At 35.9% G+C, this 57,671-nt stretch carries 47 protein-coding genes and 4 tRNA genes (2 of these 51 running past the window's edge); 14 read left to right on the top strand and 37 right to left on the bottom strand.

Features of this window, described 5'->3' with window-relative positions; genetic code table 11:
* The 3 genes from EPI11_RS02910 to EPI11_RS02900 form a co-directional block, all read right to left on the bottom strand.
* The coding region annotated (locus EPI11_RS02910) for a beta strand repeat-containing protein (protein ID WP_394343625.1) crosses the window boundary (this coding region is incomplete at its 3' end): on the bottom strand, nucleotides 1-3,049 show 3,049 of its 3,074 nt. Its footprint begins 25 nt before the window's first position.
* 606 nt (nucleotides 3,050-3,655) lie between these two features.
* A complete protein-coding gene (locus tag EPI11_RS02905) occupies nucleotides 3,656-4,801 on the bottom strand; it encodes a helix-turn-helix domain-containing protein (protein ID WP_128388445.1) in 1,146 nt (381 codons plus the stop codon).
* Nucleotides 4,802-4,810: 9 nt separating this feature from the next.
* Complete coding sequence (locus tag EPI11_RS02900; RefSeq protein ID WP_164879100.1) at nucleotides 4,811-5,539, bottom strand: helix-turn-helix domain-containing protein; 729 nt, start codon at nucleotides 5,537-5,539, stop codon at nucleotides 4,811-4,813.
* 422 nt (nucleotides 5,540-5,961) lie between these two features.
* On the opposite strand from EPI11_RS02900, the gene EPI11_RS02895 reads away from it, so the two are divergent.
* Complete coding sequence (locus EPI11_RS02895) at nucleotides 5,962-8,970, top strand: ligand-binding sensor domain-containing protein (RefSeq protein ID WP_128388443.1); 3,009 nt, start codon at nucleotides 5,962-5,964, stop codon at nucleotides 8,968-8,970.
* Here the strand turns inward: EPI11_RS02895 and EPI11_RS02890 are convergent.
* The gene (locus tag EPI11_RS02890) at nucleotides 8,967-9,593 is read right to left on the bottom strand and encodes a response regulator (protein ID WP_128388442.1); all 627 of its coding nucleotides are present in this window, start codon (nucleotides 9,591-9,593) and stop codon (nucleotides 8,967-8,969) included. The two genes, EPI11_RS02895 and EPI11_RS02890, sit on opposite strands and share 4 nt — an antisense overlap.
* A gap of 288 nt (nucleotides 9,594-9,881) precedes the next feature.
* Here EPI11_RS02890 and EPI11_RS02885 point away from each other — a divergent pair, with 288 nt between their 5' ends.
* From EPI11_RS02885 to EPI11_RS02845, 9 genes are all read left to right on the top strand, one after another.
* Nucleotides 9,882-10,457 carry a hypothetical protein gene (locus EPI11_RS02885; protein ID WP_128388441.1) on the top strand — a complete coding sequence of 192 codons (576 nt, stop codon included), beginning with the start codon at nucleotides 9,882-9,884 and terminating at the stop codon, nucleotides 10,455-10,457.
* Between the two features lie 133 nt (nucleotides 10,458-10,590).
* Nucleotides 10,591-11,472, top strand: a complete 882-nt coding sequence (locus tag EPI11_RS02880; protein ID WP_164879099.1) for an SDR family oxidoreductase — start codon at nucleotides 10,591-10,593, stop codon at nucleotides 11,470-11,472.
* A 200-nt stretch (nucleotides 11,473-11,672) separates the two neighbouring features.
* The gene (locus tag EPI11_RS02875) at nucleotides 11,673-12,989 is read left to right on the top strand and encodes a T9SS type A sorting domain-containing protein (protein ID WP_128388440.1); all 1,317 of its coding nucleotides are present in this window, start codon (nucleotides 11,673-11,675) and stop codon (nucleotides 12,987-12,989) included.
* Between the two features lie 131 nt (nucleotides 12,990-13,120).
* Nucleotides 13,121-13,888: a ParA family protein gene (locus EPI11_RS02870; protein ID WP_128388439.1), complete on the top strand. Its 768-nt coding sequence runs from the start codon at nucleotides 13,121-13,123 to the stop codon at nucleotides 13,886-13,888.
* A gap of 4 nt (nucleotides 13,889-13,892) precedes the next feature.
* Nucleotides 13,893-14,792: a ParB/RepB/Spo0J family partition protein gene (locus tag EPI11_RS02865; RefSeq protein WP_128388438.1), complete on the top strand. Its 900-nt coding sequence runs from the start codon at nucleotides 13,893-13,895 to the stop codon at nucleotides 14,790-14,792.
* Complete coding sequence (locus tag EPI11_RS02860) at nucleotides 14,792-15,358, top strand: DUF5683 domain-containing protein (protein WP_241657567.1); 567 nt, start codon at nucleotides 14,792-14,794, stop codon at nucleotides 15,356-15,358. The genes EPI11_RS02865 and EPI11_RS02860 overlap by 1 nt, the downstream gene beginning before the upstream one ends.
* 3 nt (nucleotides 15,359-15,361) lie before the next feature.
* Entirely contained in the window at nucleotides 15,362-16,060 is a 699-nt protein-coding gene (gene dapB / locus EPI11_RS02855) for a 4-hydroxy-tetrahydrodipicolinate reductase (protein WP_128388437.1), read from the top strand.
* Between the two features lie 46 nt (nucleotides 16,061-16,106).
* Nucleotides 16,107-17,816 carry a signal peptidase I gene (gene lepB / locus EPI11_RS02850; RefSeq protein WP_128388436.1) on the top strand — a complete coding sequence of 570 codons (1,710 nt, stop codon included), beginning with the start codon at nucleotides 16,107-16,109 and terminating at the stop codon, nucleotides 17,814-17,816.
* A gap of 71 nt (nucleotides 17,817-17,887) precedes the next feature.
* Complete coding sequence (locus tag EPI11_RS02845; protein WP_128388435.1) at nucleotides 17,888-18,499, top strand: WbqC family protein; 612 nt, start codon at nucleotides 17,888-17,890, stop codon at nucleotides 18,497-18,499.
* Here EPI11_RS02845 and EPI11_RS02840 read toward each other — a convergent pair whose 3' ends face one another.
* The 4 genes from EPI11_RS02840 to mutL are packed head-to-tail and all read right to left on the bottom strand — an operon-like array spanning nucleotide 18,500 to nucleotide 23,137.
* Entirely contained in the window at nucleotides 18,500-19,531 is a 1,032-nt protein-coding gene (locus EPI11_RS02840) for an endonuclease/exonuclease/phosphatase family protein (protein WP_128388434.1), read from the bottom strand.
* Nucleotides 19,532-19,561: 30 nt separating this feature from the next.
* Nucleotides 19,562-20,461: a rhomboid family protein gene (locus EPI11_RS02835; RefSeq protein ID WP_128388433.1), complete on the bottom strand. Its 900-nt coding sequence runs from the start codon at nucleotides 20,459-20,461 to the stop codon at nucleotides 19,562-19,564.
* Nucleotide 20,462: 1 nt separating this feature from the next.
* Nucleotides 20,463-21,275 (bottom strand): rhomboid family intramembrane serine protease, encoded by an 813-nt coding sequence (locus EPI11_RS02830; protein ID WP_206619085.1) that lies wholly within the window; start codon nucleotides 21,273-21,275, stop codon nucleotides 20,463-20,465.
* Entirely contained in the window at nucleotides 21,275-23,137 is a 1,863-nt protein-coding gene (mutL, locus tag EPI11_RS02825; protein WP_128388431.1) for a DNA mismatch repair endonuclease MutL, read from the bottom strand. Before mutL ends, EPI11_RS02830 begins: the two co-directional genes overlap by 1 nt.
* A 149-nt stretch (nucleotides 23,138-23,286) precedes the next feature.
* Between mutL and EPI11_RS02820 the strand changes: the two genes are divergently transcribed.
* Both EPI11_RS02820 and EPI11_RS02815 read left to right on the top strand, forming a co-directional pair.
* Nucleotides 23,287-24,300 (top strand): acyltransferase, encoded by a 1,014-nt coding sequence (locus EPI11_RS02820; protein WP_128388430.1) that lies wholly within the window; start codon nucleotides 23,287-23,289, stop codon nucleotides 24,298-24,300.
* Between the two features lie 214 nt (nucleotides 24,301-24,514).
* Nucleotides 24,515-24,757 (top strand): hypothetical protein, encoded by a 243-nt coding sequence (locus EPI11_RS02815; protein WP_128388429.1) that lies wholly within the window; start codon nucleotides 24,515-24,517, stop codon nucleotides 24,755-24,757.
* Between the two features lie 78 nt (nucleotides 24,758-24,835).
* Here the strand turns inward: EPI11_RS02815 and EPI11_RS02810 are convergent, their stop codons facing one another.
* The 28 genes from EPI11_RS02810 to EPI11_RS02675 all read right to left on the bottom strand — a co-directional run bounded on the left by EPI11_RS02810 (nucleotide 24,836) and on the right by EPI11_RS02675 (nucleotide 55,550).
* Nucleotides 24,836-25,147, bottom strand: a complete 312-nt coding sequence (locus EPI11_RS02810) for a DUF3467 domain-containing protein (protein WP_128388428.1) — start codon at nucleotides 25,145-25,147, stop codon at nucleotides 24,836-24,838.
* Nucleotides 25,148-25,151: 4 nt separating this feature from the next.
* The gene (gene rpoC, locus EPI11_RS02805) at nucleotides 25,152-29,450 is read right to left on the bottom strand and encodes a DNA-directed RNA polymerase subunit beta' (RefSeq protein WP_128388427.1); all 4,299 of its coding nucleotides are present in this window, start codon (nucleotides 29,448-29,450) and stop codon (nucleotides 25,152-25,154) included.
* 69 nt (nucleotides 29,451-29,519) lie between these two features.
* On the bottom strand, nucleotides 29,520-33,332 hold the full coding sequence (gene rpoB / locus EPI11_RS02800) for a DNA-directed RNA polymerase subunit beta (protein WP_128388426.1): 3,813 nt from the start codon (nucleotides 33,330-33,332) through the stop codon (nucleotides 29,520-29,522).
* Between the two features lie 127 nt (nucleotides 33,333-33,459).
* The gene (gene rplL / locus EPI11_RS02795; protein WP_128388425.1) at nucleotides 33,460-33,834 is read right to left on the bottom strand and encodes a 50S ribosomal protein L7/L12; all 375 of its coding nucleotides are present in this window, start codon (nucleotides 33,832-33,834) and stop codon (nucleotides 33,460-33,462) included.
* 62 nt (nucleotides 33,835-33,896) lie between these two features.
* The gene (gene rplJ, locus EPI11_RS02790) at nucleotides 33,897-34,412 is read right to left on the bottom strand and encodes a 50S ribosomal protein L10 (RefSeq protein WP_128388424.1); all 516 of its coding nucleotides are present in this window, start codon (nucleotides 34,410-34,412) and stop codon (nucleotides 33,897-33,899) included.
* Between the two features lie 22 nt (nucleotides 34,413-34,434).
* Entirely contained in the window at nucleotides 34,435-35,124 is a 690-nt protein-coding gene (gene rplA / locus EPI11_RS02785; RefSeq protein ID WP_128388423.1) for a 50S ribosomal protein L1, read from the bottom strand.
* A gap of 18 nt (nucleotides 35,125-35,142) precedes the next feature.
* Nucleotides 35,143-35,580 (bottom strand): 50S ribosomal protein L11, encoded by a 438-nt coding sequence (gene rplK, locus EPI11_RS02780; RefSeq protein ID WP_128388422.1) that lies wholly within the window; start codon nucleotides 35,578-35,580, stop codon nucleotides 35,143-35,145.
* 70 nt (nucleotides 35,581-35,650) lie between these two features.
* On the bottom strand, nucleotides 35,651-36,202 hold the full coding sequence (gene nusG, locus EPI11_RS02775; RefSeq protein WP_128388421.1) for a transcription termination/antitermination protein NusG: 552 nt from the start codon (nucleotides 36,200-36,202) through the stop codon (nucleotides 35,651-35,653).
* 9 nt (nucleotides 36,203-36,211) lie between these two features.
* Nucleotides 36,212-36,409 (bottom strand): preprotein translocase subunit SecE, encoded by a 198-nt coding sequence (gene secE / locus EPI11_RS02770; protein ID WP_128388420.1) that lies wholly within the window; start codon nucleotides 36,407-36,409, stop codon nucleotides 36,212-36,214.
* A gap of 16 nt (nucleotides 36,410-36,425) precedes the next feature.
* A tRNA-Trp gene (locus tag EPI11_RS02765) sits at nucleotides 36,426-36,496 on the bottom strand.
* Nucleotides 36,497-36,556: 60 nt separating this feature from the next.
* Nucleotides 36,557-37,741, bottom strand: coding sequence for an elongation factor Tu (gene tuf / locus EPI11_RS02760; protein ID WP_128388419.1), 1,185 nt, complete (start codon nucleotides 37,739-37,741; stop codon nucleotides 36,557-36,559).
* A gap of 54 nt (nucleotides 37,742-37,795) precedes the next feature.
* A tRNA-Thr gene (locus EPI11_RS02755) sits at nucleotides 37,796-37,867 on the bottom strand.
* Between the two features lie 24 nt (nucleotides 37,868-37,891).
* A tRNA-Tyr gene (locus tag EPI11_RS02750) sits at nucleotides 37,892-37,972 on the bottom strand.
* Nucleotides 37,973-38,121: 149 nt separating this feature from the next.
* Nucleotides 38,122-38,195: transfer RNA gene (locus EPI11_RS02745), tRNA-Thr, on the bottom strand.
* 91 nt (nucleotides 38,196-38,286) lie between these two features.
* Nucleotides 38,287-38,589 (bottom strand): ribosome hibernation-promoting factor, HPF/YfiA family, encoded by a 303-nt coding sequence (gene hpf / locus EPI11_RS02740; RefSeq protein ID WP_128388418.1) that lies wholly within the window; start codon nucleotides 38,587-38,589, stop codon nucleotides 38,287-38,289.
* Nucleotides 38,590-38,616: 27 nt separating this feature from the next.
* On the bottom strand, nucleotides 38,617-39,519 hold the full coding sequence (locus EPI11_RS02735; protein ID WP_128388462.1) for a tyrosine-type recombinase/integrase: 903 nt from the start codon (nucleotides 39,517-39,519) through the stop codon (nucleotides 38,617-38,619).
* A gap of 72 nt (nucleotides 39,520-39,591) precedes the next feature.
* The gene (gene rpsU, locus EPI11_RS02730) at nucleotides 39,592-39,786 is read right to left on the bottom strand and encodes a 30S ribosomal protein S21 (protein WP_128388417.1); all 195 of its coding nucleotides are present in this window, start codon (nucleotides 39,784-39,786) and stop codon (nucleotides 39,592-39,594) included.
* 153 nt (nucleotides 39,787-39,939) lie between these two features.
* A complete protein-coding gene (locus tag EPI11_RS02725; protein ID WP_128388416.1) occupies nucleotides 39,940-41,082 on the bottom strand; it encodes an acyl-CoA dehydrogenase family protein in 1,143 nt (380 codons plus the stop codon).
* 16 nt (nucleotides 41,083-41,098) lie between these two features.
* Nucleotides 41,099-41,998: a helix-hairpin-helix domain-containing protein gene (locus tag EPI11_RS02720; RefSeq protein ID WP_128388415.1), complete on the bottom strand. Its 900-nt coding sequence runs from the start codon at nucleotides 41,996-41,998 to the stop codon at nucleotides 41,099-41,101.
* A gap of 40 nt (nucleotides 41,999-42,038) precedes the next feature.
* Nucleotides 42,039-42,266: a PspC domain-containing protein gene (locus EPI11_RS02715; protein ID WP_128388414.1), complete on the bottom strand. Its 228-nt coding sequence runs from the start codon at nucleotides 42,264-42,266 to the stop codon at nucleotides 42,039-42,041.
* 48 nt (nucleotides 42,267-42,314) lie between these two features.
* Entirely contained in the window at nucleotides 42,315-43,583 is a 1,269-nt protein-coding gene (locus EPI11_RS02710) for a DUF2851 family protein (protein WP_128388413.1), read from the bottom strand.
* Nucleotides 43,584-43,757: 174 nt separating this feature from the next.
* Nucleotides 43,758-44,279 (bottom strand): 3'-5' exonuclease, encoded by a 522-nt coding sequence (locus EPI11_RS02705; protein WP_128388412.1) that lies wholly within the window; start codon nucleotides 44,277-44,279, stop codon nucleotides 43,758-43,760.
* Between the two features lie 54 nt (nucleotides 44,280-44,333).
* Entirely contained in the window at nucleotides 44,334-45,695 is a 1,362-nt protein-coding gene (locus tag EPI11_RS02700; RefSeq protein ID WP_128388411.1) for a pyridoxal-phosphate dependent enzyme, read from the bottom strand.
* Nucleotides 45,696-45,775: 80 nt separating this feature from the next.
* The gene (locus EPI11_RS02695; protein ID WP_128388410.1) at nucleotides 45,776-47,746 is read right to left on the bottom strand and encodes a putative porin; all 1,971 of its coding nucleotides are present in this window, start codon (nucleotides 47,744-47,746) and stop codon (nucleotides 45,776-45,778) included.
* 116 nt (nucleotides 47,747-47,862) lie between these two features.
* The gene (locus tag EPI11_RS02690) at nucleotides 47,863-48,732 is read right to left on the bottom strand and encodes a Calx-beta domain-containing protein (protein WP_128388409.1); all 870 of its coding nucleotides are present in this window, start codon (nucleotides 48,730-48,732) and stop codon (nucleotides 47,863-47,865) included.
* An 11-nt stretch (nucleotides 48,733-48,743) separates the two neighbouring features.
* Complete coding sequence (locus EPI11_RS02685) at nucleotides 48,744-50,270, bottom strand: RagB/SusD family nutrient uptake outer membrane protein (RefSeq protein WP_128388408.1); 1,527 nt, start codon at nucleotides 50,268-50,270, stop codon at nucleotides 48,744-48,746.
* Between the two features lie 17 nt (nucleotides 50,271-50,287).
* Nucleotides 50,288-53,359, bottom strand: coding sequence for a SusC/RagA family TonB-linked outer membrane protein (locus EPI11_RS02680; protein WP_128388407.1), 3,072 nt, complete (start codon nucleotides 53,357-53,359; stop codon nucleotides 50,288-50,290).
* Nucleotides 53,360-53,630: 271 nt separating this feature from the next.
* Nucleotides 53,631-55,550 (bottom strand): S8 family serine peptidase, encoded by a 1,920-nt coding sequence (locus EPI11_RS02675; RefSeq protein ID WP_128388406.1) that lies wholly within the window; start codon nucleotides 55,548-55,550, stop codon nucleotides 53,631-53,633.
* A gap of 214 nt (nucleotides 55,551-55,764) precedes the next feature.
* On the opposite strand from EPI11_RS02675, the gene EPI11_RS02670 reads away from it, so the two are divergent.
* Nucleotides 55,765-56,382: a ribonuclease HII gene (locus EPI11_RS02670; protein WP_128388405.1), complete on the top strand. Its 618-nt coding sequence runs from the start codon at nucleotides 55,765-55,767 to the stop codon at nucleotides 56,380-56,382.
* Here the strand turns inward: EPI11_RS02670 and lipB are convergent.
* Nucleotides 56,377-57,102 (bottom strand): lipoyl(octanoyl) transferase LipB, encoded by a 726-nt coding sequence (gene lipB / locus EPI11_RS02665; RefSeq protein ID WP_128388404.1) that lies wholly within the window; start codon nucleotides 57,100-57,102, stop codon nucleotides 56,377-56,379. The genes EPI11_RS02670 and lipB overlap by 6 nt on opposite strands.
* A gap of 157 nt (nucleotides 57,103-57,259) precedes the next feature.
* Between lipB and lysS the strand changes: the two genes are divergently transcribed.
* Nucleotides 57,260-57,671, top strand: the 5' portion of a protein-coding gene (lysS, locus tag EPI11_RS02660; RefSeq protein ID WP_128388403.1) for a lysine--tRNA ligase. 1,283 nt of this gene lie beyond the right edge of the window; the window shows 412 of its 1,695 coding nt (coding positions 1-412); the start codon lies at nucleotides 57,260-57,262; the stop codon falls past the right edge of the window.

Raw genomic sequence — 57,671 nt, 5'->3', positions numbered from 1 at the left:
CGTTGTCAATCAGTTCTGCTGTACCGATAGCATTGTCTGCCATCTTAGCATTGGTGATCACATTGTCTTTTATGTTTAGGCTTACATCTTTAAAGGTCGATTTATCACCATCCGTTACTTCAAGGTCTGTAGAACTAATATCACCATCACCTTCAATTCCCGTTACATCAACTTCTAATGCTCCGGTTGTTGGGTTTTTGGTAAGTCCTGTTCCGGCAACACTTGCATCGATCTTAGCGGCTGTTACTGCATTGTCAGAAAGTTTTGCAGCTGTTACATTACTATCTGCGATCTTAGCTGTTGTTACAGCGTTGTCAATCAGTTCTGCTGTACCGATAGCATTGTCTGCCATCTTAGCATTGGTGATCACATTGTCTTTTATATTTAGGCTTACATCTTTAAAGGTCGATTTATCACCATCCGTTACTTCAAGGTCTGTAGAGGTAATATCACCATCGCCTTCAATTCCCGTTACGTCAACTTCTAATGCTCCCGTAGTTGGGTTTTTGGTAAGTCCTGTTCCGGCAACACTTGCATCGATCTTAGCGGCCGTTACTGCATTGTCAGAAAGTTTTGCAGCTGTTACATTGCTGTCTGCGATCTTAGCAGTAGTCACTGCGTTGTCAATCAGTTCTGCTGTACCGATAGCATTGTCTGCCATCTTAGCATTGGTAACAGCATTGTCTTTTATGTTTAGGCTTACATCTTTAAAAGTCGATTTATCGCCATCCGTTACTTCAAGGTCTGTAGAGGTAATATCACCATCACCTTCAATTCCCGTTACATCAACTTCTAATGCTCCGGTTGTTGGGTTTTTGGTAAGTCCTGTTCCTGCAACACTCGCATCGATCTTAGCAGCTGTTACTGCATTATCAGAAAGTTTTGCAGCTGTTACATTACTATCTGCGATCTTAGCTGTTGTTACAGCGTTGTCAATCAGTTCTGCTGTACCGATAGCATTGTCTGCCATCTTAGCATTGGTGATCACATTGTCTTTTATATTTAGGCTTACATCTTTAAAGGTCGATTTATCACCATCCGTTACTTCAAGGTCTGTAGAGGTAATATCACCATCACCTTCAATTCCCGTTACGTCAACTTCTAATGCTCCGGTTGTTGGGTTTTTTGTTAAGCCTGTGCCCGCAACACTTGCATCGATCTTAGCGGCTGTTATTGCGCCTGACGCTATCTTATCAGCAGTAACTGCATTTGTTGCAAGGTCTGAACTTTTAACCTCACCGTCTAAAATTTTATCTGAAGTTACTGCATCAGCAGCTAGTTTTATTGTATCAATTCCACCATCAGCCACTTTTACAGTAGATGGGATTAAAGTAGCTCCTACTCCACCAGTTACTGTTACTGAACCATCACCAGGTGTAAGGTTTGCTCCTGTTACACTTGTTGCCGGAATGTTACCATAGGTTACATTACCTGCTGCATCAGCAATAGCAACACGACCATCTGTACCTGTTCCAGCAGTTAATTTCTCAGGTGTTACATTAGCATTTTTAATATCTGATGTTTCTACAGCTCCTGCTGCTATTTTATCGGTAGTAATAGCGTTTGCAGCTAATTTAACATTGTCAACACCACCATCTTTCACAGAAACAACATATGGAGTTGCCTCTGTACCTGATCCTGTTACTATTATACCGTCACCTGCTTCGGTTTTACCTCCAATACCTGCCTGCCCAGCAGGACCTACAGCCCCATCATCTCCCTTAGCTCCTTTTAATGACGCTAAATATTGTACTTCAGTTCCGGTATTACCTGCATCCAACCAAAGTTGATATGCACTTTTACCATCTACTCCATTAGTTCCGTTTGTTCCACTAACACCATCGGCACCTTTTAAGGATGCAAAATATTGAGCTATAGTCCCTGTATTACCAGCATCCAACCAAAGTTGATAAGAACTTTTACCATCTACTCCATTAGTTCCATTTGTCCCACTTGCACCATCTGCTCCTTTTAAGGATGCGAAATACTGAGTTATAGTCCCTGTATTACCAGCATCCAACCAAAGTTGATAAGAACTTTTACCATCTACTCCATTAGTTCCGTTTGTTCCACTTGCACCATCTGCTCCTTTTAAGGATGCAAAATATTGAGCTATAGTCCCTGTATTACCAGCATCCAACCAAAGTTGATAAGAACTTTTACCATCTACTCCATTAATTCCATTTGTCCCACTTGCACCATCTGCTCCTTTTAAGGATGCAAGATATTGAACTACTGTTCCTGTATTACCAGCATCCAACCAAAGCTGGTATGCACTTTTCCCGTCAATTCCGTTTGTTCCATTTACTGATGTACCAGGTACACCCTGAGGCCCCTGGCTACCAACTAATGATGTTAAAAATTGTGCTTCAGTTCCAGTATTACCGTTATTTAACCATGTCTGATAAGCACTCACACCATTTGTCCCCGCAGCACCCGCAGGCCCTGTGAAATTTGAAGTTGTGAACGTTGTACCATTACTATAAGTAATTGTAAAAGTACCATTACCATTATTAACTGTAGAAACAATACCTACTCCTGCAGGCCCCCCAGATAAATTTATAACAGACGCCTGTCCTGCCTCGTTGGTATAAGTCACCGTACCATTACCATTATCTACCAGAGTAGTTAATGTTTCAGCTCCTTTTACTAAATCAATAAGATTTATAACAGTATCATTACTATTTTCGTCTGTATAAGTCAGCGTATTAGCCGCTGCATTATAAACAAGTTTCGTAACAACCTGGCTACTAGCATCTTTATCGGACAATATCCTCATCCACCTATTTACATACCAGTAGTAGTAACCAGGTTTAATATCTGCTGCCGTACTAATGTTGTAAACTAATAAACTTTGCACATTACCGTTGGTAATTGTAGTAGTATCAGTCGAGCTTGTTAGCTGTACTTGTGGTATTAAAACACCTTTGTCATTAGCCACAATTTGAAGTTGTGACGAACTATTAGGAGTAGAGGTACCTATACCCACCTGAGCGCTTGCTGTATAGACTCCCAGAAGTAATACTAATGCAGGTAATAGTTTTTTCATCATCATTAAAATTTAATTATTATTGGGGGTGGTAATCTTAAAAAAATTTATTTCTGTTTTTATTTTGTTCCGCATTTAAGATGCATGCAATGTGAAAGCTAATGTGCTATAAACACATCAACCTCATTAACTAAGTAACAAAATTTGCCCTTGAAGAATTCCCTAATCGTTTTAGCTTCGAATATGGAGTCCCATATTCATAAACCATTGATACGACTCTAAATCTGAATTCACATCTATCTTATTGATAGCATATGTAGTAACAGAAACAACTGAAGGAGGGGTATAAACAGAAAAAGCCTTACTCGAAATTACCGTTACGGCAGAGCAAAGCTTCACGCTTTTTGGTAGCGCTGATTCTCCTTTATTTGTATTTAAAATAAAGAGTAATAAAAATAGAAAAGTATACTTTGGGGGCAGCTTACTGTTCATTTAATTAACATTATTGGGCAAAGGTCTATATTAAATGTTAACGAAAGGTTAAAAAAAACTGGGAATTGCGACGCCCCAATAATTTGAACATACATTAACTATAGACACTTACTTATTAAAACTACATAAAATCAATACAGTTACGATTAAAACATGATCGAGGTTTTAATAAAATCATATTTTATTTTTATTAGCATATTCTTTAGGCGTATCACCTAATAAAATTTTGAAATGCCTGTTAAACGAAACCTTTGAATTAAACCCACTATTAAAAGCTATTTGCTCAATGGATAGCATTTGATCATTATTCTTTAGTAACTCACAAGCATAATTCACTCTAAATTTGTTGATGTACTGGTTAAAGTTTTCACCTAGATAGACATTAAAAAGCTGCGTTAAATGATGCATAGGCATTTTCATTTTTTTTGCCAGCAGTTCTAAAGTAAGCTCATTATCCAGATATACTTTCTCATCATTAATAAGAGAATCCAGTTTTATTTTATAATCCCCTAGAATAGCTTTAGGCAATGCCGACTTATTATATTTTTGCGTTGGAAGCTGCGACGCGGTATCTTTTTTGACTTCTTCAAGTTCCTGCACTTTTGCAGAAATTATTTCAATCCCAGAATCAGTATCCGCCATAAGATCTAAATCTTCAAGCCTCCCATCAATTAAATTATTTATTCTAAACTTAAAAGCCAATACAACCGAAATGAATATGCCCGTATAAATAATAATTCCCGGAAATTTAATCTCGATATCTTCATTAAAAACCGTATTAACTAAAACGGCTATTATAAACAATAAGGTTATTATTAATATTGAGATACCGGAAGTCTTAAAGAGCTGTTTTTTTTCTCTACGATCACCATCAACCAAATCTTTATTAAATATTACAGCCCAAAGCAAATATCCCAGTATGCTTATTATAACAAAAGAATATAATGTTATATAAAAAGACATTAAGTATTTCAATCTATAAAGATGATTACTTAGCATTATAATATATATGACGGTAAAAATAAGAAATGGTAAAAAATTCAGATAAATTTCTTTTTTATTCAGCTTTTTATCGAGCAACGACTTTAAACCTAGATAAAAAAACGGTCCGTAACCTAAAACAAAAGGAGCAGTTATATCTACTATTCCATTATTATCGAAAAACAGTCGTATTAAAAAAGCATAAGAAGCATGTAAAAGAACAAACATCAAATACCAATCGCAAAGTTTATAAAATAGATCTTTTGGACTTTTACGCCTACCTATATAAAGGGTTACCAATGCCAGCATAACGATGCCGCATAAAATAAATTCCAACATAATTATATATTATCTTAAAGACAGTTGTTTAGAAATAATGCCATATCTATATTGTGAAGGAGCAAAACCAGTAGACTCTTTAAAATATTTATTTAAAGTAGTTTTGCTATTAAAGCCACACTCATAAGCAAGTGTCTCGATAGTAATAAGGGTATCTTCGTCTAATCTCTTTTTCGCATAAGCAATTCTATACTCCGCAATAAGCTGATAAAAATTCTTACCCATATAGGTGTTTAGAAAATGAGACAACTGATGTTTTGATAAATTTGTCTTCCCGGCAAGTACATCAAGCGTAAGGCCTGTATTTAGGTATAATTTTGTATCTTCAAGGCACTCGTGTAATTGCTTTCTAAATGCATCTTCATCCATCCCTCCAAATAATTGCTTCTTTTCGGCTTTTACAGAACTAGCAACCTGCAGACTTTGGTAATTTGAGAAGAACAAATAATGGAATAATATAAAAAATACTGCGCCTAAAAAACTATAAACAGCCAGATCAAAATCAATACTAAAATTAATCTTATACCATATTATCCTAACAACTAAAAGAGTAGACAACACTATAGAAGCAATACTTATAAGACGGATTTTATTAATCCCTATTTCTTTCAACGGATCTTCTGTATCGTTTTTTTTACTTGACAGAATTATTACAGTGGCATATGATAATAAAGATACCGGAAGAACCATATTATAACTTTTATCATAATACTCATGAAAATTTGAAATCCAATTCACTGAAAATTGTTTTCCTAAATGCACAAAAACATAAGCAAATAAAAATACAAAAAAGGGTAATATATGTAAATACGAATAAGATGTGTGACCTCCTATTACAGATTTAAACGCCAGATAAACCAATGGGCTATACAGAATACCCAATGGTAATTTAATATTAAAAAACAGCGCCACAACATCTACAAGGCAAAAAAACAGTATAATAACTATATACCTTTCAAAGTAATTTTTAGACTCTATAAGTTTTAGCATTAAGCATTTAATAATTTAGTTTTTAATTTTTTTTGTTATTTTTAAGGGACTACAAAGCTAGACATTTAACAAATACACAAGCCAAGTAATGAACTACATTATTTGTAGAATTAATTCTACAAATACCTGTCAGTATTTATTTATATTTGACGTACAAGCCCCACCCTGAAATGAATTTTTCTTATATCTGTTTTTCTTTCTTATTACTCCTCCTCCTACCTCAAAAGACTTTTGCCCAGAAACCATATTATTCAATTTGGTATTCTTCAGACAGTAATCATTTACCTCAAAATAGTGTAAAAGGAATTACACCTGATAAATATGGTTTTATATGGTTGTCTACAGAAAACGGCTTAGTACGTTATGATGGGCGGAACTTCAAAGTCTTTAACATGGAGAATGTTAAAAACATTACATCAAACAGAGTGACCTACTTTAGAGGAAATGTAGAAACAGACAGCCTTATTACTCTAAATGAAAAAACTGAAACTTTTCTTATTAATAACCGGACAGTAAGGAAAATCAATAAGACTAATAATCACATACCAAACCTAACTACTTCATATATAGGACTACCAGGTATTCATTATGCACAAAAATATAATCCGTTTACAATTCGGACAGGCACTAATAAATATGTTATAGACAATAACAACATAAAACAATATGGCGCCGGCCATAAACTATTAAATCATTACAATTATACGTTTAAAGACTCCGCTCAGTTTTTCTTTAATTCGGGAAATATATTTATCCTGGGCAAAAACAATGATTACACTTCCTTTTCCGATGGCGTCATTAAATCCTGTTCTTTTGAAAATTCCTTCCATAAAAAATCTAAAATATACACAAACATTCCTGCTCAGCAATGCTTTATATATTCGAACAAGAAGTTGTTTTATGTCAAAGAGAAAAAAGGAAAAATTGCACCTCAATCGGTTTTTGAGAACTTTGATTTGGAACAAAATAATATTGTATCTCTTTATTATGATGAATATAATGAGATTTTGTATTTAGGAAGTTCGAATAAAGGCCTATTGATCGTTAAAAAACAGGATTTTAAACAAAATGCTACTCCTTATTATCATAGTTCAGGAACAGATGATGTTTATTATGGGCTTGCAGAATACTCAAAAAACAGCATTATTGCCTCCAGTGGCGAAATATTTGCGCAAGACGGAAGTACAAATCTTATAAGTATAGATCGATACTCCGACAAGTTTATGCTTATAACAGACTACAAGGGTGATATCTGGACAAAAAAAGGGATAAAGCTCTATCGTTTCACAAAAAAAAGTGGATTTAAGAAATTTAATGAATGGACATTTAAAAATAGCCTTACTACCCTATTTAAAGCGCCTGACGATAAAATATGGATAGGAATGTTTAATGATAAAGGTAAAAAAGGCAGCTTTTTATACCACATTAATTCCCATGAGATAAATCCCGAACCCAAATTATTTTTAAAAGTAGACTTTGCCTCTTCCACATTAAACACAATAGATAATAAGGTATTATGGTGTGGTTCATGGAAGGGGTTGTACAAAATAATACTGAAAGATAAAACGGTATCAAAAATTGCTGATATACCAAACGTACAGGTTCGCAATATTTACTGTAAGAATTCAAATGAAATATGGATATGCACCTACGGAAAAGGATTTTACCTATACAAAAACAATAAAACGACAGCATTCCCTATAGATAAAGAACAGCATTTATTAACTGCACACTGTATTATTGAAGATAAATCCGGATTTCTATGGATCACTACTAATAAAGGCATGTTCCTGATACTAAAACAGGACCTCCTTGACTATGCAGATAAGAAACTGGAAAAAGTATATTACCATGCTTACAACAAGAACGCAGGATTTAAAAATAATGAATTTAATGGTGGCTGCAATGCATGTGGCATATACTTAAACCATGAAACCATATTTTTTCCTTCTATGAATGGGGTCGTGTATTTTAACCCTGATGAAGTTAAAAACAGGCTTCCCGTAAACGATATTTATATTGATGAAATTGATGTTGATCATAAAGTTTTCTTTGCCTCAGATACTCTCGTACTTAATCGAAACTTTGAGAAAGCTAAATTTTTTATAACCAGTCCATATTTTGGAAATTTATACAATCAGAATATAGAAACAAAACTGGAAGGGCCTGTTGGACAGGATTGGACGCCTATGACCGAAGATAATGTGTCTTTTTCAAATCTTCCTCCAGGCAATTATACCCTAAAAGCAAGAAAGCTTAGTGGCTTTGGCTCAAAATTTATTTCTAAAGACTTTTGTTTTACAGTAGCACATGCTTTTTGGCAAACAGGGTGGTTTATAGCTTTATTGGTGACATTAAGCTTGTTTTTAATATACTTGATATACAAACTACGAATAAGGTATATTAAATACAAAAACATTCAATTGCAAAAACAGGTAGTTTTACAAACACAGCAGTTGCAAAATACAATTGTTACCTTACGGAAAACTAAAGACGACCTTGATCGTCAAATTGTAAATCATAAGAATTTAATAAAGACCATAACACACGACATTAAAAGTCCTTTAAAATTTATGGCCATCACAGGCCGCTTCTTATACAATAACTTCGACAGACAGGAGGCTGCATTAAAAGATGATATTCAGGCAATGTATACATCCTCTGCACAACTCTATCACTTTGTAGATAATTTTTTAGAATATGCAAAAGAAACAGACATTAACAATAATGAATCTGAACCTTATTTACTGTATGATTTAGTGAATGAGAAAATAAGTTTTTTTATAAACATTGCATCAGCAGCTAAAACAAGTATCATAAATAATATTGCTCAGGATTTACATTTAACCGAAAACAAACAGTTGCTTTCAATTATACTCCATAATTTACTTGACAATGCTGTTAAAAACACTTATGATGGTGTAATAACATTTGAAACTTATGTTAACAACAAAGCCATTACTATAATTATAAAAGATACCGGAAATGGAATGAGTGATCAGAAAACACATTATTATAATAACTTACTTCAAAACATAAACGATCATAAATCGAAACATAAAGAAATGGGGCTGCATATGATCATAGAGTTATTAGCAATAATGGACGGGAAAATTAACATCTCTTCAACAAAAAATACAGGTACAGTAATTTCACTGCTTTTCACAGTAAAAAATTAGTTCCCTGTATATAATTTAAACTTCTCAACTAAAGATACTACATTACTAACGCCCAGTTTTTCGAATATGCGGCTTTTGTATGTACTTACTGTAGAGGTTCCAATATCTAATTTATTGGCGATTTCAAGATTACCATCACCCTTAGCCAAAAGACCTGCTATTTCGAGTTCTCTTCCGGATAAAGCATCCAAAGGATTTCCGGAGTTCTTATTTAAAGAGTTTTCAGAAATTCTTACTCTTATTTTATCTCCTATATAGTTACCTCCATCTAGTATGATCTTTACAGCTTCGATAATTTTATCTTCAGAACTCAATTTATTCAGATATCCCTGTGCTCCTGCTTTTATATAACGCAAGGCATATTGTTCTTCATCATAGGCTGAGAAAATTAGTATTTTTATATCTTTTTGAACAGATCTCACTTCATCAACCATTGCAATGCGATTACCACCCTGTAAATTAATATCGAGAAGCAGCAAATCAAAAAAATTATCCTTGAGAATTATAACAGCATTAGAGAAACTATCGGTATGAACTACTTCCATACCTGTAAATGCCTCTCTTAAAATTAAAGACACTCCTTGTCTTACAACGCTATGATCATCGGCTATTAATACTTTCATATTGGGGGAATATTACAATATTATTATTTAGGGCTATTTATATGTTTCTAAATATAAAGACTTATTCAAAAAATATCATCGCTTTGTATAAACAATATCACTTATACTTTAAAAACAAAATTTCATCGTAATCAAATAGCTATTTTTCAACACATTAAAAATAAAGCAAGACCTGTTAAATTTATGACAAACAAATTATAAAAAACAATTTACAAATCTACCTTCAGGTTAATAAGCCTATCTTTGATAGTACTTTTTACAGTTTATAATTATTGTAACTCATTAAACATGAAATCAATCATTATATATTTGTTATCAGCTCTGACCCTTTCTTTAAAAAGTAATGCTCAGAGCATTATAAAATGTGACAATAATACTTCTTATTGGCTCATTACAGATAACTCTATCAATTACACTGTAAAGCTGTATGGAGACATTGCAAAAAGTAAAATGCCGGATATTATTAACATTGAAGACAAAGCTCTCCAATACATCGTACTTGATAAAATTCATTTTATTGAAAAGAATGGAGACAGCAATGATACTTCCATATTATCAAATTATATAGCTGGAGAAACAAAATATCTTTTAAACAAATTTCCAAAACCCTTTGACGTAGAAATGCAAATCAGTACACTGCCTTCGGGGAGGCATTTTTTACTCTGGTGGTATAAACTGCCTGAAGGAAGCAGTAAGGAAGTGATTGCTCAGATTTTTGTGAATGTAATAATCGGTGATATATTATTTGGCTTAGGTTCTCCTCAATTTATAGATGATGACATTAAGTTAATAAAAGATTTTTTAATTGATACCATAGACAGTCTAAGCATTGTTAAAAATAAAAACTCCATTTGCGATAAATAACCCAAACGTTTGATTAACTCATTATTTTTTATACCAAGAACTACATAAAACTGATACTTTTCATTACATTTATTATATTGTATCTTTTTTTATTAAAAAACATCCTATACTAATTTTATAATTCATTATTAAAATGGCATATACAGATAAAATGCTTCGTGACAACGCACTTGCAGATAAGGTAATAGTTATTACCGGTGGAGGCAGCGGCCTTGGTAAATCTATGACAAAATACTTCATGGAACTTGGTGCGCGCGTAGCTATAACATCACGAGATCTGGAAAAATTACAAAACACTGCTAAAGAACTGGAACAGGAAACAGGAGGTAAATGTCTCGCTGTTCAATGTGATGTACGCCATTATGAAGAAGTTGAAAATATGCTAAAAACAGTATTGGAGACCTATGGCAAAGTAGATGTACTACTAAATAATGCCGCTGGAAACTTTATTTCGCCTACAGAACGTTTATCAGCAAATGCTTTTGACACTATAATAGATATAGTACTGAAAGGATCTAAAAACTGCACATTAGCCTTTGGTAAACACTGGATAGACACTAAACAGGAAAAATCTACCATTCTTAATATTGTAACGACCTATGCATGGACAGGATCTGCTTATGTAGTACCAAGTGCCACCGCAAAAGCAGGAGTACTTGCAATGACCCGCAGCCTTGCAGTAGAGTGGGCTAAATATGGAATACGATCTAATGCCATTGCACCAGGCCCCTTCCCTACTAAAGGAGCATGGGACAGGCTATTACCCGGAGACCTTAAAGACAAATTTGATCTCGCAAAAAAAGTACCTCTAAAACGTGTAGGAGACCATCAGGAGCTTGCAAATATTGCTGCATACCTTGTGTCTGATTTCTCTGCTTATGTAAACGGTGAAGTAATTACTATAGATGGTGGCGAATGGCTAAAAGGTGCCGGTCAATTTAACTTACTGGAAGCAATTCCTGAAGAAATGTGGGATATGCTTGAAGCAATGATAAAGGAGAAAAAAAACAAATAGCAATCAGCACTCAGTAAAACTCAAATTTAAATCGTGATGCTTATCAAATAATCATTTTTTTAACACATAATTTATTATTTACTAAAGCAGTAGAGTCTCAGGATTTTACTGCTTTTTTTAGTTCTTTATTTAGACTTAGTATAAATTATTTTTTATATTTGCACTGAAATTTTATTCTTAATCAATCTAAATAAAACATCATGAAGAAAAATTTACTTCTAATGGCTTCTTTATTTGCAGGATTTTTTGGTACTGCTCAGGGAGTAGACGAAAATGGCTATGCAACAGTTAATGTTAACATGGAACCACAATATGCAAAACAGGTATTTTACAAATTAGCAACTAACACACAAACTCCGGTAGCAGCAAACAGCTGGGATATTTCTTTCCAAAAATCTCCGGGCGGCATGGCTATGGGGGCAATTCGTGTAAATGATCATAAAATTTCAGCTTTTTATGAAGCTTCAGCTAATATTGCAGACTGGTCTACAATAAGCGTAACAAACGAAGGTACATGGACATCACTTTACAATTCTGAAACTGAGTGGAGCGTTGGTGCTTTTGATAATGGTTCAGACAACACAGCTCAAATCGGTTTTGGATGGGGTCTATACAACATGGGAACACACCACATAAACGGTACAAGGATTTTTGTTTTAAAAATCGCTACTAATAATTATAAAAAAATTATTATAGAAGACCTAAACACTCAAGCTGCAGGAGGTCCTACTTACACATTTAAATATGCAACATGGGACGGTACTGTATGGTCTGCAGACCAAACTGGTGTAGTTGTAACTCCAACAAACGCAACTACAGATTTCGTTTATTTCTCATTTGACACTAATGCAACTGTAACTGTTGCTCCTGCTACAACAGCATGGGATTTTGTTTTCACAAAATACTATGGCTTAGTTACAATGGGCCCAACACCTACAATGTATGGTATTAATGGAGCTTTACAAAACACGGCTGCAGGTGTAAAAATTGCTGCTGTAGACGAAACTCGTGCTGTAGCTACTTTTACATTACCGGCTGCAACAGCTTATTCTTCAAACATTAACTCAATTGGAGATAAGTGGAAAGTGTTTCAAGCAGGAGCTTATACCGTTCCTGAAAAAGCTTACTACGTAAAATACGATAATGGTACTATATACAGAATGTACTTCCTTTCTTTTGGAGGCAGCGCCACAGGAGCTTTAAGCTTTAAATACAAAGATGTAACTCCTGCTGCAGGTCTTGAAGAATTAAATGCTAATATTTCTTTTGGCATCTACCCTAACCCATCAGTAGACAAGAACATTACATTAATGTACGACCTTAAAAACAATGTTGCAGAGAAAAATACTGTAAGTATCTATTCTATAACAGGTGCAAAAGTATTTGAAACAGAAATAACAAACAACTCTGGTTTCTATACTAAAGAATTAAACCTTTCTTCATTAACTTCAGGTATGTATATCGTGAAAATGGAATCAGGTAAATATTCAGCTACTCAAAAGCTGATTATCCAATAAATACATAGCTAAAACATCTATTTAAGTCCCGCCATCCAGCGGGACTTTTTTATTTGTCTATTGTTAACAAATTCCGTTTTCAGGAACCATAAATAATTGTATTTTTACGGTTCAAAATTTATAAAATATAAATGGGGAAGATCATTGCCATTGCCAACCAAAAAGGCGGCGTAGGAAAAACAACAACTTCGGTAAACCTTGCGGCATCGCTTGGAGTACTTGAAAAAAAGGTATTATTGATAGATGCTGACCCTCAAGCTAATGCAAGCTCTGGTTTGGGCATTGATGTAGAAACAATAGAAATAGGTACTTATCAAATCCTGGAACATAGTAATACTCCGGAAGAAGCAATTATAACATGCTCTGCACCAAATGTTTGGGTAATACCCGCACACATAGACCTTGTAGCGATAGAAATAGAACTTGTAGATAAAGAAAACAGGGAGTACATGCTAAAGCAGGCTCTGGAAAGCGTTAAGGATAAATACGATTATATTCTGATCGACTGCGCTCCTTCCTTAGGTCTTCTTACGCTTAATGCACTAACTGCAGCCGATTCTGTAGTAATTCCAATCCAATGCGAATATTTTGCACTTGAAGGACTTGGTAAACTATTGAACACTATAAAAAGCGTACAAAAAATACATAATCCTGACTTAGATATTGAAGGACTGCTTCTTACCATGTATGATTCACGCCTACGCCTTTCTAACCAGGTAGTAGAAGAAGTACAGAAACATTTTCACGATATGGTGTTTGACACTGTTATACAGCGTAATGTGAAATTGAGTGAAGCACCGAGTTTTGGTGAGAGTATTATTAACTATGATGCTACAAGTAAAGGTGCCATAAATTACCTACACCTTGCAGAAGAAATCATAAAGAAAAACAGCAAATAGGTTTATGACAAAAGCAATAAAAAAACAAGCACTGGGCAGAGGTTTATCAGCATTGTTAAAAGATCCTGAAAACGATATTAAATCGGTTGAGGATAAAAATGCAGATAAAGTTGTGGGCAATATTATTGAGCTTGAAATTGATGCAATAGAAATAAACCCTTTTCAGCCCAGAACAAACTTTAACGAAGAATCACTTCGTGAGTTAAGTACATCTATTAAAGAATTAGGCGTTATACAGCCTATAACAGTGCGTAAGCTGGACTACAACAAATACCAGCTTATATCGGGGGAAAGACGTCTTCGTGCCTCTAAATTAGCAGGACTGGACAGTGTGCCTGCTTACATCCGTATTGCAAACGACAATGAATCGTTAGTAATGGCTCTTGTAGAAAACATACAGCGCCATGATCTTGATCCTATAGAAATAGCTTTGTCTTACCAAAGGCTTATAGACGAAATACAGCTTACTCAGGAACAAATGAGTGACCGTGTGGGTAAAAAACGTTCTACAATAGCAAATTACCTTCGTTTGCTTAAGCTTGACCCAATAATCCAGACCGGTATCCGTGATGGTTTTATAACAATGGGTCACGGTCGTGCAATTATAAACATTGAAGACCATGATGCTCAGGCAGATATTTATCAAAAAATAGTAAGCCGCAACCTATCCGTTAGAGAAACTGAAGCATTAGTAAAAAATTATCAGGAAAGCCTTAAACCTTCTTCAGAAAAAGCGTCTAAAACGAGTACTTTTGAAGTAGAAGACACACAAAAGAAAGCATTTACGAGCTTTTTTGGTGCTAAAGTAGATGTAAAGGTAGACGGCAAGGGTAAAGGCAAGATCACGATCCCTTTTCATTCTGAAGAAGACTTCAATAGGATTATTAAACTTATAAATAGCTAGTGAAAAAGTTATTTCTCATATCTATGTTATGCTGTTTTTCATTCAACTGTTTTTCACAGGACGATGAGAAGTTAAATTTTGAAGTCGTTAAGGATTCAACATTTTTAAAACCGTATACAATAGATCCGCTTGCTCCCTCAAAGGCTGCTTATTATTCGGCTATTTTACCCGGCCTTGGGCAGATCTACAATAAAAAATACTGGAAAGTACCTATCGTATACGCCGGTATGGGCGCAAGTATTTATTATTATACGTGGAATAACAAGAAATATCACGAGTACAGAGATGCTTATAAGGATAAGCTAGCGGGACGAACTCCTCCTGGAGAACTGGCCAACCTTGATGAAGACCGCTTGATCAGGGCTCAAAAATTCCATCAAAAAAACCGTGATCTTTCTATGCTTATCACGATAGGGTTATACATCCTTAATATTGTTGAAGCAAACGTAAATGCACACCTTATGCAATTTAACGTGAATGAAAATTTATCTTTACGACCTAAACTGCAGCAAAACGAAATTGATAATAAACACAATATGGTACTAAGCCTTAGCTACCAATTTTAGAATATGAAAATAGCATTATTAGGTTATGGCAGAATGGGTAAAGTAATTGAACGAATTGCTTTAGAAAGAGGCCATGAAGTTGTATTAAGAAAAACGGATGTTGATACTTTTAAAGGTCTGGAACTTGCTGATGTTGCTATCGATTTTAGTGTTCCCGATGCTGCTGTAAGTAATATCTCTACCTGTATGGAGAACGACATTCCGGTAATATCCGGTACAACCGGCTGGCTTGAAGATTATCCTAAAATGGTCAAGCTATGTGAAGAAAAAAAAGGGGCATTTATCTATGGCTCAAACTTTAGTCTCGGAGTAAACATCTTTTTTGAACTTAATGCCCATTTAGCAAAAATGATGTCAAACCTTGGACAGTATAAAATATCCATGGAAGAGATACATCATTTACAAAAACTGGATGCGCCAAGCGGGACTGCCATAAGCTTAGCGAATGATATCATTAAAAACTCTGACTATTCGAGTTGGGCTATTGAAAATCCAAAAGAAGACGAGATCTTTATCGATGCTAAACGAGAAGAAGGCGTACCTGGAACGCACAGCGTTTTTTACACTTCTGCTGTTGATACAATAGAAATAAAACATACTGCACATAATCGCGAAGGTTTTGCTCTTGGCGCTGTAGTAGCTGCAGAGTGGATTATAGGTAAAAAAGGTGTGTTTGGTATGAAAGATGTTTTAGGTTTATAGTAACATATTTCACGAAAGTGATACATATATATAAAATTTATAGAAGATGACACTATTACAATGGTTTATATTTTTTCTGGCAGTTCAGGTAGTACACTATCTTGGTACTTGGAAACTTTATCAAAAAGCGGGTAGAAAATCATGGGAAGCAGCAGTACCCGTTTATAATGCGGTAGTACTTATGAGGATTATTAACAGACCTCGCTGGTGGGTTATCCTTTTATTTATTCCTATAGTAAACCTTATTATGTTCCCTGTAGTATGGGTAGAAACGCTAAGAAGTTTTGGCAAGAACTCTACTATGGATACTATTTTAGGTGTAGTAACCCTAGGGTTATATATTTACTATATTAACTATGCCGAAGATGTTAAATACATACATGACAGAAGCCTTCATGCAAGCAGTAAATCAGGTGATACATTAAGTTCATTACTTTTTGCAATTGTTGTAGCTACTGTTGTACATACTTATATATTACAGCCATTTACCATACCTACTTCTTCGTTAGAAAAAACATTATTGGTTGGCGATTTCCTTTTTGTAAGCAAGTATAACTATGGCGCACGTGTTCCAATGACCACTGTTGCTGCGCCAATGGTACATGATACTATTCCAGTAATCAACAAAAAATCATATTCTAACTGGCCTCAATTACCTTACTTTAGATTCCCCGGCTTTGAAAAAGTAGAGAAAAATGACATCGTGGTATTTAACTGGCCGGCCGATACCGTTACAAAATTCTTTGACCGCTCTGCGGTAGGCTTAAGAAAACCTATTGACAAAAAATCAAACTATGTAAAACGCTGCGTAGGTACACCAGGAGATACATTTGAATTAAAAGAAGGTGTTGTATACATAAATGGTAAAGAGCTTATATTGTCGGGCAGAGCCAAATTACAATACAACCACAAGATTTACTCTAAAGCTGGAATTTCAAGTCAATTATTACTCGACAACGGATCTACAGAATTTTACAGAACGTTTACACTACAAAATCTAACAAGTAATGAACAGCTTAATTATTTAAGACCATACTTAAGAAGCTTAGTTCAAAACCCTGATGGTACCGTAACAGTAACGACATCTGAAAAAGGTATACCACCGGTACTTGCTCAAAAAATAGGAATTGGTGCTCAGGAAGTTCTTACTAATATACTTGAAGCTAACTTAACGTTAAAAGGCGCTGAAAATATTAGAAAAGCAACTGGAATTGATTCGGTTGTAAGATATATTGAAAGAAAACCGGAAGTTGTTTTTGGTAATTCCACAGGCACTAAAAACTGGAATAGTGACAACATGGGGCCTATTTTAATCCCTCAAAAAGGCCAAACAATTCCGCTTAATAGCGAAAACATTGCTTACTATAAAAAAGCCATTGGAGAGTATGAGAAAAACGACCTTAAGGTTAATGGCGACGAAATTCGTATTAACGGACAGGTAGCTAACTCTTATACTTTTAAACAAGACTATTTCTGGATGATGGGTGATAACCGCCACAGGTCTGAAGACAGCCGCTACTGGGGGTTTGTTCCTGAAGATCATGTTGTAGGTAAACCGGTATTTATATGGCTTAGCCTTGACCAGAATGAGCCTTGGAGCAATATCTCGAAAAAAATACGCTGGGAAAGATTATTCACTACTGTAGGTGGTGACAACCAACCTGTATCCTATTTTAAATACTTCCTTGGCGCATTAGCAGCGTGGTTTATTTTTGATTATTTCAGAAAAAAGAAGAAAGCAAAAGCAAAAGCATAATTTGAAGATTTGAGAATTTGGAGATTATCATCGTTTCCAAATTCTCAAATTAACAAATACACAAATTACCAATGAATATTTTATTACATCCTACTTATTTCCCTTCCATCAGTCATTTTGTGGCAATGGTAAAAGCGGATAGTGTTACTTTTGAAATTGAAGACAATTTTCAGAAACAAACGAATCGTAACAGGATGTATATTTACAGCCCTAATGGGCAACAGTTACTTAACATCCCTGTTAAGCACAGTGCAAATCCACATCAAAAATTTAAGGATACTAAAATAGAACATGCCTTTGACTGGCAGAAACAGCATTTTAAATCACTTGAAGCTGCTTACAGGACTTCACCCTTCTTTGAGTATTTTGAAGACGACATAAAGCCTCTATTTGAGAAAAAACATGATTTCATGATGGACCTGAACTTTCAGGCTATGGAGATTGTTACCAACTGTCTTGGAATTGATTTTAAATATGAAAAAACATCTGAGTATTTTCATGAAGCTGTATCTTTTAACGATTACCGCTATTTAGTAAATGGAAAAAAAGACACGTCTAATTTTGAGCCTTATACACAGGTTTTTGAAGAAAAACATGGCTTTATAAATAATCTGTGTATCCTGGATCTTTTATTCAATGAAGGCCGCTATGCTGTAGAATATCTTAAAAATCAGAAATTATAATTATTCGTCTTTGTGAAACGCCAGGCGCGTCATTATTGGAAAGTGGTCAGAATAGGTAAATTTACTAAACGTATTGTATTCCTTTACTTCTAAACTTTTATCTGCAAAGACATAATCAATCCTGGCAGGATAGTATTTGTAATTATACGATTTTCCAAAGCCTTTTCCAGCTTCTTCAAATGCATCTTTCATATTACCTTTTATGCTTCTGTAAACATAAGAAAAGGCACTATTATTCAAATCTCCGCAAATAATCATAGGATGTGAGCACTCGCTCTTGTGTTTCTCAAATAATTCAGCCTGCTGCTGCTGTTTTTTGAATGCTTCGCTTAACCTTCTAAAAATAACTTTAGATTTTTCTTCGTCAATCCTTTCATGAATATCCGGACTTATTTTTATGGACTGCATGTGCATACTGTAAACACGTAATGTATCTTTTTTCTTTACAATATCTGCAAAAATGACATTATTGCCCGAATGTGGAAATTCGATATAACCACTCTCTAGAATAGGATATTTAGAAAAAATAGCCTGACCTGACAATCCGTCTTTAGCGAATAAAAAACTGTGCTTATATCCCGGAAAGGAAGCATTTCCTCTTTTAGTATATTCCTGCAGACAAACAATATCAGCATTATTATCTTTTACAAACTGCATTATCTTTTGCGGTATATCTCTTTCAGGCAGCCAGTCATAAAGATTGAACATCCTTACGTTATAACTCATTAGTGTAAAATCGGAATTATCCTCAGGCAGATTTGTTGATGAGAATTTATAACACTTACTTATAAATGTTATACCTAACAGAAGTACCAAACCTGACAACAGCATCTGTCTTTTTGTTTGCAAAAGCCAGTATAAAAAAAACATGACATTAAGCAGCAGCATTAATGGCATCATCAAAGTAAATACCGACAATAAAGGAAAAAGCCTTGGTGCCAGAAAAGGTAATATATAAGCAATGAATGTCAATACAGTTAAAACTATATTGAGCACAAACATCATTTTATTAAACCCGGAAAGTTTTTTCATTTTTTGTCGCTATATATTCAAAGCTACTTATTATTTGCCAACTTTAAACAAGAAATCCTTCTCGTCTTTGGTAAGGCTATCATATCCTGATTTGCTTATTTTATCAAGGATATCGTCAATTTGTTTTTGCGTAATATCTTTTACCTTAGGCTGTGATTTAACCGACTGTATTGGGTTTCTATGTACCTTTTTAAATGGTGTTGACTTTCTAGGTTTAAACAAATCTGCAAAAAAATCAATTATTACTGATACAGCTTTACTAAGATCAGTACCGCTTTGTAAGATTTTAATATAAATAAACCCAAATAATGCTCCTGCAAGGTGTGCCAAATGTCCACCCTGATTTTCGGCAGATACTTGTATTAAATCTAAGAGAATTAACACAACTGCAATATGCCATAGTTTTACAGAACCTATAAGCAGTAAACGCACCTGAGAATAAGGAGCATACGTTGCCGCTGCAACAAGAATAGCCATAATAGCAGCCGAAGCACCAACCATTTTAGTCACTCCTTTATCGGCTAATAATGGTATTAAACTATATCCGGCAATATAAATCAATCCAGCAAATATTCCCGCAAGCACATAAAGCCCAAACATCTGTTTTTGCGTAAAATAGGTTAAAAATAACCTACCCGAAAAATACAGCACCATCATATTAAAAAATACATGCAGAAAACCGGCATGCAGAAAAGCATAAGTTACAAGTGACCATGGTTTCCACGACAGATCCAAAGGATTTGAAGAAAGGCTAAGCCAGTCTGAAATACCTTGCAGATCCCAACGTAAAAAAGGAAGTTCTATATTAAACAGAGAAAGAATACTAAACACAACCATAGGGATTACAAAAAGACCCACATTCCAAAAGATTAACTTTTGAGTAATCCCTCCTATTTTGTATTCCATCTTTAAATCGTCAATAATACCCATATTAGTTCCAACGGTTATTTTTAAATTGATCTTTTTTCCAGTACCACATCATTATAAAACCTACTAGTGCACCTCCTATATGAGCGAAATGCGCTATTCCTCCTCCACTTCCAAATAAAGATTTCCCTGTTATACCAAGATATATATCTATAGCTACAATTATAGGTACAAAAAATTTTGCTTTTATTGGTATTGGTATGAACATCATCATTAATTCCGCATTAGGGAACAAGAATGCAAACGCAACCATGATACCATAAATTGCCCCTGATGCTCCAACAGCAGGAGTTTGATTAAGCATTGCTGCCTGAAACAAACCATTAAATCCAGTCTGATCTAAAGTACTTAATTTTCCATATTTTTCTAAAATAGGCTGAAGACCATTTGCAAACAGCTGATTACTAAAATGATTTCCTTCTATTATCTGAATATTTAAAATTTGGTGAATCGTATCATTCGACAAATCCATATATGAAATCTGGTGCAATATATTCTGAATCTCAATATAATTCACCCCCATATGTAATGCGGCAGCTCCTAATCCGCAAGAAAAATAAAAGAAAAGAAACTTTTTACCACCCCACATGCGTTCCAATAAACTTCCAAAAGAAAATAATGCAAACATATTAAAGAAAATATGCATCAAGTTGCCATGCATAAACATATGCGTTATAGGCTGCCAAAAATGGAATTGATCACTTTGAACTGGATATAGTGCTAAATAATCTGTAGCTGCTCCACCAACGAGATAACTCCCTATAAAAAAAATAACATTAATTATAATTAACTGCTTAACAGTTTCGGTTATGTTCATCATATAGCAAATCGTTTATCTAAATCTTCCACACTCACGGTGATGAAAGTTGGTTTATGAAAAGGCGAAACTCCCGGTTCTTTACATGCAAAGAGTGAGTTCACCATATTTTCCTGTTCTTTTTCGGTTAACAGTATACCTGTTTTTATAGCAAGGCTGCGCGCCATAGATTTTGCAATACTGTCGCTTTGGCTAAAACTGGTGTCGGGCACTTCCTGCTGCAGGTCGCTTATAAGTTCTTCAATCAAAATTGACACTTCACTTTCTACAACATTTACGGGTAATCCTGAGATAACAATGTGATCGCTGTTGAATTCAGCAAAAACAAAGCCAGTATTTTCCAATGCTCCTCTCATCTCTTCAATTAGATCCAGTTCGGATCTATTAAAGTACAGCATTAACGGAAACAGCAATTGCTGGCTTGCTGCATGATGTACTGTAATATTAGTCAAAAATTGCTCATATAGAATACGTTGGTGTGCTCTTTTCTGATCAATTATAACCATCCCGGATTTAATAGGGCTTACAATATACTTTTTATGAATTTGGTAGGTTTTTTGAACTGCCTGTTCCACTTCATTGTCATTAAACAATGAACCTGTCACTTCTTCCGATTCAAAGCTAAATCCTTCAACCTCTTCCGATGTTTGTGTCAGTTCTGTATAAAGACTTTCCCAAACCGGAGCCTTTTCGGCCTTTCTAAAAGATGGCGAAGACGAAAATGAAGCAGATGTAGGTCGAGACGGTTTTTCGTCTGCAAACGGGTTATAACTCCTGTCTACCACTACCGTTGGCATTACTGCTTCCTTATTTTCATAATTGTATGGTGTGTCTAAATTAGCATCGCGGTCAAAATCAAGAACAGGTGCCACATTAAACTGCCCAAGACTATGTTTTATCGCAGAACGCAGTATAGCATACAGTGCATGTTCATCGTCAAACTTTACCTCTGTTTTCGTTGGATGGATATTAATATCTATAGTATTCGGCGGAACCGTAAGATACAGAAAATACCCTGGCTGCGAGCCATCTTTCAATAGTCCTTCATAAGCTGCAGATACGGCATGATGCAGATAACCGCTTTTAATAAAACGGTCATTCACAAAAAAGAACTGCTCTCCCCTGTTCTTCTTAGCAAATTCTGGTTTACACACAAAACCTTCAATTTCTACAATCTCTGTACTTTCTTTTACAGGAACAAGCTTTTCATTGGTACGCCCGCTAAAAATGTTTACAATACGCTGACGCGGATTTGACGATGGCAGGTTAAACATTTCGCTCCCATTATGGTAAAGTATAAAGCCAATATTTGAGTGCGCCAAAGCTACACGTTCGAATTCGTCAACAATATGGCGGAATTCAACTGTATCTGACTTCAGGAAATTACGCCGGGCAGGTATGTTGAAAAATAGATTTTTTATAGCAAAAGATGTTCCTCGTGGTAATACTGCTACTTCCTGAGAGATAAACTTACTTCCTTCAATAACAATATGGGTCCCCAGTTCTTCCTGATCCTGTTTGGTTTTCATCTCCACATGAGCAATAGCAGCAATAGAAGCGAGTGCCTCTCCTCTAAAGCCTTTAGTGTGGAGTGAAAACAAATCTTCTGCAAAACGTATTTTTGATGTAGCATGACGCTCAAAACACAAACGGGAATCGGTAACCGACATTCCTTTACCATTATCTATAACCTGAATAAGGGTTTTACCAGCGTCTTTTACGATAAGTTTTATCTCGGAAGCACCTGCATCAACTGCATTTTCCAACAATTCTTTTACCACCGATGCCGGTCGCTGCACTACCTCTCCGGCAGCTATCTGGTTGGCAACGTGGTCTGGAAGCAATTGAATAATACTCGACATTAGAAAGGGATATATTTTTATTGAATAGCTTCAAAGTTAAGGAAATATTGTGGAACGGCACAAAAGCACTGATTGGAAATGCAGGGATTTTGCCTATTGAAATATAAAAGAATTTGGTATGTTTACAAACGTTAAAAAAATACTAAAAAATGAACAAGATCGAATGGGTGGAGAATCTAAGAGTAATTGCCACCATAACAGTTATTATGCTTCATGTTGCCGGTCCGGGCGTAGTAAGTTTAGGTTCTGTTAGTATGCTGGACTGGAATATTGCTAATTTTTTTGACGGTTTGGCAAGATTCTGTGTACCCGTATTTATCATGATCACGGGTAGTTTTATTTTAAATAAGGATTATGGGCTTGAAGATTTTTTTAAAAATAAACTATCTAAAATAATCATTCCGTTTTTAATTTTTAGTTTCATTTATACCATAAATGGATATGGGATTAAAAATCTCATCAAAAATTATGACTTAGAAGAATTTAGTCAATTTGCTTTACAAAATCTTATATACGGAAGCAGTTATCACTTATGGTATATCTATATGCTTATCGGTTTATATATAATTACTCCTATAATTAGGGTTTATGTGAAAAATGCATCTAAAAGCAATCTTGAATATTTCCTTGTAGCATGGCTTGTCTTTGTTACAATTGATGGTTATACTCTAAATGAATACCTGCCCAATTTTAAAATATCTATTTTCTCCGAGTATACGGGTTATTTTATATTAGGGTACTATCTTTCTAAATATCCTTTAAATTCTCCAAAAATGGGCTGGCTGCTTTTTATTACGGGAAGCCTTCTTACTATTGGAGGCACTTATTACTTTTCGGTGAAACAAAATCAATTTCATGAAATGTTTTACAATTACAATACACTCAATGTAATATTACAAAGTATTGGTATCTATACTATCCTTTTCAATTCGACCATAAAAAATAAGGCGTTATCTAAGCTCAGGGATATAATATCAAAAAACAGTTTCAATATCTATCTTGTACATATCTTAATACTTACCAAAATAGCACCACTTAATCTTACCTGGAATTATATAAATCCTTTTGTAGGGATCGTTACAACCACTTTAGTATGTTTGTTTATAAGTACAATGGTGAGCATGGCATTAAAACAAATACCTGTAATAAACAGATATTTATGATCTAAAGTCTTTGATAAAACACAAAACAAACCCAACAAATTCATTTCAATAATCCTATTTATCATAGTATTGACTGAAAAAACACATTTTAATCTTAATAATCGCAGTAGTTCTATCAAATAATGGATACTGTCAAACAGTTACAACATATATAAACTTTAGAATACCAGATCCATTTATACCGGAGCAAAAATTTAAAAACTTTGATTATTTTATGAATCTTGCCCGAGAATCATTTATCCAAAAAGATTATGATAAAACTTTCTACTATCTAAAAAATGCAGAAGAAGATGGAATACATAGTGGAATATTTTGGTATTATTTAGGCATCTCAGTGCATTATCGGGGAAATGAAAGTGCAGCAAAAAGATATTTAAAAAAAGTCTTTAAAAACTTCGGCTGCTGGGAATGCAGCGAAGCTTACGAAAAATTATACAGCAAAAAACTAAAGTTTTAAAAACTAAAAATAATATTTACCAAATAATTCATATAAATAAAAAACCCTCTCATTTACTGAGAGGGTTTTTAGTATGTATTAAGCTTGCCCTGCAGGACCAAATGTTAAAGGGAGTGCAGGTTGCTCCGTATCGCTTATCGTACCGTGGGCACTTTCAAAGCGGTGGATGTTTTCACCTAATGCCTTTAGCAGCCTTTTTGCGTGCTGAGGCGTTAACACAATGCGTGATTTCACTTTTGCCTTAGGCGTACCCGGCATAATGCTCACAAAATCCACAACAAATTCTGAAGATGAATGATTGATTATAGCAAGGTTACTGTAAGTCCCCTCAGCTGTTTTCTCATCCAGTTCAATATTGATCTGTCCCGGTTGTTGTTTTTGATCGCTCATTGTATTAGTAGTTATATTCCTCCTTAGGAGTTAATAGCTCATTATATTCTTCTTTAGAACCTACGATAGTGTTGTCGTAATCTCTCATACCTGTACCAGCAGGGATTCTGTGACCAACGATAACGTTCTCTTTAAGTCCTTCAAGTCCGTCAACTTTACCAGCTACAGCAGCTTCGTTCAGTACTTTTGTAGTTTCCTGGAACGATGCAGCAGAGATGAATGATTTAGTTTGTAGCGACGCTCTTGTAATACCCTGAAGCACCGGAGTTGCCGTTGCAGGAACTACATCTCTTGCAGTTACTAAGTTCTTATCATTACGTTTTAATAACGAATTCTCATCTCTTAGTTCACGTGGTGTGATGATCTGACCAGCTTTAAGCGTATCAGAATCTCCTTCGTCTTCTACAACTTTCATTCCATAAAGTTTATCGTTCTCCACAATAAAGTCAGACGTATGTATTAGTTGGTCTTCAAGGAAAAGTGTATCTCCCGGATCCTGAACTCTTACTTTACGCATCATTTGGCGGATTACAACCTCAAAGTGTTTGTCATTGATCTTAACACCCTGAAGACGGTAAACTTCCTGAATCTCGTTTACTAAGTACTGTTGTACTGCAGATGGGCCTTGAATTCTAAGGATATCCTCAGGAGTAATAGCACCGTCTGACAATGGTAAACCAGCTTTAACGTAGTCATTTTCCTGAACAAGGATCTGGTTAGATAATTTAACTAAATATTTCTTAACCTCACCAAATTTAGACTCGATTACGATCTCACGGTTACCCCTTTTGATCTTACCGAATGAAACAACACCGTCAATTTCAGATACCACAGCCGGGTTAGAAGGGTTACGTGCTTCAAGAAGCTCTGTAATCCTTGGAAGACCTCCCGTGATATCGCCTGCTTTAGACGAACGTCTTGGTATTTTAACAAGGATCTTACCTGCTTTAATTTTCTCACCGTTGTCTACCATAAGGTGGGCTCCAACTGGTAAGTTATAAGAACGGATAAGTTCTCCTTCTTTACCGTAAATCAATAAGGTTGGGATTAATTTCTTGTTCCTTGCCTCAGAGATTACTTTTTCCTGGAATCCGGTCTGCTCATCGATTTCAACCATGAACGATTGTCCCTGCTCGATATCTTCATAAGCTACTTTACCTGTAAATTCAGAAATAATTACACCATTATACGGGTCCCACTTACATATAGTAGTTCCTTTTTCTACGACATCACCATCTTTAACATAGATGCTTGAACCGTAAGGAATATTGTGTGTATTTAATAGAATTCCTGTTTTCTCGTCAACTAATTTTAATTCAGAAGAACGTGAAACAACGATATCTGTAGGGTTACCTTCAAGATCTTCGCCTTTTACAGTTTTAAGGTCTTCTATTTCAAGTCTACCTGCGAAACGTGTAACAATGCTTGACTCCTCAGAAATACCACCCGCAACACCACCAACGTGGAATGTACGAAGTGTAAGCTGAGTTCCCGGCTCACCAATTGACTGTGCTGCAATAACACCTACTGCTTCACCTCTTTGGGTCATTTTACCGGTTGCAAGGTTACGACCGTAACATTTTGCACAGATACCTTTTCTTGCTTCACATGTTAATGGAGAACGTACTTCTACTCTCTCTATTGGTGCAGCATTTATAGCTTTAACTTCAGCTTCTTTAATCTGCTCGCCTGCATGTACAAGAATTTCACTCGTTAACGGGTTAATTACATCCTGTAAAGCAACACGACCTAAGATTCTTTCACCTAGAGTCTCAACAATCTCTTCATTTTTCTTTAACGCTGATACTTCAATACCCCTAAGTGTACCACAATCTACAGAGTTTACAATAACGTCTTGAGAAACGTCATGCAGCCTTCTTGTAAGGTACCCGGCATCTGCCGTTTTAAGAGCAGTATCCGCAAGACCTTTACGAGCACCGTGAGTAGAAATAAAGTACTCAAGGATCGAAAGACCTTCCTTAAAGTTAGAAAGGATCGGGTTTTCAATAATCTCACCACCACCGGCAGTAGATTTTTTAGGCTTAGCCATCAAACCACGCATACCTGTTAACTGACGAATCTGTTCTTTAGAACCCCTCGCCCCAGAATCAAGCATCATGTAAACCGAGTTGAAACCTTGCTGGTCTTCTCTAATGTTTTTCATGGCAAGTTCTGTAAGCGTAGCATTCGTAGATGTCCACACGTCAATAACCTGGTTGTAACGCTCGTTGTTAGTAATAAGACCCATGTTATAGTTAACAGAAATCGCATCAACCTGCTCGTTTGCATCGTCAATAAGTTCCTGTTTTCTAGCAGGGATAATAATATCACCTAAGCTGAATGACAATCCACCTTTGAAGGCGAATTTGTAACCCATATCTTTCATATTATCAAGGAACGCAGCCGTTGTAGGCACATCGGTAACACTTAAAATAGAACCGATAATATCCCTTAATGATTTTTTAGTAAGGATCTCATTGATGTATCCTGCCGCTTGCGGCACAACCTCATTAAATAATACCCTACCAGCAGTTGTCTGGATAATTTTGTAAACAAGTTCTCCTTCTTCGTTAAAATCTTTAGCACGTATTCTCACACGGGCATTAAGTTCTAACCTGCCTTCGTTTAATGCAATATTTACTTCTTCTGCAGAATAGAATGTAAGGCCTTCACCTAATATTTTCTTCTCAGGAGTAGAAAGACGTTCTTTGGTCATGTAGTACAGACCAAGTACCATGTCTTGAGAAGGTACCGTGATAGGCGCACCGTTTGCAGGGTTAAGGATATTGTGAGAAGCAAGCATTAATAACTGTGCTTCAAGAATAGCCTCTGGTCCTAACGGAAGGTGTACCGCCATCTGGTCACCATCAAAATCCGCATTAAATGCCGTACATACTAATGGGTGAAGCTGAATCGCTTTTCCTTCAATAAGTTTTGGCTGGAAAGCCTGGATACCAAGTCTGTGCAAAGTAGGAGCCCTGTTTAGTAATACAGGGTGACCTTTAATTACGTTTTCAAGGATATCCCAAACTACAGGTTCTTTCTTGTCTATTATTTTCTTAGCTGACTTAACTGTTTTTACAATTCCACGTTCAATCAGTTTCCTGATAACGAATGGTTTGTAAAGTTCAGCAGCCATATCTTTAGGAAGACCACATTCAAAAAGTTTCATTTCTGGTCCAACGACGATTACCGAACGTGCAGAGTAGTCAACACGTTTACCCAGAAGGTTTTGACGGAAACGACCTTGTTTACCTTTTAATGAATCTGATAATGATTTTAATGGTCTGTTAGATTCTGTTTTAACAGCAGAAGCTTTTCTTGTATTATCAAAAAGTGAATCTACAGATTCCTGCAGCATACGCTTTTCGTTACGAAGGATAACTTCCGGAGCTTTGATCTCCATTAACCTTTTTAAACGGTTGTTACGGATGATTACTCTTCTGTAAAGGTCGTTCAAATCGGAAGTTGCAAAACGTCCTCCATCAAGCGGCACTAATGGGCGAAGCTCTGGTGGGATAACCGGTATAACTTTAAGGATCATCCACTCTGGGCGGTTTTCCCTATTGTTGTTAGACTCACGGAATGATTCTACTACCTGAAGCCTTTTAAGGGCTTCCGTTTTACGTTGTTTAGACGTTTCTGTATTTGCACTGTGGCGCAGTTGGTAAGAAAGAACATCAAGGTCAATTCTTGCCAAAAGATCCATAATACACTCAGCACCCATTTTAGCAATAAACTTGTTAGGGTCGTTGTCGTCTAAATATTGATTTTCTGCAGGAAGGGTATCTAATATATTTAGGTACTCTTCTTCAGTTAAAAAGTCTAGTCTAGAAAGTGATTCACCTTCTGCACCTTTAGCAATACCAGCCTGAATAACCACATACCTTTCATAGTATATGATCATGTCTAATTTTTTAGACGGTAAGCCAAGGATATAACCAATTTTATTAGGAAGCGAACGGAAATACCATATGTGAGCAATAGGCACTACAAGATTGATGTGTCCTACCCTGTCACGGCGTACTTTCTTTTCGGTAACTTCAACACCGCATCGGTCACAAACAATCCCTTTATAACGAATCCTTTTATATTTACCACAAGCACATTCAAAATCCTTTACAGGACCGAAAATACGCTCACAGAAAAGGCCGTCTCTTTCCGGTTTGTGTGTACGATAGTTAATTGTTTCCGGCTTAAGAACTTCACCTCTTGATTCAGCAAGAATAGATTCCGGCGAAGCAAGTCCGATGGAAATCTTGTTGAACCTTTTAACGGTATTTTTATCTTTTAATCTCGTCATGATATGTAATCTATCGATTTATTAAAAAAGTATAGAAGGGAACGGCCGCAAAGCCGTTCCCATGGAAATTTATTCTTCTAATCTGATGTCAAGTCCAAGACCTTTAAGTTCATGCATTAATACATTGAACGATTCAGGTAATCCCGGTTCCGGCATAGTTTCACCCTTAACGATAGCTTCGTAAGTTTTAGCTCTACCAATAACGTCATCCGATTTAACAGTCAGTATCTCCCTAAGGGTACTAGATGCACCGTAAGCCTCAAGAGCCCAAACCTCCATCTCTCCAAAACGCTGACCACCAAATTGCGCTTTACCTCCAAGAGGCTGCTGCGTGATAAGCGAGTATGGACCAATAGAACGTGCGTGCATCTTATCGTCTACCATGTGCCCTAATTTAAGCATATAGATAACACCTACGGTTGCAGCTTGGTGGAAACGTTCTCCGGTTCCTCCATCATACAGGTAAGTATGTCCAAATCTTGGAATTCCAGCCTCGTCTGTTAATTCATTGATTTGATCAAGAGTAGCACCATCAAAAATTGGTGTTGCAAACTTCCTTCCTAAATCCTGACCTGCCCATCCAAGAACTGTTTCATAAATCTGTCCGATGTTCATACGTGAAGGTACACCAAGCGGGTTAAGCACGATGTCCACAGGAGTACCATCCTCAAGGAACGGCATATCTTCCTGACGTACGATCTTAGCAACAATACCTTTGTTACCGTGACGTCCCGCCATTTTATCTCCCACTTTAAGTTTACGTTTCTTAGCGATATAAACTTTAGCAAGTTTTAAAATTCCTGACGGAAGTTCATCTCCAACAGTAATGGTGAATTTCTCTCTTCTTAATGCACCCTGAAGGTCATTCAGCTTAATTTTATAGTTGTGGATAAGATCGTTAACCATTGCATTGGTTTCGTCATCCGTAGTCCACTGTCCTTTAGTTAAGTGAGCAAAATCTTCAACAGCATACAACATTTTCTGAGTGTATTTCTTACCTTTTGGTAATACTTCTTCACCCAAATCATTCATTACTCCCTGAGAAGTTTTTCCATTAACGATATTGAATAATTTGTCAATTAATTTATCTTTAAGTTCGCTGAACTTAACTTCAAAATCCATTTCAAGTTTTCCTAAATCGTCTTTATCTTTTGTACGTTTACGTTTGTCCTTAACGGCACGCGCAAACAGTTTTTTATCAAGTACAACACCATGTAATGAAGGAGACGCTTTTAATGAAGCATCTTTTACATCACCTGCTTTGTCACCAAAAATTGCACGTAAAAGTTTTTCTTCCGGTGTTGGATCAGATTCTCCTTTAGGAGTAATCTTACCGATTAGGATATCGCCAGGTTTAACCTCGGCACCAATCCTGATCATACCGTTTTCGTCAAGATCTTTAGTAGCTTCTTCACTTACGTTAGGAATATCATTAGTTAACTCTTCGTTACCTAATTTTGTATCCCTTACTTCAAGTGAATAGTCATCTACGTGGATCGACGTGAAGATATCATCACGAACAACTTTTTCAGAGATCACGATCGCATCCTCAAAGTTGTAACCTTTCCATGGCATGAACGCCACTTTTAGGTTTCTACCAAGAGCAAGCTCACCATTTTGCGTAGCATAACCTTCACAAAGAACCTGACCCAATTTCACTCTGTCACCTCTTCTTACGATAGGCTTAAGGTTGATACTTGTACTCTGGTTAGTTTTTCTAAACTTGATCAACTGATATGTTTTCTCATCGGTATCAAAGCTTACACTTCTCTCACGATCAGTTCTGTCATATTTAATGGTAATCATGTTAGCATCAACATACTCAACAGTTCCCGAACCTTCAGCATTGATAAGTACCCTTGAATCAGAAGCCACTTGGCGCTCTAAACCTGTACCTACAATTGGTGCTTCCGGACGTAATAATGGAACTGCCTGACGCATCATGTTCGATCCCATCAACGCACGGTTAGCATCATCATGTTCCAGGAATGGAATCAATGAAGCCGAAATCGAAGCGATCTGGTTAGGTGCAACGTCTGTATAATGAACCGCTACCGGATCAACTACAGGGAAGTCACCCTCTTCACGAGCAATAACTTTGTCAGCAGTAATTTTACCTTCAGCATCCATTGCGATGTTTGCCTGAGCAATCATCTTACCTTCTTCTTCTTCAGCGCTCAGGTATATTGGAGTTGAAACTAAATCTACTTTACCATCAGTTACTTTACGGTAAGGCGTTTCAATAAAGCCCATACCATTTACCTTAGCGTAAACACCTAGAGAAGAGATCAAACCAATGTTTGGCCCCTCAGGCGTTTCGATAGGACATAAACGGCCATAGTGAGTATAATGAACGTCACGTACCTCAAATCCTGCACGTTCTCTGGAAAGACCACCTGGTCCTAGTGCAGATAACCTTCTTTTGTGGGTTATCTCAGCTAGAGGGTTAGTCTGGTCCATAAACTGCGATAACTGGTTTGTACCAAAGAAAGAGTTGATTACCGACGACAATGTTTTAGCATTGATAAGGTCGATAGGTGTAAACACCTCGTTATCTCTAACGTTCATACGCTCTCTAATAGTTCTCGCCATACGCGCAAGACCTACACCGAATTGTGCAGATAACTGCTCACCTACTGTACGTACACGACGGTTAGATAAGTGGTCAATATCATCAATCTCTGCTTTAGAGTTGATAAGCTCAATAAGGTATTTTACAATGGTAATGATATCCTCTTTGGTAAGCACTTGCTTTTCCATTGGAATGTCAAGACCAAGTTTTTTGTTCATTCTGTAACGACCAACTTCACCTAAGTTATAACGTTGATCTGAGAAGAACAATTTATCTATAATGCCTCGAGCTGTTTCCTCATCAGGTGGTTCTGCATTACGCAGCTGACGGTAAATATGCTCTACAGCTTCTTTTTCAGAGTTAGTAGGGTCTTTCTGTAAAGTATTATGGATAATAGCATAATCTGCCTGATTGTTATCCTCTTTATGAAGCAGTATCGTTTTTACATTAGAATCAATGATCTCTTCAACATTATCTTTATCGATAATAGTATCTCTGTCTAATATAATCTCGTTACGCTCGATAGAAACTACCTCACCTGTATCCTCATCCACGAAATCTTCGTGCCAAGTATTCAATACACGTGCAGCAAGCCTTCTTCCGATATACTTTTTAAGACCTGTTTTTGATACCTTGATTTCTTCAGCAAGGTCAAATATTTCAAGGATATCTTTATCCCTTTCAAAACCAATAGCTCTAAATAGTGTAGTAACAGGTAATTTTTTCTTCCTGTCAATGTAAGCATACATCACACTGTTAATATCAGTGGCAAACTCTATCCACGAACCTTTGAAAGGTATTACCCTTGCAGAGTATAATTTTGTTCCGTTTGCATGGAATGACTGGCCAAAGAAAACTCCGGGAGACCTGTGAAGCTGTGATACAACAACACGTTCTGCACCGTTGATAACAAAGGTACCGCTTGGTGTCATGTATGGGATAGTTCCCAAATATACATCTTGTACAATTGTTTCAAAATCTTCATGCTCGGGGTCTGTACAATATAATTTCAACCTTGCTTTTAAAGGTACACTATATGTAAGCCCTCTGTCTATACATTCTTCAATTGTATAACGTGGCGGATCAACAAAGTAATCAAGGAACTCCAATACAAACTGATTTCTAGTATCAGTAATCGGAAAGTTTTCCATGAAGGTGTTATAAAGACCTTCGTTGCCTCTTTCATCTGATTTGGTTTCAAGCTGGAAAAAATCCTTAAAGGATTTTACCTGAATGTCAAGGAAGTCCGGGTAATCAGGGATGTTTTTTGTTGAGGCAAAATTTAATCTTTCAGTCTGATTTGTTATCATCAATGGACAAAATTTTGATTAAAATAATTTATTAAAAATCGTATAAAATGTTATTATACGAAAAATGGTTTAGGCCTTTGAGAGTACTTCTCAAGGCCTAAACCTGGGTTTTCAAACCGATGTAAGCTTATTTAAGCTCAACAACAGCTCCAGCTTCTTCTAAAGATTTTTTAAGACCTTCAGCCTCTTCTTTAGATACCGCTTCTTTTACGTTAGCAGGAACACCGTCAACTAGATCTTTAGCTTCTTTAAGTCCTAAACCTGTAAGTTCTTTTACAGCTTTAACAACTGCTAATTTAGAAGCACCAGCATCTTTAAGTACAACAGTGAATTCAGTTTGCTCTTCAGCAACTGGAGCATCTCCACCTGCAGCAGGACCAGCAACAACTGCAGCAGCAGCAGGCTCGATTCCGTACTCATCTTTTAATATTGTAGCTAGTTCGTTAACTTCTTTAACAGTAAGGTTAACTAATTGTTCTGCGAATTGTTTCAAATCTGCCATTTTTTCTATCGTTTTAAATAGTTTGTAATATATAATTTATAAAGTGCGTTCTCGCGGGGTTATTATCTTTCAGATAATGTTTTAACAAGTCCTGCAATTGTATTACCACCCGATTTAAGAGCAGAAATAACATTTTTAGCAGGAGATTGAAGAAGACCGATGATCTCTCCGATAACTTCATCCTTAGATTTAAGCGATACAAGAGTGTCAAGTTGATTGTCACCAATGAATACTGCTTCGTGGATGTAAGCACCTTTTAATACAGGCTTATCAGATTTCTTACGGAATTCTTTAATAATTTTAGCAGGAGCGTTACCGTTCTCTGCAATCATGATAGAAGTACTTCCTTTTAAAATAGAAGGTAATTCACCATAATTGTTATCAGAACTACCCATTGCTTTTTCAAGAAGGGTATTTTTAACAACAGCCAACTGTATACCTGCTTTAAAGCAAGCTCTTCTTAAGTTAGAAGTATTTTCTGCATTAAGACCGGAAATATCTGTTACATAAATAACATTTGTACCGGCTAACTGTGCAGTTAAATCTTCAATAACTTTTGATTTTTCTTCTTTCGTCATAATAAAACTTATTAACTACCAATTATACCGCTTTAGGGTCTAAAGCTATAGCAGGGCTCATAGTACTAGAGATATGGATACTCTTGATGTATGTACCTTTTGCTGCAGTTGGTTTCAATTTGATTAATGTTTGAATAATTTCGTAAGCATTGTCAGTGATCTTATCAGCTTCGAAAGAAATTCTTCCTATACCAGCATGAACGATACCTGTTTTATCAACTTTAAAGTCGATTTTACCAGCTTTAACTTCTTGTACAGCTTTAGCCACATCCATGGTTACAGTTCCTGTTTTAGGGTTTGGCATTAAACCACGTGGGCCTAATATTCTACCTAAAGGACCTAATTTACCCATAACTGCCGGCATAGTGATGATAACATCAACATCTGTCCATCCGTCTTTAATTTTTTGAAGGTAATCATCTAAACCTACGAAGTCTGCACCTGCAGCTTTAGCTTCAGCTTCTTTATCAGGTGTTACAAGAGCAAGAACTCTTACATCTTTACCTGTACCATGAGGAAGTGTTACAACACCTCTTACCATTTGATTCGCTTTTCTTGGATCTACACCCAAACGTACTGCGATATCAACAGACTCATCAAATTTTGCAGAAGCAACTGCCTTGATTAATGCCGAAGCATCTTTCAATGAATACAGCTTGTTCTTCTCAATTTTAGATGCAGCCTCTTTCTGTTTTTTTGTCAATTTTGCCATGTCTTCTTTTTCTTTTTATTAAAAAGGAGCTGTTCCTGATACTGTTATACCCATAGACCTTGCTGTTCCAGCGATCATACTCATAGCTTTCTCAATCGTGAAAGCATTTAAGTCTACAATCTTGTCTTCAGCAATAGTCCTGATTTGATCCCAGGTTACGTTTGCTACTTTTTTACGATTTGGTTCTCCAGAACCTCCCTTTAATTTAGCAGCATCCAATAACTGAATAGCAGCCGGTGGCGTTTTAACAACAAACTCGAAAGATTTGTCTTTATACACAGTAATTTGTACTGGTAAGATTTTGCCTGGTTTATCCTGAGTTCTAGCATTAAACTGCTTACAGAACTCCATGATGTTAACTCCAGCAGCCCCCAAAGCAGGTCCAACCGGTGGCGACGGGTTCGCAGCACCTCCCTTAACTTGTAGTTTAACTACTTTACTAATTTCTTTAGCCATTTCTTTAAAAAAAATTTAGCACATCTTCATTGGAAGCGAATGATGTGATTTATAATAAGTGTAACAAAAATTATACTTTTTCTACTTGCATAAAACTTAGCTCCAGTGGTGTTTTTCTTCCGAAAATCTTCACCATAACTTCAAGCTTACGCTTTTCTTCATTAACTTTTTCAACTGTACCGTTAAAACCGTTAAAAGGTCCATCAATAACTTTAATAGTTTCACCAACCGTAAACGGTATAGAAACATTGTCAGTTTTAACAGACAATTCGTCTACTTTGCCAAGCATCCTGTTAACCTCAGAAAGGCGTAACGGAACCGCATCGCCACCTTTAGTTTCTCCAAGAAAGCCAATAACACCAGTAATAGACTTTATAATGTGTGGTATTTCTCCAGTTAAGTTAGCTTCTACCATTACATAACCCGGAAAATAAACTCTGTCTTTACTGATTTTTTTTCCATCACGAACCTGTACCACTTTCTCAGTAGGCACAAGAACCTGTGAAATATAATCTGACATTCCAAGTCTATTGATTTCCGTCTCTATGTAGTTCTTAACTTTATTTTCCTGACCGCTTACCGCTCTAACCACATACCACTTTTTGACATTGTTATCAGTCATACAATAAAATTAATTTTTTAAGAAACCATATATCTTCGCCACAAGAACCTCAAATCCTTTATCGATACCGAAAGTTATCATAGCAAATATTATCGAAAAAACAGCAACAATAATAGTTAGGCGCTGAATCTCAGCCCATTCTGGCCATGTTACATTAGTTTTTAACTCTGTAAATGCCTCTGATATGTAATTAGTAACCTTTGCCATTTTATATTTGTTTTTGCACGGGTGGAGGGATTCGAACCCCCATCAACGGTTTTGGAGACCGCTATTCTACCCTTGAACTACACCCGTTTGTAAAAATCAGCCGGTACTTTACAGCACCAGCTGATTTAATATATTATAAATAACGTACTATAGAATTTCAGTAACCTGACCAGCACCTACTGTTCTACCACCTTCACGGATTGCGAAACGAAGACCAACGCTAAGAGCGATTGGGCTAAGAAGCGTAACCTCGATAGTAAGGTTGTCACCAGGCATAACCATCTCTACACCAGCTGGAAGAGTAATTGTACCTGTAACGTCTGTAGTTCTTACATAGAACTGTGGACGGTAGTTATTATGGAATGGAGTGTGACGTCCACCTTCTTCTTTTTTAAGGATATAAACCTCTGCATTGAAATGAGCATGTGGCTTAACAGATCCTGGCTTAACGATAACCATACCTCTTTTGATATCCGCTTTGTCAATACCTCTAAGAAGTAGACCAACGTTATCTCCAGCTTCACCTCTATCAAGGATCTTACGGAACATCTCAACACCTGTAATAGTAGAAGTTAATTTCTCAGCTCCCATACCAATGATTTCAACTGCATCTCCTGTGTTTGCAATACCTGTTTCGATACGACCTGTAGCAACAGTTCCACGACCAGTAATTGTAAATACATCTTCAACAGGCATAAGGAATGGTTTCTCAACATCACGTACCGGCATTTCGATCCATGTATCAACAGCAGCCATAAGCTCTAAAACTGTATCAACCCATTTCGGCTCACCATTAAGTGCACCAAGAGCAGAACCTTGGATAACCGGTCCATTATCTCCATCATACTGATAGAAAGACAATAGATCTCTGATTTCCATTTCAACTAGCTCAAGAAGCTCAGCATCATCAACCATATCTACTTTGTTCATGAAAACTACCATTCTTGGAACACCAACCTGGCGACCTAGAAGGATGTGCTCACGAGTTTGTGGCATTGGACCATCTGTAGCAGCAACCACAAGGATAGCTCCATCCATCTGAGCAGCACCAGTAACCATGTTTTTCACGTAATCCGCGTGACCTGGACAGTCAACGTGAGCATAGTGACGATTAGCTGTAGCGTACTCTACGTGAGATGTATTAATAGTAATACCTCTTTCTTTTTCTTCAGGAGCGTTATCAATTTGATCAAATGATTTTGCTTCAGAATAACCTGCATCAGATAATACTTTAGTAATAGCTGCAGTTAAAGTAGTTTTTCCGTGATCCACGTGTCCAATAGTACCAATATTCAAGTGGGGTTTGGAACGATCAAAAGTTTCCTTTGCCATGATTTAATAATTTAATCTTAGTTATATAATTAGTGTTCAAATTCTCTAAACTTGAGCCAATGACGGGAATTGAACCCGTGACCTCTTCCTTACCAAGGAAGCACTCTACCCCTGAGCTACACCGGCCGACATAAGCTTTCGCTTAATTTGTGGGGAGAGCAGGATTCGAACCTGCGAAGGTTACCCAGCAGATTTACAGTCTGCCCTCGTTGGCCGCTTGAGTATCTCCCCTAACCTTTACTTTTCAGTTGTTTTTCAAAAAACGTTTGAGCAAATATTTCATAATTTCGAGACTTCACCTTCGCGCTTCTCCGCTAAACCCCTAACCCTCAAAAGAATCAAAGGGAAAACAATCACAAAACATCAATACTCTTTATTTGAGCCGATAGAGGGACTCGAACCCACGACCTGCTGATTACAAATCAGCTGCTCTAGCCAGCTGAGCTACATCGGCGTCTTCAATAAAAAAGTCCGCTATTTCTAACGGACTGCAAATGTATAGAATTTATTTTTTAATCAAAACATTTTCTAACTTTTTTTTCTATTTATGAATATGTTCTGACTTTTTCTTTTCTTCTCATCAGTAAACGTTCCATAGAATCAGCAGCAAGTTCAACTGCTTCTTCAAATGTTTTGCACTGCTTTTTAACTATAAACTCATCTCCAGGCACTATAATTTTAATCTCCGCAATTTTATTCTCTTTATCACTCGTATTCTCTAATTTAAAGAATACGTCCGAATTTACTACTTTATCATAATACTTTTCAAGCTTATCCAATCTTTCCTGAACATAGCCAATCAGTTTTCTGTCAACATTAAAGTTGACCGCATGAACATTTACTTTCATAATCTAAACTTTTTAATCGTTAAACACTTATAAATCGTTTTGATTACGCGGATGAGAATCATTATACACTTTTTTAAGTTCAGCAAGACTGCTGTGGGTATATATTTGTGTAGAAGATAAACTCGCGTGACCTAACAATTCTTTTACTGAATTCAAATCTGCCCCATTATTAAGAAGATGCGTTGCAAAAGTATGTCGAAGCACGTGCGGACTCTTCTTAACCTTACCGGAGACAACACTAAAGTAACTATTTATTAACCTATAAACAAACGATTCACTAACTTTATTGCCCCGGGTGTTTAAAATTAACATATCAGCATCCGCAATGATTTCAAGCTGTTTTCGATACATCATATACTTTGACAGAAGCAATGCAGTACAATCCAATACCGGTAGTATTCGCTCCTTATTTCTTTTCCCTAAAACCTTTAATGTTTGGTTGCCGGAATCATAACTCCCCACCTTTAAGCCGATCAGTTCAGCACGACGCATACCGGTAGTATAAAACAGCTCAATAATAACCCTATTGCGTATTCCTTCGAAATCATCAGAATACTCAATATCAGTCATCACATCCTGAAGTTCTTTTTCAGAAAAAGGCACCTGAACTTTCTTTTCCGTCTTAAGGGATTTATGTTTTTGTAATGGTGTAAATTCAATCTGCTTAGAACGCAGCAGGAATTTATAGAACGATTTAAGTGAAGATATTTTTCTATTGACCGAATTATTAGCAATACCATTCTCTACCAGAGACACAATCCAACCCCTGATATGACTATAATTCACTTCTTCTAACACAACATCACTATCCTCCGACTTAATATAGCGCTCGAATGCCACAACATCATCCAGATAAGCCCGCAGCGTCAAGAGAGAGTAGTTCCTCTCTTTTTGAAGATAATCACCGTATGCCTGCTTAGAATCGATCATAAAAAAAACCGTTAACAGCAAAGTTATTGAAACTTTTCTGCTAACGGCTATTATTTTAGTCCAATGGTATGATTAATTCTCTAGAGCATCTTTCATTCCCTGGATATAAGCTGCTTTCTGTACTTGTACTCTTCTTACAACAGAAGGTTTAGTAAAGGCCTGACGGCTCCTTAGCTGACGTACAACACCAGTCTTATCAAATTTTCTTTTGTAACGCTTAAGCGCTCTATCAATATTTTCTCCGTCTTTAATTGGTATAATCAACATAATATAACACCTCCTCTCGTTAAGGGTGCAAACTTATAAAATATTTCTTTAACACCAGCTACAAAAACAAATTAATTTTAAATAGACACAATCACACTATTATAACGCAAAAGAGCCACCATAGGCAGCTCTTTTATATACTATATAATTTCTTTATCCTTTAAGAAGGTTACGCGAAATAACAAGTTTTTGTATTTCAGTCGTTCCTTCACCGATAGTACAAAGTTTAGAATCTCTGTAGAACTTCTCTACCGGATAATCTTTTGTATAACCATACCCACCGTGTATTTGTACCGCTTCGTTAGAAACTCTTACACACACCTCAGATGAGTACATTTTACCCATTGCACCGGCAAGGGTCATTTTCTTATTGTTATTTTTAAGGAAAGCTGCTTTGTGAAGTAAAAGTTCAGAAGCTTCAATTTCTGTAGCCATATCTGCTAATTTGAAAGCAATTCCCTGGAAATTACTAATTGGCTGACCAAACTGGTAACGCTCTTTAGAGTATTTAAGAGCTGCTTCATAAGCACCTTTAGCAATACCTAATGACAATGCACCGATAGAGATTCTTCCTCCGTCAAGTATTTTCATTGCCTGAACGAAACCATCACCTACTTCTCCTAATCTGTTAGTATCAGGAATGCGGCAATTGTCAAAAATAAGCTCGGCAGTTTCACTTGCACGCATACCTAATTTATTTTCTTTTTTACCACTAGTAAAGCCCGGCATACCTTTTTCGAAAACAAAAGCAGTCATACCTTTAGAATCACCTTTCTCACCAGTACGCACAATAACAACAGCTATGTCTCCTGATTTTGCATGCGTAATAAAGTTTTTGGCTCCGTTTACAACCCAATGATCGCCATCTTTAACCGCTGTAGTATTCATACCACCTGCATCAGATCCCGTATTGTGTTCTGTAAGACCCCAAGCACCAATGTGCTCTGCAGTTGCTAACTTAGGTATCCATTTTTTCTTTTGCTCTTCGTTACCGAATGTTAATATGTGGTTTGTACACAATGAATTGTGAGCTGCCACAGATAGACCTATTGAAGGATCTACTTTAGATATTTCTTCTACTACAGTAATGTATTCATGATAACCAAGACCAGAACCTCCAAGCTCTTCCGGAACCAATACTCCCATGAAGCCCATTTCGCCTAATTTCTTAAACAAATCTACCGGAAAGTGTTGAGCTTCATCCCATTCCATAATGTTCGGTCGGATGTGCTGCTCTGCAAAATCCCTGATCGATTGAGCGATCATGTTTTGCGTTTCGTTATATTCGAAATTCATTTTTGTTTTATTTTTTTTAGAATTCCAAATATAAGGCAATTATTTTTACTTTATCAACAGGAAAACTACTAATTTCTAACAATTCGTCAATTCTTTTAATCCTTCCGTTCATACTACGCTGTGTTAGTATTCCACGGGCAATTTCTTTACTAAAGTACGGAAAACGAGACAATTGCAATAAAGAAGCCGTATTAACATTGATCTTGTTCACCAATGGATTACTTTCAGTCTTAAAACTTTTCTTTAACCCTGCTTTTGCTTCCTCAGAAAATTCTTTAAAATCATCCATCTGATCCATGCTCACAAAAGCTCCAAGATCGGCTCGGCGGCGTAATATTGCTTTCGCATAGTAAGGACCAATCCCATAAACCTTAATCAAATCTTCTTCTAAGGCATCGTTTATATCAATCACTTTAATAGAACGTTCTTCTTTTACATAAGGATTGCTTTTTTCTCCGGCTAAATATACATTAGAACCAGATGTTTTAATATCCTTGATCCAATCCGGGAATTTAAAATAAGGAGATAACTTTAGAAGAAGACTATCAGATACTCCTGTTACCTTTTTAAAATCAGCAACAGAATTGACATATTCTCCCGATTTTCTAAATTTATGGAGACGATCAATTTCCTGAACAGAAAGTCCTAGCATATAGCCCCTGTAATCGCTAATAAAATTAGGATTAAAAGGATAAATAGTATCTTTTGATGTATTCTTTTTTGCTTTTAGTGCATCAATTTCCGTCTGAAATGCCAGCCATAATTTTTCTTCTTCAGATTTTTCTTTTTTGGATGTAAAATCTGAAGAAGTAAGAATAAAATAACCTACCTGAAACATAATCATTAAAATAAATAATGCTATTATCCCCTTTCGTTGATTACTTGTAAAACGAAAAAAGAATTGAAATAGCTTCATTTTTTAAACTTACAGAGTGGCTGACGTGAAAATTACAATTTTAGAGATCAAACACAGAACTTCTCTTAGTATATACCGCATCTTTCAACTTAAGCCAGAAAGCTAACGTTAGATACACTCCAAACCAAAGCCCAACAGTTACAAAAGAGATATAAATAAAGAACAATCTAACATTAGTAGCACGCATACCAAGCCTGTCTGCAAGTCGTGACGACACTGCAAAACCGTGTTTTTCAAAAAAATGACGTATGTTCGTTATTATGGACATCTGTAATGATTGAGTATTCAAAAGTAGTGTTTTCAAATTAAAACCACATCATTTCTTTAAAAGTTCAAGACCAACAGCACATTGCAAACAACGTTTATGATTGCAATATTCGTTTTTTTGCTGCAATAGTGACTGGCTGTCATAAGCTGATTGTGCCGGAATTTTGAAATATTTAAATTTATCAATAATAGTATTTTTTTCAGGTGCAACAGCCTGCAGCAAAGCAATAAGTTCTTCACTATTTTCCTTACCAATACTCTTACAATAAGCAAACCGAAAAGGAACAATAGTATTGATAATTATTAAGTCAACAAAGGACGTTGTAAGTGCTTTTCGCTTTTTAGCACTCTCTTTATCAAAACGATAATGCGTTTGCCAATAGTCCGAAACCTGAACTTCAAAAATCCTGTAAATATCCTCAATAGAAACTCTTTGGGTTATTTTCGAGAATAAATTTTGGTGTTTATGATAAAGTTGTGCTAATTGCGATAATCGGATCGTAGGGAAATTATCTGGCCTGTGTTTAAAAAACTGCAATGCATCAATGTGTACCTCAGGAATTTGATATTTATGACAAATGTAATCATAACGCGACTTAAGGTCTTTAAAATAAGTATCTTCATGGGGAAAATCCAACAATCCTGCTCTACCAAAGAGTATCGCTTCAACATTTTCTGCCTCAAAACTCTCCCTTCGTATAACTGAAAATGGAATAGACTTCGCCATACTATAAAATAGATCACCATTTGTATTGAGTCCGAAATTTTTAGCTAAAAAGCAAAACAGCACTGCTTCCCAATCGTTCCCAGTAGCTTTCGCCAATTCTATAATAGGAACCGATTTGCGCTCTAAACGTTCCAAGAACAACCGTTCTTTCCAGTTATCAAGAACAAAACGATCTATAGATTCAAGCTCTTTTTCGCAGTAAATCCAAGACTTAGAAACAGATAGTGCATTGTAATTTTGTAATACATCTGGCATGACGTAAGACTTAAGTTCCAATACAGGAATCTCAGAATTATCATGCCGGAATACCTCTGAATCATGTTCCCAGACTACATGTAATATCACATTATCATAGGCAGCATCCCTTTCGTGATTATGAATATACCAGTCAGAAGATTTAATATGAATTTCTACATTACCTGCCCATTTTTGGCTGCCAATAATAAGCTGAGCATTAAAAAAATCAGGACCTGCTAATTGCAGATACTGACCTGCATTGATAATTTCAACACGGTCACCCTGAACTGTTTTTAAATCCAGCACATTAAATTTTTTAAACTGCCATATATGGTGTAGGAAATCTTCTTTCATTACTACTAAAATACAGAAAAATAGCTATGATTTCCTACATTTTAATTACTCCCTTTTGAACATTTCAGAGTAAAAACAACAACAAAACCTAAAGATTTAAAATTCAAATAGTTAAAAAAACAAAGGCCCCAATATTCCTCTTTTCGTACATTTTAGAGTGAAAGAAATGTAGAATTAAAAATCAGAAAGATTCATTTTAATCTGCCTGTCATGAAGTAAATATAATTTGGCACAAGCTCTGGCATCCGATAATGCTTCATGGTGATTTAATTGAATCCCATTTCGGTCACTACAGGCTTTAAGATTTGCAGGCTTATACCCCTTCGCTTTGTAAATTTTGCAGGTACATTCCCATCGATCAGCTAATTCAAGTTCATCATAATAAAGTCCATAATATTTCATGGTTTTTGCAAGCACATTACGGTCAAACGATTCATTATGCGCTACAAGTTTCTTACCAAACAGTCTATCCCTTAACTGCGGAAACAAAGTATCAAAAGTAGGCACATTTAGTGTCTGAACTGGCTTAATACCATGTACCATCACATTACGATACCAGTATTCATTGTCAGGTGGCTGAATTAAGGTGTGGTATTCTTCAATAATAATTCCATTTTCTACGGTAACAATACCAACAGCACAAGCACTATGCGCATATCCGGTAGCTGTTTCAAAATCTATAGCAGTAAAAGTCATATGCAAAAGTAAAAAAAGAGCCTTATGGCTCTTTCAATGTAATAAAATATATTGTTACTTAATCGAACTAATAATGTCATGCTTTGTAATAATGTGGTGTCTACCATTACCAAGATCAACCAATACAGCCTGATTATCTTTATTTATTAATTTGGAAATTTCTTCTATAGAAGTATTAGCCTGAACAATTGGATATGGTTTCCCCATAACCTCACGGATAGGTTTATCTGCAATATCCTTATCTTCTACATAACTTCTAAAAAGATCCGTTTCATCTACCGATCCAACAAAACCATTGGTATCAATAACGGGGATTTGAGATATTTTATATTTACGAAGACGTTCAATAGCATGAGACACCAACTCTTCCGTACGTACTATCACAAGCGGTTTATCAGCATGATCCTTAATAAGATCTTCTGCTTTAGTTATCTCTTCATCAAGAAAACCACGTTCACGCATCCAATCATCATTAAACATTTTCCCTACATAACGGCTTCCGCTATCGTGGAATAAAACAACAACAACATCATCAGGTTTAAATTCGTCTTTTAACTGTAGTAAACCTTTTATTGCTGCTCCTGCAGAATTTCCAACAAATATACCCTCTTCTAATGCCAGCCTGCGTGTATAAACAGCAGCATCTTTGTCAGTTACCTTTGTAAAACCATCAATAAGTGAGAAATCTACGTTTTTAGGCAGGATATCCTCGCCTATGCCTTCAGTAATATAAGAATAAATTTCATTCTCGTCAAATATGCCAGTCTCATGGTACTTTTTGAACACAGAACCATAAGTATCTATACCCCAAACCTTAATATTAGGGTTTCTTTCTTTAAGATATTTAGCAACACCTGATATCGTTCCACCAGTACCTACACCTACAACAAAGTGTGTAATCTTTCCGTCTGTTTGTTCCCAAATCTCAGGAGCGGTCTGCTCATAATGAGCTGCCGTATTAGACATATTATCATACTGGTTTACATACCATGAATTTGGCGTTTCCGTAGCTAAACGTTTTGATACAGAATAGTACGAGCGTGGATCTGTTGGCTCTACATCCGTAGGGCAAACCACAACCTTAGCACCAACAGCTCTAAGAATATCCATTTTCTCTTTAGACTGTTTGTCAGATATAACACAAATTAGTTTATATCCTTTTACAATAGCAGCCAACGCAAGTCCCATTCCTGTATTACCAGATGTCCCTTCAATAATGGTTCCGCCTGGTTTAAGCCTGCCATCTGCTTCAGCATCTTCAATCATTTTTACAGCCATCCTGTCTTTAACAGAATTACCAGGATTGAATGTTTCTACTTTAGCCAGAACTAAAGCATCAATATCTTTAGTCAGTTTATTTAATTTCACCATTGGGGTATTTCCAATGGTTCCAAGTATATTTTCTGCGTATTTCATTTCGATTAATTTAGTTACCATCTATCATGGTAATCCGTTGCAAAGATATGTATTGCTATTAAAAATAATAGTTAAAATAATTATGAGAAGAAATCCCATATAACACCAAAGCGTAAAGTAAAATCTTTATACGGATAATTTGGTGCCGAATAATAATTGTAACCGGTAAAGCTGGAATTAAAATGCTCTGCTTTTATAAAAAGTCTAAACTGTCTAATTTTTGCATTGATGAAAAAATCCATCAAAGGGAAATCTCCAATTTTCTTTTTATCCTGACTATAAAACTCACCTATTATAGGATTGTAGTCATTGGCATAATATTTCGTGAAATATTGAAAAGTAAACCCGGTTTGAAAATATAAAGCTCTTTTAAAAACATGGTCAGAATAATACAAACTGTTTCTTGTAACAAATTCAGGAACATTAAGTACATGGCTTCCCTGATCAACTTTTTGATATAAAAAAGTATTATCTAATGCTAACTTCCAAAACCTAAATTCTTTACCAACTTTAAGCGAGAGGTAATTTATAGTTCCTCCGTATTGTTTAGGTGAAACAAGAATAGGATTAATATCGGTTGGTTTTACAAGTGGCACATCTATATGATCATTACTAAAATATAAATGATCATTTAAAACGGTGTACTGCGCAGATGCAGTTACCCACTGTGTTTTAGCCTCAAATTCAATATTGTTAATTTTTTCATTCTTAAAGCTACTATTAAGCGATGAATTTGGCCAGTTATAATTTTTATAATCGCTCTGATATAAAATAAAGTTATGATTTGGAAGCTTATTCATATTTTGATATCGGGCAGACAATACATTTCTCTCATCAAACGTATATCTCGCCGAAGCATCAATATTTGCTAACGATTGATTTGTTATTGAATTTGAAAAAAGAATACTCCCTTTCCACTTATCTTTTTGATAGGTATAACGTGCACCATAAGTATTAATTCGATCACTAACCGAATTTGGCGTTTCAATAGTTCCGTTTGAACCTAATATTATACTTCTATAAAAGTAATTATAATTAAAATCTTCAAGATAAAACTCAATAGTTCCAATAGTTTCATTTGAATAAGCAACACCCAGCATATTGTACATTCTGTTATAACGGGTTTTGTCGCTGATTGAAGTCGTATAAGATTCACCAAAACGGGCACTAGGTGTTTTTTCGGTAAACTCAAAGAATTTATTTTCATAGTTAAACTGATGATGAAACACTAAACTATTAGGATTACTTTTATTCAATCTAAAAGTATGATCTATAAAGTAACGATTCCCCTTTAGTAATGATGTGGCATCTTTTAAATAAACATCTAACCGTTCCCTTTGAGTATAAGGCGCCTTTCCACTTTCAAAATCATTTTGATTTACAATCCCACCATTCTCTTGATTTGAAAAATCCTGAGCAGTAAAATGCAGTTTAACAAAATAACGCTTATCCGAAGTATTATAACTGGTTATAAATCTAAAATTACCATTACTTGACAATTCATTTATATATCTACCTAATGAACGTAATCCTTTGTAACCAACTGCAAAGTTTAAATTTTCAGAAGTATTTAATGTAATAAAAGCATCTAAAACCTGTCCTTGTTCAAGAACAGAACGGTACATCAAATCAGTATAAGGTGTAGCGACATTATAGTAATTGATATCATCAACCCCCATATAGGCAGAGTGCTTTGCTCTAAATCCCATTTCGGGGAAAGGATTAAATTTCGTTAATCCAAAATCCAAAGTATTATAAGGCTGCCCCTCGTTAGAAAGTGGCAATAATCCAAAATTATCCTTTCTCAGGTAATTAACTTCATATTCCTTCTTAATACTTAAAGAAGTATCTACATAAGTAGTATCCCTATCAAGAGTGATAATTTTGTACATATTTATTGTAGCAGTAGTATCTGCAGCGGCTTTCACCACTTTATCTTTTTTATCTATAGGAACATGCTTCAATGTACTTGTGCTGCCTTTTTCTTTTTCCTGAGAAAAAGTCAAAAAAGGAAATACAACTAAAAAAACAATAAGGATCTTTTTAAGCATCTAGATTCTGAATTTGGGCAAAGGTACTTAATTTTATAAATCTCAACGTGTAAAAATAGAGCAAAAAAAAGAGGCTTTCTTACGAAAGCCTCTTAAAATATTTATAACTGCTAAAATTATTTAGCTGGTTTTAAATGTACACTTGTAGGAATACCAGGAGATGGAAATAATGTACTGATAGTAGAAATTCCACCAGTAATATCAAGCTCTTTAGTATCAGCGTTAAACCTACCACCACCTTCAAATAAGAAAGTTTGGTTGTTACCATCAGCATCAGTATAACATGCTTCACAATATAATTGTTGGAAAGCTGTTAATGTACCTCTTCTAGCGTTATTATTAGCACCAGGAACAAATGTAAACTGAATTGCTTTATCTGTTTCATTTTCAAGCTGATCTTCAAGAACACCTTTAATCATTAAGATATTACAATCTCCAGTTTCATTAACGTCTGCAGTAGCAGTACCGATAACATCTCCTTCATCATTCGTAACATCAAATTTACCAAAGAATTCCAGGAAGTCTGTTGTACAGTCATCATTAATAATAAGGAATCTTTTGTAGCTAGCTCCTTGATCAGTTAGTCCTAAAGAAATATCACCTTCAGAAACACCAGTTAAAGTAACATCTAATGATTTAGAATCATCCATGATATCATTATCAATAATCTCAATTTTGATGAATCCTGTTGTTTGACCTGCTGGAATAGTAATACTACCTGGCGTTAAAACCTTATAGTGTACTCCTTCTACCGCTACAGTACTTGTAATAGTAAAAGTAACATTTACGTCATTAGATTTAGGGAAAGCCATGTTAACAGGAATTTCCGCTATTCCTCTATGTTCAAAAAAATTGAACCTTAAAGAAGCAACATTATCAAATGAAACGAAATTCTTACCACCATAAGTTACAGTATCTTCTTCACAACTCATCAAAGTACCCATGCTTAATGTAAGCAGGGCTAACTTTAAAATATATTTTTTCATACTAAATATTATTATTGATTATTATAACCTGGGTTTTGTTGAATGTTTGGATTAGCAGCCTGCTCAGGTCTTGGAACTGGTAAAGTCCATCTGTAGTCTGTAACCTCAAGTGAACATGCATTGTTAAAGTTACAATCAGACGGTGTTCTGTCAACTGTTTTACCTGCAAGAGCACCTAAACGTTTGATATCAACATAACGGTGACCTTCAAATGCAAGCTCAAGTCTTCTCTCATCTAAGATCGCAGCCCAAGCAGCCTGAATATTTCCAGGTATAGCAATGTTACCAGAAGCATCTCCAAAACGAGCTGCTCTGATTGCATTAATTGCATTAGCTACTCCAGGGAAATCAGAACGGTTAGCTAAAATTTCAGCTTTAAGAAGTACCATCTCTGAAGCTCTGAAGATTTTAACATCCGCCAAAAGTGGCGTTTTTTCAGATTCAGCATATTTACCTACCGGACGAACATTGAATGCAGGGAAAGCAGTAGGATCAATAATAGTAGCACGTCTAATATCTGTAGGAAGAAGGTTGTTGTATAAAGCTGTACTTACTTCAAAGAACGCACCACCAGTAGTCTTACTGTTAACAGAAGACCAAGCTTGATAGAAGTTACCAGTTGTAGTACTTGCAGAAGCAGCTCTTTCAAGTTTGAAAATAACCTCATTATTATTATTAGCACCTGTTATTAAGGCATCTCTAAATAATCTGAAGTAACCACTTTTAGCTAAAAGATCGTCTGCACTTCCTGCATTAACACTAGTAGCATTACCGTAGAATTTCCTTGTTAAAGGATAAGCAGCAATTAACGCATCAACATCAGCTTCCGCAGCATTATATTGACCTCTGTAGATAGCCATACGAACTTTTAAAGCTTTAACAAAATCCGTAGAAACATAAGTTCTAAGAGAACCTTTGTTCTGAGCAGTTTTTGTAACAAGGTTTTGTGCAGCAAAATCAAGATCACTATTGATTAAAGCAAAAACTTCACCATTAGTATTTCTTGGTAACTTTTGTTCTTTTGTAGGAACAAAGTCAAGAGCAATAACACCTAAACCATTATCATTTTTCATATCTGGTGAGAAAAATGTAAGCAATTGGAAATGTCCATAAGCTCTTAGTGCACGAGCCTGAGCTACAATATCATTGTATGATGATAGCTCATCTTCAGTAGGAGTTACATTTTTAGCTCCTACTAACAATCTGTTAGCAAAGTTAACAAGACTATAGTTAGATAACCATATTGATGCAGCATCACCAGAGTTGTTGTTTAGCGCGAAAGCCAATTCACCATCTCTACCTTGTCCACCATTAGCAATACCTAATCTAACTTCATCTGTAAAGATTGAAGTAAATATGATATGGTTTTCACCCGGAATAACACCGTAAACACCATTTAAACCTAAAGTAAGATCCTTAACTGTTTCAAATGTATCTTCAGGTAATAATTCGCTGGGCTGCTTAATATCAATTGCATCGTCGCAAGCAGCAAAAAGAGAGGCTACAGCAACAAATAATAAAATTCTAAAATTTTTCATAATCTTTCCTTTTTTTTTTAAAATTGTAACTCTAGACCAACAGAAAAAATCTTCGCAGTTGGATATTGCGCTTGGTCAGCACCTCTAGGGCTTTCTGCATCCCAACCTCTCCATTTAGACCAAGTAACTAAGTTTTCACCTTGAACATAAGCTCTGATTCCTGAGAACGGAGTTTTATCAAGCATATCTTTAGAGAAAGAATAACCAACACTTAGATATCTAAGTCTTAAGTAAGATGCATCTTTTAAATATCTGTCAGAATCTGAATCACGACCACTGTTTGTTACAAATAAAGAAGGAATATCTGTATTTCTGTTATCAACAGTCCATGCATTTAATAAATCAGTTGATTTGTTGAAAATACCAATATCACCAGTCTCTTGTAAGCTTGCTAAGTCATAATCAAATCTATAGATATCTTTAACATAAGAGAATTGAGTTGTAGCGAAGAAACCTTTGTAAGTAGCTTCGAAACCAAAACCTCCTTGGTATTTAGGAACTGGAGCTTTACCTGTTAACCTTCTGTCTGTTTCAGGGTTAGGGTTTTCAGTTAAGTTACCTTTTCCATCATAAAATAATAAGTTACCATTTGTTGGGTTAACACCAGCATATTTTATTAAATAGTATTGACCTAATGATCCACCAACTACGTCAGCCTGAAGACCATCATCAACTATACCGCTTTCATTAACGTTTGGAAGTTTAATAAATTCATTTTTATTGTATGAACCATTAAAAGTAGCTGTTAAAGTAAAATCGTTAGTTCTTACAACGTCGTAAGCTAATAATGCTTCAACACCACTGTTTCTTAAACTACCATTGTTTGAAAGGATAGAGTAAGTAGCATTTACTGCTGATATAGGTGTAGACTGGTAAAGATCTTTAGTAGTTCTTTGGTATACATCAAGATTACCTCTTAATCTGTGTTTAAGTAATTCGAAATCTAAACCAACGTTGATTTGCTCAACAGTCTCCCATTTAAGATCTGAGTTACCTAACTGAACAACTTGGTAAGAAGGAAGGTTTCCGTATCCTGTAGCAGAATCAAATAATGTTCTTGAGCTGTTAGGAGCAGAGAATATACTTTGTCCAAGGATATTTTGGTTACCTGTAGTACCGTAAGAAGCTCTTAATTTAAGCATGTCAAATGTTGATCCCTGCATAAAGCTTTCTTTGTCGATATTCCATCTTCCTGATACAGACCAGAAAGTACCCCATTTGTTTGTGTCAGAGAATCTGTAAGAAGCATCTCTACGTACAGTAGCACTTAAACCATATTTTTGGTCATAATCATAATCAATAGAACCAAAGTAAGAGAATAGACCTGCAGTAGCTTTACCTGAAGCAACATTAGGAACATAGAAGTTAGGAGTATCCGGGTTAAATGGAATATAACCAGAACCGTTTCCTGGTTCGAATACTTTAGGATCTAAACCGTTTTGTACAGCTGAGAATGATTTTTGGTGAGCTTTGTAGTACTCAGTAAATACAGACGCATCAATTGTATGTTTTTCACTAAACGTTTTTCTGTAGTTTAAACTTGTATTCATGTTGAATGCAAATTCTCTTGCAAAACTATCCGTTTGGAAACCATTAAATTCCTGACCTTGTCTTTGGAATAAAATTGAGTTGAAAGATCCAGGAGCCTGAACGTTTATACCATTAGTTTCTGTAAAATCAGAACCTATAGAAGTACCAGCAGTCAATTCATCAGTTAATTTATAACTAGCCTGAACGTTAGCAATCATTTTTATCTCATTAGTATTTAATGTAGCCGTTTTAAGTCTGTCTAAAAGCATAAGCGGGCTAAGACCTAATGTACCTTTACCATTATAGCCAACACCTTCTGGACCAACACCTGTTGTATACCAGTTATGTAAGTTTTGACCGTTTGTATACCACTCTGGGTTTATATAAGAAGCACCCTGAAGAGCTCCTAATACCGGGTTGATGTTGATCGCACCTGTACCTAAGTTTGCTGCAGTACTGTTTTTAGAGAAGTTAATTGTAACAGCTGTACTATAGTTAAATCTGTCATCATTACTTTTTCCACTGATATTATTTCTGAAGTTAAATCTCTTAAGATCTGTACCTCTAAGAATACCTTGTGTATCATTATAACCAAATGAAGTAAATGATGATAAGTTTTTACTACCGCTAGTTAAGCTTAAAACATGGTTTTGAGAAAGACCAGTTCTAAAGAACTCATCATTCCAATCAGTATTCACATCATAGTTTTTAATCTCCTCATCAGTCAATGAAGCACCATAACCTCTACCAACAGTTTTTTCAAGGCCTAGTAATTGCTGACCACTCATTTTGTGGTATTTGTTACTCTGCATCTTAGAGAAACTTGTAGTTGCAACATACTTAACAGTTAAAGCTGAATCGTATCCACCTCTTTTAGTCTTAACGATGATTACACCATTCGCACCTCTATTACCATAGATAGAAGTTGCACCAGCATCTTTAAGAACAGATACCGATTCAATATCATTAGGGTTGATACTTCTGAAGTTATCAGAATTCAACGGAACACCATCAATTACATACAAAGGCTCAACATTACCATTGATAGAACCATAACCCCTAAGGATAACAGTACTATTAGCACCTGGCTGTCCAGAACCTGTAGAAATGCTCAAACCAGGAATCTGACCTTGTAATGTTTGCATAAAGTTAGCATTTGGTCTACCTTCAATAGTTTTTGATGAAATAGTTGTAACAGCAATATTAGAAGTAGCTCTTGTACTATTTCTATATCCCTCAACAACAAGGTCATCTAAAGTAACGCTCTCATCTACCATCTTTACAGACAAAGTATTTGACGCACCAACAGTAACAGTTTGGGTTTTCATACTTATGTATGAAAATACCAATTTTTGCCCAACAGAGGCAGTAATGGAATATTTACCATCAAAATCAGTCTGAACACCTTGCGCAGTTCCTTCTTTAACCACATTCACACCCGGTATTGGCATTCCGGCAGCATCAGTAACGACACCGGTAATGGTTTTCTCTTGCGCAAAGGAAAACTGAATAAAAAACGCTAGTAACAGCGTAAAAATCCAAGTAAACTTTGATTTCATATTTAATTAATTTGAGTTAGTTAAGTTGCAAATCTATTAATTTATTTTAATATAACAAACTTTTAACATTGTTCCACAACGCTAAAATTCATTTTCTTTTAGCGTAAATGCAAAATCCACAACATATTAATAATAATTGACCACATACTACAGCTTTTTTTAAATTAAAAAGAAACGCCAACAATTACGTTAACGTTTCTTTATAGATGTAATAATATGTAAATGGTTGCGTGAACTATCTATTTTTTTTCAAAATAGACACATTTCAACATTATTTAATAATAACTTTCTTAACTTCTGATTTATCACCATTTTTTATTATTACCATATATATCCCCCTTACAAGACCCTGAACATTGATAACATTATCTACTGCTGCAAGAGATGCATTAAGCACTAATCTGCCCTGAACATCATAAATAGCAGCGCTTGCATCTTTTTCAATTCCTGCAGTTAAAGAAATATTAAGTTCATCCTGAGCTGGATTTGGCCATAAACTAAACATAGAAGTTTTATTTACATCTTCAAGACCTGCAGGAACACCAACTACACCAGATACTAATAATGAATATGCTTGTTGCGGGCTTCCGTTTGGATTTACAAGAGTAGCATTTTTATGAGAAATAGTAATTGTGTAAACACCAACTGCATTGTTAATTTCTACTTTCTCTATATTGTCTGCATTATTCACTCCTTTTTCTGCAACCTGACCACCACCATCTAATTTCCATGGATAGTAACTAACACCATCTTTAGTCACAACAATATCAAGATTATTAACTAAAACAGATTTTGTAGAATTCGTAGTAATACTACCCGCAGGATCTGTCCAAGCCAAAGTAGCTATTAATGATTCTGCTCCCGAAGCAACTACCTGCTTTGTATACGTTTGTCCCGGCAGTAAAATAAGCTCTTCTATTTTAGCACTGCTTCCTGCAGCATCCGCAGCAAGCAATTCTGCCGCTTTTTTCGCATTTAATAAACCCCAGCCATAGATTGGATCCGGACCATCTGTATCACCAGCTTCATCCGCAGTATGCGCAACTAGCCCTCTTACTGTTGAAGATCTCATGAAATTCCTATCTACACCAGCATGTGGATGTAAATTAGAATAATATTGCTGCAGCAATAATATAGCCCCGGTTACACCTGGAGCAGCCATTGATGTTCCCTGATCATAAGAGTGAGCCGAAACACTTGCATTTGATGCAGAGTATACCTGAACACCTTTTGAAGAAATGTCCGGTTTGATCCTAAAGTCATTCGTAGGACCCCAACTACTGAAATTAGCATAAGTAACACTTTCAGGTCCGGTATATTGATTAACCTGCGTAACCGCCGCTACCGTAATTGCGTTTTTAGACACCGATCTATCCGTAAGCCTGTCATAAGTTTGATCTCCATCATTACCTGCAGCAACTACCGGTAAATAATAAGGAGCAGCAAATGTAATTCTATCAACAGCCTGAGAATATTCATCATAAGACCCTAACATTATCTGCAATTGAGCAGGCGGTATCTGAGCCTGATCCAAACCATAAGAATGATTAGACAGTATATATTTTTCTGCCGCAAAATCTGTCATTTCAGGAAAATCCGATTGGAAATTCGATGAAAGAACCGTCGCTTTTGGAGCAAGACCTTTTGCCATTGGTGTATTAACCCCAGCACCTATAATAGTAGCTGTAACGTGTGTAGGGTGATAAGAAGACGCGGCTGAATTACCTCCGTCATAAGGTAAAACCCTTCCTTGTAAATCCAAATGATTTGACAATGGATATCCACCATCCCAAACACCAACATACATTATATCTCCATTTGCAAATTCTCCGGTAAGATTTAAACCTAAAGAACCTCCCGGCTGTAAATGATTTGCTCTGGATGTTATTGCAGATCCTGCATTCGAAGTAGTCATATATAAAGGTATACCTTCAACGCTTACTTTCGTTAAAACGGATACCTTTTCATTTTCACCTTTAATAACTAATGGCCAGTTATTAATTGCCGCCAGCTTTACAGCTTCAGCATAATCTTTTTCATATTTATCTTTAAACTCTTTTGAAAGTTCAATCAATCCTTTAACATTAGTATCTTTTAGGTCTGCCTTAGCAGGACTTCCTTGAGCGAATGCAGAAACACTTCCCCCCAACACCAATGCAAGAGCATAAAGCTTCACAGTATTCTTTTTCATAATTTTTAATTTTTTTAATAGTAGTAAATAAATTTTCTTTTTCAGCAAACGCCCATTTTCACTAAAAGAGAATCACAAAAATATAAATTATTTAGGCTTTTTGAGCCATCTGTTTTAATATAAATGTTTTAAATTAGCCATTAATAGTTTTAGATTTAACTTTGTTTAATCCAATTCCTACAAGTCTTTTTCACAAAATCGTTTATCAGAGTTTATGCTTGCGTTAAATTTTTCAGGGCTACAATATGAAACAGGAACAGATGAAGCCGGTCGTGGATGTCTTGCCGGCCCGGTAACAGCTGCAGCGGTAATATTACCCGAAGATTTCACACATGAACTACTTAATGATTCCAAACAATTATCGGAAAAAATACGGGAATACCTTCGCCCAATAATCGAGGAAAAGGCTCTTTGCTACCACGTCACAAATATCGAGCCTAAAATTATAGATGAGATAAATATTCTAAATGCTTCAATAAAAGCAATGCAGGAATGCATCGTGAAATTAAATCCTACACCTAATTATATTATAGTAGACGGTAATCGATTTAAGCCCGTAAATAATATTCCGCATAGCTGCATAATAAAAGGAGACAGTAAATACCTAAGTATAGCTGCCGCATCTATTCTTGCGAAAACCTATCGTGATGAATACATGAACAGGATACATGAGGAATTCCCCATGTATAACTGGAAAAAGAATAAAGGCTACCCCACAAAAGAGCACCGTGAGGCTATTAGAAAATACGGCAGTACAAAGTACCACCGTATGTCATTTAGACTCCTGCCGGAACAGCTGGAATTAGAATTTGAAAAAGGTATTATATTATAGGTGTAAAGCGACAGTTTCATCGCGTACAATCTCTGCTTCAAAAAGCTGAGCAAAATACTTAAGTATTTTTTCTTTCACTTCATCTTCATCTACCCTATCTACACCAAGCTCTACATTTAAAGTCGCTACCGCTTTCCCTTTTATACCGCATGGTATAATGTTATCAAAGTATCCAAGATTAGCATTAACATTAAATGCAAAACCATGCATGGTTACCCATCGCGACGCTCGCACACCCATAGCGCATATCTTTCGGGCAAATGGCGTCCCTGCATCCAGCCATACTCCGGTTTCACCTTCGCTTCGTGTTGCATTTAAACCATAGTCTGCCATTGTAAGGATTATTACCTCTTCAAGAAAACGCAGGTATTTGTGAATATCCGTAAAAAAATTCTCAAGATCAAGGATTGGATACCCAACGATCTGACCCGGCCCGTGATACGTAATATCACCACCCCTGTTAATTTTATAAAACGTTGCTCCTTTCGCTTCTAATTGTTTTTCATCAATAAGCAAGTTTTCCATAGCACCACTTTTACCAAGCGTATACACATGCGGATGCTCTGTAAACAAAAGATAATTAGACGTTTCTAACGCCAACTCCTCTCTCCTATTCTTGATTTTTAAATCTAATATCTCCTGAAAAAGCGTTTCCTGAAAACTCCATGCTTCTTTATAATCTTTAACCCCAAGGTCAATAAACTTCACTTTTTTATTCATCTTCATAAATGCTAAAAATCCTCATACAAAATTACAAAACTTATTGACAGGGATAACATCCGTTAAAAACATAACAATAAAGACCTTGCACGTTAAACCACAAATTGCTTATTTATTAATTATCATTATCTTTGCGGGCTTAAAAACATTATAAATCATGCAGCTTTCAGAACAAGAAATTATTCGTAGAGAAAAACTGGACACGCTGAGAAATCTCGGCATCAATCCATATCCCGCAAACCTTTACCCTGTAGACCATACATCGAAGCAGGTTAAGGAAGATTTCTCTGAAGGTAAGAAGGTGATTGTAGCCGGTCGAATGATGTCTATCCGTACACAAGGAAAAGCTTCATTTGCAGAAATTCAGGATAGTGAAGGGCGTATTCAGGTTTATTTTAACCGTGACGAAATTTGTCAGGGTGAAGACAAAACCAAATACAATGAAGTATTTAAAAAACTTATTGACCTTGGTGACTTTGTAGGTGTTGAAGGTGAACTTTTTACAACTCAGGTAGGTGAAAAATCTATACGTGTTCATGATTTCACGCTACTTAGTAAAACATTGCGCC

It is taken from the genome of Flavobacterium cerinum, assembly GCF_004028155.1.
Lineage (GTDB): Bacteria > Bacteroidota > Bacteroidia > Flavobacteriales > Flavobacteriaceae > Flavobacterium > Flavobacterium cerinum.
The sequence above is the reverse complement of the archived record's forward strand: the minus strand, read 5'-3'. Positions and strand labels throughout refer to the sequence as shown.

Coding starts and splice junctions, on each gene's coding strand:
- rpoC (WP_128388427.1), bottom strand. CDS start 29,450: ATGACGAGATTAAAAGATAAAAATACCGTTAAAAGGTTCAACAAGATT.
- EPI11_RS02845 (WP_128388435.1), top strand. CDS start 17,888: ATGAATATTTTATTACATCCTACTTATTTCCCTTCCATCAGTCATTTT.
- mutL (WP_128388431.1), bottom strand. CDS start 23,137: ATGTCGAGTATTATTCAATTGCTTCCAGACCACGTTGCCAACCAGATA.
- EPI11_RS02690 (WP_128388409.1), bottom strand. CDS start 48,732: ATGAAAAAATATATTTTAAAGTTAGCCCTGCTTACATTAAGCATGGGT.
- EPI11_RS02830 (WP_206619085.1), bottom strand. CDS start 21,275: ATGAACATAACCGAAACTGTTAAGCAGTTAATTATAATTAATGTTATT.
- EPI11_RS02710 (WP_128388413.1), bottom strand. CDS start 43,583: ATGAAAGAAGATTTCCTACACCATATATGGCAGTTTAAAAAATTTAAT.
- EPI11_RS02870 (WP_128388439.1), top strand. CDS start 13,121: ATGGGGAAGATCATTGCCATTGCCAACCAAAAAGGCGGCGTAGGAAAA.
- EPI11_RS02880 (WP_164879099.1), top strand. CDS start 10,591: ATGGCATATACAGATAAAATGCTTCGTGACAACGCACTTGCAGATAAG.
- EPI11_RS02720 (WP_128388415.1), bottom strand. CDS start 41,998: ATGAAGCTATTTCAATTCTTTTTTCGTTTTACAAGTAATCAACGAAAG.
- rplA (WP_128388423.1), bottom strand. CDS start 35,124: ATGGCAAAATTGACAAAAAAACAGAAAGAGGCTGCATCTAAAATTGAG.
- EPI11_RS02700 (WP_128388411.1), bottom strand. CDS start 45,695: ATGAAATACGCAGAAAATATACTTGGAACCATTGGAAATACCCCAATG.
- EPI11_RS02835 (WP_128388433.1), bottom strand. CDS start 20,461: ATGGGTATTATTGACGATTTAAAGATGGAATACAAAATAGGAGGGATT.
- EPI11_RS02695 (WP_128388410.1), bottom strand. CDS start 47,746: ATGCTTAAAAAGATCCTTATTGTTTTTTTAGTTGTATTTCCTTTTTTG.
- EPI11_RS02890 (WP_128388442.1), bottom strand. CDS start 9,593: ATGAAAGTATTAATAGCCGATGATCATAGCGTTGTAAGACAAGGAGTG.
- tuf (WP_128388419.1), bottom strand. CDS start 37,741: ATGGCAAAGGAAACTTTTGATCGTTCCAAACCCCACTTGAATATTGGT.
- lipB (WP_128388404.1), bottom strand. CDS start 57,102: ATGAATAAAAAAGTGAAGTTTATTGACCTTGGGGTTAAAGATTATAAA.
- EPI11_RS02685 (WP_128388408.1), bottom strand. CDS start 50,270: ATGAAAAATTTTAGAATTTTATTATTTGTTGCTGTAGCCTCTCTTTTT.
- EPI11_RS02715 (WP_128388414.1), bottom strand. CDS start 42,266: ATGTCCATAATAACGAACATACGTCATTTTTTTGAAAAACACGGTTTT.
- EPI11_RS02735 (WP_128388462.1), bottom strand. CDS start 39,519: ATGATCGATTCTAAGCAGGCATACGGTGATTATCTTCAAAAAGAGAGG.
- EPI11_RS02885 (WP_128388441.1), top strand. CDS start 9,882: ATGAAATCAATCATTATATATTTGTTATCAGCTCTGACCCTTTCTTTA.
- EPI11_RS02815 (WP_128388429.1), top strand. CDS start 24,515: ATGAATCTTGCCCGAGAATCATTTATCCAAAAAGATTATGATAAAACT.
- EPI11_RS02725 (WP_128388416.1), bottom strand. CDS start 41,082: ATGAATTTCGAATATAACGAAACGCAAAACATGATCGCTCAATCGATC.
- nusG (WP_128388421.1), bottom strand. CDS start 36,202: ATGACTGATAACAATGTCAAAAAGTGGTATGTGGTTAGAGCGGTAAGC.
- rplK (WP_128388422.1), bottom strand. CDS start 35,580: ATGGCTAAAGAAATTAGTAAAGTAGTTAAACTACAAGTTAAGGGAGGT.
- lepB (WP_128388436.1), top strand. CDS start 16,107: ATGACACTATTACAATGGTTTATATTTTTTCTGGCAGTTCAGGTAGTA.
- EPI11_RS02810 (WP_128388428.1), bottom strand. CDS start 25,147: ATGAGCGATCAAAAACAACAACCGGGACAGATCAATATTGAACTGGAT.
- hpf (WP_128388418.1), bottom strand. CDS start 38,589: ATGAAAGTAAATGTTCATGCGGTCAACTTTAATGTTGACAGAAAACTG.
- EPI11_RS02705 (WP_128388412.1), bottom strand. CDS start 44,279: ATGACTTTTACTGCTATAGATTTTGAAACAGCTACCGGATATGCGCAT.
- EPI11_RS02820 (WP_128388430.1), top strand. CDS start 23,287: ATGAACAAGATCGAATGGGTGGAGAATCTAAGAGTAATTGCCACCATA.
- EPI11_RS02675 (WP_128388406.1), bottom strand. CDS start 55,550: ATGAAAAAGAATACTGTGAAGCTTTATGCTCTTGCATTGGTGTTGGGG.
- EPI11_RS02680 (WP_128388407.1), bottom strand. CDS start 53,359: ATGAAATCAAAGTTTACTTGGATTTTTACGCTGTTACTAGCGTTTTTT.
- EPI11_RS02840 (WP_128388434.1), bottom strand. CDS start 19,531: ATGAAAAAACTTTCCGGGTTTAATAAAATGATGTTTGTGCTCAATATA.
- rplL (WP_128388425.1), bottom strand. CDS start 33,834: ATGGCAGATTTGAAACAATTCGCAGAACAATTAGTTAACCTTACTGTT.
- rpsU (WP_128388417.1), bottom strand. CDS start 39,786: ATGTTGATTATACCAATTAAAGACGGAGAAAATATTGATAGAGCGCTT.
- rpoB (WP_128388426.1), bottom strand. CDS start 33,332: ATGATAACAAATCAGACTGAAAGATTAAATTTTGCCTCAACAAAAAAC.
- EPI11_RS02875 (WP_128388440.1), top strand. CDS start 11,673: ATGAAGAAAAATTTACTTCTAATGGCTTCTTTATTTGCAGGATTTTTT.
- dapB (WP_128388437.1), top strand. CDS start 15,362: ATGAAAATAGCATTATTAGGTTATGGCAGAATGGGTAAAGTAATTGAA.
- secE (WP_128388420.1), bottom strand. CDS start 36,409: ATGGCAAAGGTTACTAATTACATATCAGAGGCATTTACAGAGTTAAAA.
- EPI11_RS02895 (WP_128388443.1), top strand. CDS start 5,962: ATGAATTTTTCTTATATCTGTTTTTCTTTCTTATTACTCCTCCTCCTA.
- EPI11_RS02865 (WP_128388438.1), top strand. CDS start 13,893: ATGACAAAAGCAATAAAAAAACAAGCACTGGGCAGAGGTTTATCAGCA.
- rplJ (WP_128388424.1), bottom strand. CDS start 34,412: ATGACGAAAGAAGAAAAATCAAAAGTTATTGAAGATTTAACTGCACAG.
- EPI11_RS02905 (WP_128388445.1), bottom strand. CDS start 4,801: ATGTTGGAATTTATTTTATGCGGCATCGTTATGCTGGCATTGGTAACC.
- EPI11_RS02670 (WP_128388405.1), top strand. CDS start 55,765: ATGCTTGCGTTAAATTTTTCAGGGCTACAATATGAAACAGGAACAGAT.